The sequence below is a fragment of the Rhizobium sp. Root149 genome (assembly GCF_001427345.1).
GTDB classification, from domain to species: Bacteria; Pseudomonadota; Alphaproteobacteria; order Rhizobiales; family Rhizobiaceae; genus Neorhizobium; species Neorhizobium rhizoryzae.
The window spans coordinates 1-57,326 of sequence record NZ_LMGD01000023.1; the positions used below are offsets into that span (position 1 = coordinate 1).

Genomic DNA, 57,326 nt, shown 5'->3' on the forward strand with positions numbered 1-57,326 from the left:
GACCACTATGCCGCCGATGCCTTCGCCGTCGTCGAGCATCTGAACCTCAAGAACGCCGTCCACATCGGCCACTCCACCGGCGGCGGCGAGGTCGCCCGCTATGTGGCAAGGCATGGCCAGCCTTCCGGTCGTGTTGCCAAGGCAGTGCTGGTCTCCGCCGTTCCACCGATCATGCTCAAGACTGCATCCAATCCGGAAGGTCTGCCGATGGAAGTGTTTGACGGCTTCCGNGTTTCCGGCCATGGGCGCTCTCGTTTCCGTCTATCGCTCGGCCCAGGTGGCAGACGGTCACGACATGGACCACTATGCCGCCGATGCCTTCGCCGTCGTCGAGCATCTGAACCTCAAGAACGCCGTCCACATCGGCCACTCCACCGGCGGCGGCGAGGTCGCCCGTTACGTGGCAAAGCATGGCCAGCCTTCCGGCCGGGTTGCCAAGGCAGTGCTGGTCTCCGCCGTTCCACCGATCATGCTCAAGACTGCATCCAATCCGGAAGGTCTGCCGATGGAAGTGTTTGACGGCTTCCGTTCCGCTCTGGCCGCAAACCGCGCGCAGTTCTTCCGGGATGTGCCAGCCGGTCCGTTCTATGGCTTCAACCGTGATGGCGCGACCGTGCACGAAGGGGTCATCCAGAACTGGTGGCGTCAGGGCATGATGGGCGGCGCCAAGGCCCATTATGATGGCATCAAGGCTTTCTCCGAGACCGACCAGACCGAGGACCTGAAGGCAATCACCGTGCCGACACTCGTTCTGCACGGCGAAGACGACCAGATCGTTCCGATTGCAGATTCGGCTCACAAGTCGGTCAAGCTGCTNGAACGGCACGCTGAAGACCTATCCGGGCTTCTCGCACGGGATGCTCACGGTCAATGCCGACGTGCTGAATGCGGATCTGTTGGCGTTTGTGCAGGGTTAACAGCTCTGACGGTGGGCGCGGCCTCCCACGCGCCCGCCGTCTTCCAGCCTGTTAGCTCGCATGCGCGGATCGCACTCGCACTGCCTCACGATAGGAAACCATCATGTCGAACACGAAGAAAATCGCAAACCTCGGCGTCGCCTGGGAGCAAGCTTTTGGCTACGCACAGGCCGTTCAGGTCAGGGACACCATCTATATCTCCGGACAGTTGAGCCACGATGGCGACGGCAATCTCGTTGCGCCAGCCGTTCTCGATGATAAAGGCCGGCCAATTGACTTCACGCCGATGGAACAGCAGATCCGCCAGACATACGTCAACGCCAAGAAGCTCCTCGCAGAATTCGGCGCTACTCTTGATGACGTTGTGGAAGAGACGCTTTTCGTCCTCGACGTACCGAGCGCCTTCGCTGCCGGATCAAAGGTCCGCAAGGAGATGTACGGCACAGACAGGCCGCCGGTTGCCAGCAACCTGATCGGCGTGAGCGCACTGGCCTTCCCCCAACAGATCGTTGAGATCACCTTTCGAGCAGTGATCGATGTCAAGGCAGCGTCATAACACAGCCGCTGCACCAAGAGCCGCCGAAGCACATGCGCTTCGGCGGCGCTCCTACCAGAACAGGTTTTCACAATGCCCAGAACATCCTTCGCGACAATGAGATCGCCAACGAATTTGCATCTGACCTCAGACCTCGTTGCCAGGACGCTCAGGACTGTCGAAGAGGAAGGCCCGGAGCCAAATTGGACGCCTATCTCGTCTGATCAGCTCGACGGCCTGGTGCAGCGTATTGAGACAGAAGCGCGCGGTGAGGAGATCTGGGTCTTCGCCTACGGTTCACTGATGTGGAATCCCGGATTTGAGATTGCGGCAACAGACGATGCCGTCGCCTTCGGCTGGCACCGCGCATTCTCGCTGAGGATCGAACGGCTTCGTGCCACCTCGGACGCTCCGGGCCTGATGCTTGCTCTCCAGCAAGGGGGAAGCTGTTCCGGTCTTATCCTCAAACTCCCTCATGCAACGCAGAGCCAAGATCTGCGCAAGCTATTGGCGCGGGAAATCCGGTATGCCGAAGTCTGCGACATGGTCCGTTGGGTCACGGTCAGGACTGGAACAGGAAACCGTCGCGCATTGGCTTTCTGGGCCTGCCCCAGGCAGTCGGCCCTGACGGAGCATGTGCCTCTCGAGGAAGCAGCCGGGTTGATCGCCCAGGCCTGTGGACCTGCGGGATCCTGCGCGGAGTATCTGCATCGCACCGTTGTTGATCTTGCGGAACGGCAAATCTTCGACGCGAATCTTTGGCAGTTGCAGAAACTTGTTGCGGCAAAGCTTGAAGCTCTCCCGTCGCCTATCAGTCCAGCATGACCATATGCGCCGCCACCTGCTCCTCGAAGAATTTGGAGAAGGAGGCGATACGCGGCGGCAGAGCCTGATAAGGCGGGTAGTACAGGGTTAGCCACAGATCCGGGGGCGCCCAACCCTTGAAGACATGCACGAGTCGTCCGCTGCGGATATGCTCTGCGATATTGAAGCCCGGAAGCAAGGCGACACCTGCACCATCTGCGGCCATGTCTGCCAGCACCTCGCCGCTATTGGCACTGAATGCCCGTCCGGCAGAAATGGCAATGCTGGAGCCGCCGTCCGACAGAACCCAGTTTTCCCTCCGGCTTTCCCCGCTATAGGCCAGGCAGTCGTCTGGTGTCAGTTCATTCGGGTGCGACATGTCAACGAAGCGGCTGCCGGGTGCTGCAACCAGAATGCGCGGCACGACACGGATTTTCCGCCAGATCGTAAACTTGTCGGAAGGCTGCGACGAGATGCGGATTGCGAGGTCATAGTCGTCATCAACGATGTTGACGAGCCCGTCCGAGAGGGAGATCTCGAAGCACATCTTCGGATATTTTGCCTTGAAGCTGGACAGGATCGGCGGTAGCACGACCTTGCCGAACCATGTCGGCGCACTGATCCTCAGACGTCCTTCCTCCGCCTTGTGCGCGTTCATCACCTCGCGCCGCGCATCCTCGAGCGTCTTGACCGCCGGCTGTATCTGCGCCGCGAAGATCGCGCCATCGGTCGTCAGGGATACCTGCCGCGTGGTGCGCACGAAGAGCTGAACGCCAAGCTCCGCCTCAAGCGCGGCAATGGCGCGGGTGACTGCTGCAGGCGTCATGTCGAGTTCCCGCGCAACCTGGGCAAAATTGCGCTTCTCCGCCGCAAGGAGAAAGGTACGCAGCGCTTTATAGTCGTTCATGGGATTGTTTCACTTTCAGCAACTCTTCTGCCAGGAGTATTGCCTTTGCATTGCGGGATCAACCGACCTTCCAGCCTGACAACCACGATTGTCATTGTTTCAACTAAAGCAATTCATTCGACATTTTTATTGCAATTCCAGACGTGCGTCTTTGGCAATAGGTTTGATCTCAGCAGCCAAGACGGGACGCAAAACGGTCAGGCAGACCAGACAACGTCCGTCAGCAGCGACCTGATTTTGGCACCCTTTGCGGGCCGCAACCAAGAGGAAGAGAACCATGTCCAAGCTCGAAGTCCTGACCCCTGCCAACAGCCAGCTCATCTTCATCGACCAACAGCCGCAGATGGCTTTCGGCGTTCAGTCGATCGACCGGCAGACGCTGAAGAACAATGTCGTCGGTCTCGCCAAGGCAGCCAAGATCTTCAATATCCCGACGACCATTACCACCGTCGAGACACTGTCCTTCTCGGGCCACACCTATCCCGAGCTGCTGGCCGTCTTCCCCGAGAACGACATTCTTGAACGGACTTCGATGAACTCCTGGGACGATCAGAACGTTCGCGATGCSCTGGCGAAGAATGCGGCCAATGGCGCTAAGAARATYGTCGTCTCCGGKCTCTGGACRGARGTCTGCAAYACGACATTTGCCCTCTCTGCTCTGAATGACGTTTCCGACTATGAAATCTACATGGTTGCCGACGCCTCCGGCGGCACCTCACTGGAGGCCCATAATCGCGCCATGGACCGCATGGTGCAGGCGGGTGTGATCCCGGTCACCTGGCAGCAGGTTCTGCTGGAATGGCAGCGCGACTGGGCACGCAAGGAAACCTACGACGCGGTCACCGCGCTGGTGAAGGAGCACTCGGGTGCCTATGGCATGGGCATCGACTATGCCTACACCATGGTGCACGGTGCGGATGAACGCGTCCAGCACGGCAANACCGCGCTGGTGAAGGAGCACTCGGGTGCCTATGGCATGGGCATCGACTATGCCTACACCATGGTGCACGGTGCGGATGAACGCGTCCAGCACGGCAAKCGCATCGGACCCAACCCGGCGAAGTAACAATCGTCCTGCCGCTCCGGCGATCCGTCGGAGCGGCGTCCAACCGGATAGGTGTCCCATGAAACTTTATCTCATCTCGCTCGGAGCCGGCCTGCTGGTCGGCGTGATCTACGGCGTCCTGAATGTTCGCTCGCCCGCTCCTCCGGTTATCGCGCTGGTCGGTCTTCTTGGCATTCTCGTCGGGGAGCAGATCGTCCCATTGGCAAAGACCTTGTGGGGCAGGGAGCCCGCGGCTGTTTCCTGGCTTCATCAGATCAAGCCGCACATGTTCGGTCATTTGCCAAAGGGCGCCGACCGTAACGAGGTTGCCCATCGCGCGACGATGGATGCGAAGGATCAAGGCTGATGACGACGCGTCGATCCTTTCTTGGAGGCGCATCGAGCCTGGTGTTTTCCAACCTTCTCTCCCCGACCAATGCTGCCGATCAACACCCGCCCGGAGATGATAGCATGTACCCTGACCTGATCCTTCACAACGGCCGCGTGACGACGCTCGACCGGACCAATCCGAATGCCACGGCAATCGCCATCAAGGATGGCCTGTTTCAGGAGGTCGGCGTCGACCGCGAGATCATGGCGCTGGCCGGACCGGGCACGAAGATCGTCGATCTCAAGGGCAAGCGCGTCCTGCCGGGCCTGATCGACAACCACACCCATGTCGTACGCGGCGGGCTGAACTACAACATGGAACTGCGCTGGGACGGTGTTCGTTCGCTGGCCGATGCCATGGACATGCTGCGCCGCCAGGTGGCCGTGACGCCTGCACCCCAATGGGTGCGCGTCGTCGGTGGATTCACCGAGCATCAGTTTGCGGAGAAGCGCCTGCCGACAATCGAGGAGATCAACGCAGCCGCGCCCGATACACCCGTCTTCCTGCTGCATCTCTATGACCGTGCACTGCTGAATGGTGCCGCTCTTCGCGCTGTCGGTTATACGCGCGAGACGCCCAACCCTCCGGGCGGCGAGATAACCCGCGATGCCAACGGCAACCCTACCGGGCTGCTGCTGGCCAAGCCGAACGCCGGCATTCTTTACTCGACACTGGCCAAGGGCCCGAAACTGCCCTTCGACTATCAGGTCAATTCCACCCGCCACTTCATGCGCGAACTGAACCGCTTAGGGGTGACCGGCGTAATCGACGCGGGTGGTGGCAACCAAAACTATCCGGATGACTACGAGGTCATCCAGAAGCTCTCCGACGAAAGCCAGCTCACGGTTCGCCTCGCCTACAACCTCTTCACCCAGAAGCCGAAGCAGGAAAAGGAGGACTTCCTCAACTGGACGTCCTCGGTAAAATACAAGCAGGGCAACGATTACTTCCGCCACAATGGCGCGGGCGAGATGCTGGTCTTTTCCGCCGCCGACTTTGAAGATTTCCGCCAGCCGCGCCCGGAGATGGCGCCGGAGATGGAAGGCGAACTGGAAGAGGTCGTGCGCATTCTGGCACAAAACCGTTGGCCATGGCGCCTGCATGCCACCTATGACGAGACGATCTCGCGCGCGCTCGACGTCTTCGAGAAGGTCGACAAGGATATCCCGCTCGAAGGTCTCAACTGGTTTTTCGATCACGCCGAAACCATCTCCGATCGATCGATTGACCGGATCGCGGCCCTCGGCGGCGGCATCGCCACGCAGCATCGCATGGCCTATCAAGGCGAGTACTTCGTCGAGCGCTACGGCCATGGCGTGGCAGAGGCAACGCCGCCCATCCGCAAGATGCTGGACAAGGGCGTCAACGTCTCGGCCGGGACCGATGCCACCCGCGTCGCTTCCTACAATCCATGGGTCTCGCTCTCCTGGATGGTGACCGGCAAGACGGTTGGCGGCATGCAGCTCTATCCGCGGCAGAACTGCCTGGACCGGGAAACCGCACTTCGCATGTGGACCGAGAAAGTCACCTGGTTCTCCAACGAGGTGGGCAAGAAGGGCCGCATCGAAAAAGGGCAGTTTGCCGATCTGGTGGTGCCGGACAAGGACTTCTTCTCCTGCCGCGAAGACGAGATCTCGTTCATCGTGTCGGAACTGACCATGGTCGGTGGCAAAATCGTCTATGGCGCGGGCGACTTCAGATCGCTTGACGAGAACAACATTCCGCCTGCCATGCCCGACTGGTCGCCGGTTAGCACCTTTGGCGGTTATGCCGCCTGGGGAGAGCCGCAGGGTGCTGGCGCCCGGTCACTGCGTCGCACGGCTATCTCCACTTGCGGCTGCGCCAGCAACTGCGGCGTGCATGGCCATGACCATGCCGGTGCCTGGACCTCTAAACTGCCGATTGCTGATCTGAAGGGCTTCTTCGGCGCCCTCGGCTGCTCCTGCTGGGCAGTCTGAGGTTCTACCAACATCCATGAAATAATGGGCAGCGGCGGCAACCGCTGCCCATTGGCGTTTCGGGTGGCGACGTATAATTGCGATAGTCGCAATTGAGTACCAATTATTGATGCAATTGTTACAAGGAACCATTTCCTACACTATTGTTCCATCAGACGAACGCTAAAGCCGCTCACACCGGCTGGCCCAGATCGCAGGAGCGATAATGACCGCTATCTCCTACTCCAGACCACGCAGCATTCTCACTGAGATTGCATCTGCATCCGCACTACGGACGATCGCGCTCCTTGCGCTCTGCGCTGCCTACATCCAGGGGCCGGTGACCAAGATCGCCGACTTCGGTGGCGCGCTTGCCGAGATGGATCATTTTGGTCTGCATCCGGCAGCCTTCTTCGCGGTCACCGTCATCGTCTTTGAACTGGTGGCGTCTGCAATGGTCGTCACAGGCTTCTTCCGCTGGGTCGGCGCACTCGCCCTGGCTGGCTTCACCATCCTCGCTACCTTCATCGCCCTGCGCTTCTGGGAGATGACGCCCGGAATGGAGCGCATGATGGCGACGAACGCCTTCTTCGAACATCTGGGTCTCGCTGGCGCGTTCGTTTTCGTTGCCGCATACGACCTCACCAAAGGAGCAGGCAAATGAGCCCGACCAGAGCGCCCGGAGGCACTTTTGCGCCTCTTGCACAGCCAGTCTTTGCTGTTCTGTGGGCAGCAACCGTTCTGGGTAATACCGGAAGTTTCATGCGCGATGTCGCAAGCTCCTGGCTGATGACGGACCTGTCCGCATCGCCAGCCGCGGTTGCCCTGGTCCAGGCAGCCGGGACACTGCCGATCTTCCTTCTCGCCATCCCCGCAGGCGTTCTCACCGACATCCTCGACCGGCGCAAGTTCCTGATCGCCGTGCAGCTCCTTCTGGCATCGGTCAGCATTTCGCTGATGGTCCTGTCCCAGACGGGCATGCTGTCGGTCAGTGCCCTGATCGGACTGACCTTTCTGGGTGGCGTTGGCGCGGCGCTGATGGGCCCGACCTGGCAGGCAATCGTGCCCGAACTGGTCAAGCGAGAAGACGTAAAGAGCGCTGTTGCCCTGAATTCGCTTGGCATCAACATCGCCCGTTCGATCGGGCCGGCCGCGGGCGGTTTGCTTCTCGCGGCTTTCGGTGCTGGGATAACCTACGGGGCGGACGTTGCGAGCTACATTGTAGTCATTGCCGCTCTCATCTGGTGGCCGCGTGCCAAAAACGCCACTGACGCACTTCAGGAAAACTTCTTCGGTGCCTTCCGGGCGGGCCTTCGCTACACGCGCTCCAGCAGGCCTCTGCATGTGGTTCTGCTGCGTGCGGCGATCTTCTTTGCTTTTGCCAGCGCGGTTTGGGCGCTCCTTCCTCTGGTTGCCCGGCAACTTTTGGGTGGCGACGCGAGCTTCTACGGCATCCTGCTCGGCGCGGTCGGCGCGGGAGCAATTGGTGGAGCACTGTTGATGCCGAGGCTGCGGCAACGGTTGAGTTCCGACGGCCTGCTTCTCGGCGCGGCCATCATAACGGCAATGGTCATGGCAGTTCTTGCGCTTGCACCGCCAAAAGTCGTCGCCATCACTGTTTTGCTCTTTCTTGGTGCCGCCTGGATCACTGCGTTGACGACGCTGAACGGCACCGCACAGTCGGTACTGCCGAACTGGGTTCGCGGTCGCGGTCTCGCCGTCTATCTCACTGTTTTCAACGGCGCGATGACGGCTGGCAGTCTCGGCTGGGGTGCTGTTGGTGAGGTGGTCGGCATCCGGTCGACCCTGCTCATAGGCGCTGCGGGTTTGCTGATCGCAGGTTCCGTCATGCACCGTATCAAACTGCCGGCAGGCGATGCGGACCTCGTGCCATCAAACCACTGGCCGGAGCCGCTTGTCGCAGAGCCTGTTGCCCATGACCGCGGCCCGGTTCTGATCCTGATCGAATACAAGATAGAGAAGCAAAACCGCAGTGCCTTCCTGCACGCGCTCGACCACCTCTCGCATGCAAGACGTCGTGACGGAGCCTATGGCTGGGGTGTCACCGAAGATTCAGCCGATCCTGAAAAGATCGTCGAGTGGTTCATGGTCGAGTCCTGGGCTGAGCACCTTCGTCAGCACAAGCGGGTATCGAACGCCGACGCCGATCTGCAGGGAAAGGTGCTTGCCTACCACTCGGGGCCGGAAAAGCCGGTCGTTCGCCACTTCCTGACGATCAATCATCCGGGTGTGGCTTAATAGAATACAGGCGCAGGGTGGCGGCTGTCGCCTTGCACCTGACCTTGCGACTTTACCCGAGTGACTGCCTCATGCCAGCGCGCCAGCAGAGTGATCCGAGCGTTCGCCTGCATGGTTCCCGGTTCGAAATGACGGGCATGGGAGGGCTGAGGTGCCGTAATGCCCAGAGCGCGAAATGCCATTGCAGCTGCGCCAAGAGCGCCGACCTCCGGCTGGTCGCCTCGCAGGACGGGCCGATTCAGAACATCGGCCTGCAACTGCATGAGAAAGTCGTTGGTCGAAGCACCACCGTCTGCCATCAGTCCAGACAGGGCCATACCAATGTCCTGCTGCATGGCGTTGAAGACGTCGGCGATCTGAAGTGTGACGGCCTCCATTGTCGCACGGGCAATGTGAGCCGGCGTCGTCGCATGGGTCATTCCGGAGATTGTACCTGTCGCATCATCGGTCCAATGCGGTGCGCCGAGACCGGCAAGCGCCGGGACGAAAACCACCTCGCCGCTATCAGAGACAGATTGCGCGAGATCCGACAATGCGCGGGGGCCATCCAAACCGAGCAAGGTCGCAGCGAAGGCGATTGCCTGTGCCGAGACGGTGATGTTGCCCTCGAGAGCATAGGCGACGCCGCGTTCATCGGACCAGGCAATGGTGCTCGAGAGACCATGCCGGGATAAAACGCGCCCTTCGGTGAGTGTCATCAGTGACGAACCCGTGCCATACGTGGCCTTCACGAGACCGGGAGCGCGAACGCCGTGGCCGTAGAGTGCTGCGTGACTATCACCAATCATGGTCAGGATCGGCGTATCGGCGGATAGCGCGGTTGTTCCTGCCGCGGTTTTGCCGAAGCGACTATTCGAGGGCAGGGCTTGCGGGAGCGCCGAGACAGGCACCTTGAACAAGTTGCAGAGGTGCGTGCTCCACTCCAGTTTCGCGGTGTCAAAAAGCATTGTGCGCGAAGCGTTGGAATGGTCGGTCGCGAAAACATGGCCCGCCGTCAGCTTGAAGAGAAGCCAGGTGTCGACAGTGCCTGCTCTCAAGCGCCCTCTTTCGGCAAGTTCCCGCGCCAACGCGATGTTGTCCATCACCCATCCGAGCTTTGAAGCCGGGAACAGGGCGTTGATGGATAGCCCGGTGATATCTGCGACGGCCGCATCCTGTCCCGCATCAATCAGTGCATGGCAGTCTGTCGCTGTCCGGCGGCACTGCCAGAGAATGGCAGGAGCCAGCGGTTCGCCGGTCTCCGCATCCCAGACTACCAAAGTCTCCCTCTGGTTGCTGATGGCAATGCCGGCGATGAAACCGTGATCGCCCGAAACGATGTCTGCAATAACTGACTGGACACTCGCCCAGATGGCATCCGCCGATTGTTCGGCCCAGCCCGGCCGAGGGTAACTCGATGCCAGCGGTGCAGACGCCTTGGCAAGAACTTTGCCAGCGGCATCGACGAGCACGGCCTTGGTGTTGGTCGTACCCTGGTCTATGGCGAGGATCAGCGGGATATCTTGCGCCATCACACTCACCGTTTACGGGCAATCGCGCGGCGCGCCGCCGCAGCGATCCCGTCGGACGTGATTCCGTAATGCTCGAAAAGGAAGTCCACCGAACCCGTGACGACAAAGCCAGGAAACCCGACCCGCTCCACTGGGACCGGCCGATGTCCGGCGGTGAATTCGGCAACTGCACCGCCGAGACCGCCGCGGATATTGGCTTCTTCTACTGTCACAATCGCTCCGGTTTCATTCGCTGCAGCGGCTAGAGCCTGCTCGTCGAGGGGATTGAGTGTCGCCATGTTGAGTACGCGAGCAGAAATGCCCTCGGCGAGAAGTTTTTCCGCCGCGAGCGCTGCAATATGCACGGTGGTTCCGCATCCGATCAGCGTGACGTCGCTACCGTCTCGAACGAGTTCAGCCTTTCCAGGGCGGAATACGCGGTCTCTGATATCAAGATCTGGCACCGGCATGCGGCTCAGTCGCAGATAGACTGGACCGTCATGGGCTGCTGCCCATTTGACCGCTTCCTCTGTTTCCCAGGCGTCTGCGGGCACGATCACGGTGATTGCGTCCAGCGGACGGAGCCAGGCAAAATCCTCGATGGAATGGTGCGTCGGGCCAAGCTCACCGTAGGCGACGCCGGACGACTGGCCGATGAGTTTTACGTTGAAGCCTGCGTAGGCAATGTCGGCTTTGATCTGTTCCAGTGCGCGGGCAGTGAGAAAACATGAGGCTGCCGATACGAAGGGAATCTTGCCGCCGTTGGCAAGACCGGCGCTAACGCCGACCATGTTCTGCTCGGCGATGCCAACATTGATGAGGCGCTCGGGAAACGCCTTCTGGAAGCTGCCCAGTTTCGACGAGCCAACGGAATCGTTGACGACCGCCACGATCCGCGGATCCCGGGTGGCGAGTTCCTCGAGCGCGCGAGCCCAGGCATCACGGCAATCGTGAAAGCCTTCCTGTTTCTTGGCGGGAGCAGCCATCAGACCAATTCCTCCAAGGCTGTTTCATACTGCTGAGCGTTCGGCACACCATGGTGCCATGATGCCTTGTTCTCCATGAAGGAGACACCCTTTCCTTTGATTGTATTGGCAATGACGCAAAGCGGGCGATCCTTGCCAATGCGCGGAGCAGCCAGGATGTCGAGAAGAGCGCCGATGTCATGGCCGTCGATCATCACGGTGTCCCAGCCGAATGCCTCGAACTTTTCATCAAGGGGATCCAGCCCGTTTGTATCCTCAGTGCCCATGCCCTGCTGAAGACGGTTGCGATCGACAATCAACGTCAGGTTTTCAAGCTTGCGATGGCCGGCCGTCATAGCCGCCTCCCAGTTCGATCCTTCCTGCAACTCGCCGTCGCCGGTCAGAACAAAGGTGCGATGGGTTTGTCCGGAGATTTGCGCGGCGATGGCAATTCCGAGTGCGACCGGCATGCCATGGCCAAGTGGTCCCGTGTTGGTTTCAACGCCCGGCAGATAGTTCCTGTTCGGATGGCCGTTCAGTTTCGAATTCGGCTGCATGTAGGTCGCGAGCCAATCTTCGGGATAATATCCGGCCGCACAGAGTGCGGTGTAGAGCGCGCCTGTAGCGTGTCCTTTCGACATGATGAACCGGTCACGGCTTTCGAGGTCCGGTCTCGTTGGATCGTATTGCATGACGCCGAAATAGAGCGTGGCAATAATATCGATGGCGGAGAAGTCTCCGCCCGGATGCCCGAGCTGGGCGTCATGGACCATCTTGAAGGCGCGACGGCGCATCCATAGTGCCTTCTCGCGGATGGTCTGAACGGTATCGTTCTTCAGCATTCAACTAGCCTTTCCGTCTGATGCGACTCATACAGCATCCGGCGCTCAGAGGGCGCCGAAGAGAGCCTTCTGAGCGATCCGCAAGGCTGAGATGGCATCGTGTCGGCTCTGGGCCTCCTTAAGAGCGTCGAGATCAAGGGTATCGAGGCCCGTGTCTGCGGCTTTCAGGAAGTCGATGGCGTGATTGGCGGTCGCAACGCTGTCCTCGCGGAAGGGGAACTGGTCGAGCTGCCATACACCCTCCCACTTGTTCTTCCTGAGTACATAGAAGAACTCGAAGAGTTCGATCGGATGCAGGCTGCCAGCGACGAGGTCATCATCCCAGCTGCGGTAATTGTCGTTCACGTCCATGCCAAACAGACGACCGTAGTCGATGGCAAGCTGTGCGCTGTCGGCGGCGGATTCTCCACCCATAATTGCGTGACCGAAGTCGAGGAGAATGCCAATGTTTGGCAGGCCGATCTTCTCGATACCGAGAAGAGTGCGGGCGACAGAGCCGAAGCTCATGCGAACCCGCGGCTCGCGCGGCTTGTACTCGATCACGAACTTCAGATCCGGATTTTCGCTTGCCAACTGGCCAACGCCATCCAGCGAATGTTGCCAAAGGGTGCCGTAGTCGACCTGGAAGGGGTAGTCCCAGCCGTCCTGCCCCGGCCAGAGTTTTACATAGTCGGCGCCAAAATAGCGAACCTGATCGCAGGCTTCCGTCACCAGCTCATGGGTGCGCCTGCGTATGCCAGCATCCGGATTGGTGAAGGAGCCCTTTGAAAATTCCCGCGTGTAGATCTCAGGCGTAATGCCGATAACGCCGAGATTGTTGCGGTCGAGGGCCGTCTTGATTTCCGCACTGGTGAAGTCGCCTCCGAAGAACGGGTAGTTGATATCGACCACCGAGAGGTCGCGCACCTGTCCGGCCAGGTCGATTGCGTCGATGACGCTGCGGGGCGTGCCGTAGCCGTCGGTCGCGTAGCGATCGACATAGGTTGCAAAATGCCAGATCCCGGCACCGAAGCGTTGCGTCGTCATGGTCTATCTCCTCCAGTTCCGCAATCCATCCGCCAACCCGGTGTATATGGGCCTCCGACGCGATCCACGCCCTCAGAATTTTTGCGAATTTATTTCATTTGGTATCGTTTGATGTCGATATCTTCCACAAATTCGAAACAACGACAAGCGAAATTCCTAAGCAACCTTCAAAGTTTTTCGTTTCTGCCTTAAATATCCAAATAACAGCCCGCAACCCGCGATACCTCACCGAGAAATCTGCGTAAATTGAGAAAGGAACAGAAATATATTGACAATAATCGAAATCAATCGATAGAAAATACGACAAGTCACGAGGAGGTGACTGGGAGAGAGGGAGTTTCTCATGAAAATTTCACGCCGTTTGCTCGTATCCGTCTGCGTACTGACCCTGTCCGGCCTGGCGCCGTGCTTCGCCAACGCGGCCGATACCATCGCGATCATCACGCCTAGCCACGACAATCCATTCTTTAAGGCAGAAGCCGACGGTGCGGCCGCCAAGGCCAAGGAGCTTGGCTACAAGACGATGGTCATGGTCCATAATGACGACGCCAATAAGCAGAACGAACTGTTCGATTCGGCCATTGCTGCGGGAGTGAAAGCAATCATTCTCGACAACGCCGGTGCCGACGCTTCCGTCGCAGCCGTTCGCAAAGCCAAGGACAAGGGGATTCCGTCCTTCCTGATCGACCGGGAAATCACAACGACCGGAGTGGCTGTCTCTCAGATCGTCTCGAACAATTACCAAGGTGCACAGCTCGGGGCGGAAGAGTTCGTCAAGCTGATGAAGGAGGCGGGCAACTATGCCGAACTCGTCGGCAAGGAATCGGATACGAATGCGGGCATTCGCTCGAAGGGCTACCACGATGTGATCGATCAATATTCGACCATGAAGATGGTGGCTCGCCAGACCGCGAACTGGTCACAGACCGAAGCCTATACGGTCATGGAATCGATCCTGCAGGCGCATCCCGATATCAAGGGCGTCATCTCGGGCAATGATACGATGGCCATGGGCGCCTATGCGGCACTCCAAGCGGCGGGTCGCAAGGATGTCATCGTCGTCGGCTTCGATGGCTCCAATGATGTCCGCGACTCAATCCTGAAGGACGGCATCAAGGGAACCGTTCTGCAGCCTGCCTATCAACAGGCCCAGTTGGCCGTCGAACAGGCGCACAAGTTCATCAAGACCGGCTCCACCGGCGTTGAAGAAAAGCAGCTGATGGACTGCATTCTCATCAACAAAAGCAATGCCGGCAAGCTTGAGACCTTTGCTCTCAAGCCCTGACACATGGTCCACAAGGTCCCCCGGTGCGTCTGCGCCCCGGGGGCATCCCAGCTGAGTAAAGTGGTCGTCCAAAGATGAAACCCATGTTGTTTGCAACGGGCCTTGCGGTCGCGTTGAGCCTGTCGGGCTGCAAGCTGGTGAAAACGGAGAGCGCTGACGCGTCTGCTGCCGATCCCATCGCCACGCTCGTATCCGAAAGCTTCGAGGCGAAACTTCTTCCGGCTTTGTCGGAGAAAGCAGTCGATCTCTTGGCGCTGCGCGATGCGCTGAAATCAGGACTGGATAGCACGGGCAGCCAGTACGGCCTGCGTGTCGGCGGTGCCGGCGGTGGGTGGAACTTCGCTGTCAAGGGTAGGGGCAAGGTGATCGTTGAAAACCGCGTCTCGAAGGCCGCCGTGGCCGAAGTTGATCTCGACGGTGACGGGACCGCTGATGTGATCCTGCAGCTTGGCCCGGTGGTCAAAGGTACGGCGCTGCGTGATGTGACGCCGCTTTATGATTTTTCCGCATTCCGTGATCAGATCGAATATGCCCGCCTTGGCCGGGCGCTGAACGATCGGGCTGTTTCGACCATACCTGCCGATAAGCCGTTGAACGGCAAGACGGTCGACTTTCTCGGTGCGACCGTTCTTCGCTCTGCGGGCGAAAAGCCGCTTGTGACGCCTGTGCGCATCGAGGTCATGCCATGAGCGAAACGCATCCCATCGGCCTGACGATCCGCTCTGGGTCCAAGATCTATCCGGGAACACAGGCTCTCAAGAATGTTGACTTCGATCTACGGATGGGCGCGGTCAACGTTTTGGTTGGCGAAAATGGTGCCGGCAAGTCGACACTGATGAAGGTGATTGCAGGTGTTGAGTGGCTAAACGGGGGAACCATCGCGCTTGACGGCAAGCCGGTTGTTTTCGCTGACCGCACCGATGCGGCACGTCATGGCGTAGGCATTGTTTTCCAGGAACTCAATCTTTTTCCCAATCTGACGGTGGCAGAGAACATCTTCGTCGGGCACGAGAAGACGGTCGGTGGTGTCCATATCGACCGGAGTGCCCAGCGCGCTGTTGCCGCGGCACTGATGAAGCGTCTGGAGCAGGATATTGATCCCGACACGCCGTTGGGCAATTTGCGGATCGGCCAGCAACAGATAGTGGAGATTGCCAAGGCGCTTGCCGAGGACGCTCGCATCCTCATTCTCGATGAGCCGACGTCCGCCCTGTCTGCGACCGAAGTCGAAGTACTGTTCCGCGTCATCGGTGACCTGAAGCGTCAAGGCGTGGGCATTGTCTACATCTCCCACCGGCTCGAGGAACTGATCCGTATCGGGGACTACATCACCGTGCTTCGGGACGGCGTGATCACCGGCGCGCGTTCCATGGAAGGCGTCGATGTTCCCTGGATCGTCGCCAACATGATCGGTAGCGCATCCAAGGAATTTCCGAAGACTGAGCACCACGCACTCGGCGATGAGATCTTTCGCGTCGAAGATGTCTCTCTACCCAGTCCCGCTGGCGGCTACGTGGTCGATCATATGTCGCTTTCGGTTCGATCAGGAGAGATCGTCGGTCTCTATGGGCTGATGGGTGCCGGACGGTCTGAGCTTCTGGAGTGCATCATGGCCCAGCATCCGGCGTCGACTGGCAGGCTGTTTATCGCTGGAGAGCGCGTCACGGAACGCAGCGTATCCGGGCGTATCCGGCGTGGTCTTGCGCTCATCCCGGAGGACCGCAAGCGCGATGGTCTGGTTCAGATCATGAGTATCCGTGAAAACCTGACGCTTTCGTCGCTCGGCGACTTTACGCGTATCTTTCATCTGAGCCTGAAGGCGGAAGCTGGAAAGGCTGCAGAATTCGTCAAGCGCATGGCGATCAAGATCGCAAGTATGGAGCATCCGGTCTCCAGCCTGTCGGGCGGCAATCAGCAGAAAGTCGTGATTGGCAAAGCGCTCATGACCCGGCCGCGCATCCTTCTGATGGATGAGCCATCGCGGGGGATCGATATCGGCGCCAAAGCCGAAATCTTCCGAACCATGCGCAAACTGGCCGCTGACGGCCTCGGGATCCTTTTCGTTACCTCGGATCTGGAAGAGGTCCTCGCCCTTTCCGATCGCATTCTCGTCATGGCGAATGGCAAGCTGACTGGCGACTTTCCGGCCGGTGCCGCGGCAGCGGAGGTGATCTCCGCCGCGACGCCCAATCTCAACAAGGTCAAATCCTCATGAGCAGTCCCGTCATCACCCAAGGCAGCAAAGTCGCCGACGCATCGTCGCAAACCTCTATGCTGCTGCTTCTCTTGAAGATGCGAACATTTGTCGCCCTTATCCTGGTCTTCGCCTTTTTTGCGCTCGCCGCGCCAAACTTCCTGACCGGGGCAAACATGCTGATCATATCGAAGCATGTGGCGCTCAACGCGCTGCTTGCGATTGGTATGACCTTCGTCATCGTCTCTGGCGGCATCGACCTGTCTGTCGGTTCGATCGTCGGCCTGTGTGCGATGGTTGCCGGCTGGCTGGTTCTTTACGGCATCGACCTGCAGATCGGCTGGAGCCTGCAGTTCAACACGATTGAGATCTGCCTGATTGTCGCCGTCGTCGGTGTCTTCATCGGATTGATCAACGGACTGCTGATTACCAAGCTCAATGTTGCGCCTTTCATCGCCACACTCGGCACGCTCTACGTCGCCCGCGGCGCAGCCTTGCTCTTCTCGGATGGACGGACCTTCCCGAATCTTTCGGGCAATCCGAACTATGGTTCCGACACGTTCAAGCTAATCGGCTCGGGAACCCTGCTTGGATTCCCGCTTTCAGTCTGGATCATGGTCGTGGTCGCACTCGCCGCCGCCTATCTTGCAACGCGCACGCCGCTTGGTCGTCACATCTATGCGGTCGGTGGCAATGAACGGGGTGCGGCACTTTCCGGTGTGAATGTCGATCGCATCAAGATTTTTGTCTACATGTTCTCGGGTTTCTGTGCCGCCCTGGTCGGTCTGATCATTGCATCGCAGTTGCAGGCGAGCCATCCGGCCACGGGGGAGACTTTCGAACTCAACGCCATTGCCGCTGCCGTTCTGGGCGGAACCTCCATGTCCGGTGGGCGCGGACGCATCGGAGGTACCATCGTCGGGGCTTTCGTCATCGGTATCCTGGCCGATGGCCTGATCATGATGGGTGTCTCTTCTTTCTGGCAGACGGTCATCAAGGGGCTCGTGATCATTGCCGCCGTCGTGGTCGATCAGGTGCAGCAGAAGCTGCAGGCTCGGGTCGTCTTGCAAAGTCAAGCGTGATGAGGATTTCAACCGGCGGGCACTTGTTGTAAGGGAGCCGTGGGTTAAGATCGAAACATTGCGGTTTGCTTGCGGAATTTGAGGTTTGTCGGGACATGGACGCGAAGGCAGAGAACGATTCTTCCGAATCCATGATCGGCTTGCTCTCCGAGCCACGCCGTCGGCGCATTCTCGAATGGCTGCAGGAGGAGGGTTCGGCCCGCGTTCGCGAATTGGCAACCGCCTTCCATGTTTCCGAAGCGACAATCCGTCAGGATCTTGAGCGCCTGGAGAATGACGGCTTCATTACGCGCGAGCATGGCGGCGCCTATTTGAATTCGGCAGCGCCGCAGACCGGCACCATGACGCTGCATCATCAGGAGAACATGGACAAGAAGCGCAAGATCGGCGCTTTGGCTGCCGGTCTGGTGAAGGATGGCGAAACGCTGATCCTCGATGCTGGCACGACGACAACCGAGATCGCCATGCGGCTGACAAACCGCCGCGACTTGACGCTGATCACCAACGCATTGAACATTGCCATCATTCTGGGCGCGGTGCCGACGTTTGCTGTCCATATGCCGGGCGGGCAGTTCAAGTCGCCCACCTTGTCCTTGTCGGGTGACAAATCAGTCGAATATTTCAGTAACATCTTTGCCGGTAAGCTCTTCCTTGCCACCGCCGGTGTCGATTTGGAAGCAGGGCTCACCTACCCAAGTTTTGCAGATCTTCAGCTCAAGGAAGCGATGATCAAGGCAGCAGCGCATGTGTACCTGGTAGCCGATTCCACCAAGATCGGACGTTCCTCGTTCACGCGGCTCGGATCGCTTGACGTGATCCAGTCCCTGATCACGGATGATGGCATTCCGGATCGCGTCGCGAAGGAGTTTGAGCGGCGCGGCGTTGAAGTACTCGTCGCAACGTGACAAGCGCTCACTTCAGGCAAATGAGCCTTGTAGAGTTTCCGCTGGTGTCTTCGCAAAGTAACTGAGATCCGACGTCAGTCGATCGATCTTCCCCTGACGAACGGCCGTGATGAAGTCACGAAGCGGACGATCATTGTATTCAGCCAGAACAGGTCGATAGGCCTTCAGGGCGCGAGCCGTCATCAAGGAGCCATAGCCCTGCGGTTGCGGCCGGACACGATACCGGTTTTCAACGAGATCGGGCCAGGCGTCAGCAAGGAACGTGATGGCAAGAGCGATTTTGCGCTCGTATGTCGAGCGTAAGGTTTCCGCATCCATGTCGAAACAGTCAACCAGCCGCTGCTGAAAGATGATGTCACCCCTGTCGTATTCAGACGAGATTTCATGGATGCTCAATCCGTGCGGTTCACCATTCAGCCAGGCCGTCAAGTTGGGGTTGAGGCCCCGACCATAAGGAAGAAGGCTGGTGTGCAGGTTGATTGCGCGGATGCCAGCCATCTGCGGATGGTCCACGGGCAAATGGCGGTTATATCCAAAGCTTACAAGCAGATCGAACGGCTGCGATTTATGGTCCTCAATCGGATCATAACCTGAAAACTGGCTCACAAAGCGAACCGTTGCGTTGCTGGCAGGCAAGGCATATGCAATGGCTTCCGAGAACTGGCTCAGTACTAGTATATTCATCGAAAATTGGTTCCCGGCTGGCTTCAAGGCTCGATCAGGTCGAGGTGCACACCTGTCCTCAGGTTTGCCGGGATTTGAGGTCGCGCTTGATGTCAGCGACGCTTACGCCGCCCACGGCAATATGCGTATCAGGGAGTTCATGGATCGAAACGAAGTAAAGATGCTTCGGAATGCCGGTGACTTCGACTGCTACGTCAGTGAGGCGGGTCAAGAGTTCTGCTTTGACATCGTCGCTCATGGCGCCTGCTTCAAACGTGATGACGGGCATTTTCAAATTCCTTTCGGTTCATCTTGCGGAGGTCGGATCGGCGCGCCTGATGACGTCGCCGATCGTGCTTCTTTATCGGGCATGTCGATCAATGCGTTCTGATGAGGTTCTGTAATTCCGCCACTTTCCAGACGCCAAGTGGATCATCCACCAGGACCGCATGCTCTCCCGGTATCTCCGTCAGTTTGAAACCTGACGAGGTCAGGTTAGCCCAGTCCAGCATCGCACGCTTTGAAACGCCTGCATCCTGCTGAGGCCAGACGGCGGTAATTGGGCACTCAGCCAGAACATCAAGGCGAGGGCTCCACGTCGTCGCTATGGCGGCCATGCCACGCAGAGCCTTGAATACGGGAACCAGGATCTCCTCATTCTCCAGAAAGCTCTGAGGCATGGACTTCAGGCGGACCAACTCAGCCTTCAGTTCGACATCCGTCATTTCATGGTAGAGAGGAGCCCGCGCATCCTGCGCCGGAGCACCAGATCCGATGAAAACCATCGCGTGTGGACCGACTTTCAGACGGCAGGCCACTTCGTAGGCAAGGATTGCACCGAAGCAACCTCCAACGAAGATCATTGGCTCGTTGCCGAGCATCCCGACCGCCTCCGTGAGGGAAGCCATAAACCGCTCGAACCCGAGACTTGCCGGATTGCCCTCAAACTCTGGCCAACGAAGAGCATGGATGCTGACATCATCGCCGACCAGGTCGCACCAAGGGTCGAAGATGGATCCGGCGACACCGACCGGTTGGAAACCGACGATGCGCAAGCGGGGTGGATCGTGCCGGGGTGCCGTCAATTCGATGAAGCTCAAGTTAATCGTCGAATTTCCAGCTTTTTGCTCGACGAATTGCTCCAGTTCGCCAAGCGTCTGCAAAGGCAGGAACTCGCACAATGGGAAGGCAATACCCGTCCGATCAATCAGCTTCCGCGCCAGTTGAACTTTTTCAAGCGATCCCAAGGCATGATCGGACAGGCGAGCGGACGGCGAGGGTAGCTCGCCTATTGCCTCGCGCAGCACCGCGTGCAGCTGCGATATGGACTGAGTTCTGTTTCCGCTGACATTCGATGCGGTCGGCCCCAGCCATTCGGCCACAACTGACCTGAATGAGGACGCCAGTCGCTCCACCGTTGCAGCGTCCAGACGTTTGGCATCGTATTGGAAGCCGAGTACGAGGCTGTCGCCGGATAGATCCCAATCGACAGAGAGCGGAACCATAGCGTCTACTGCAAAGAACCGTTGCTCCGTTTCGTGCACATCCCCGCGCTTGCTGTCCGGTTCCGCAAACTGGATGAAGTTGAAGACCGTGTCAAAATGTGCTGCCGAACCAAACCACTCTGCGAGGCGCTCGAATGAGGCTGCCCTATGCTGGAAGGCGGAACGGTCAAACCGATCGAATTGTCTTGCTGCCTCCACGAGGTCCGTGCGCGGACCCGTCGGTACCGGCAGTACATTCAGGAAGTTGCCAATCGCAAGTAGGGATCCCTCGACCTCCGGGCGCAGCGAAAACACGACACCGATGCGGCTCGGGCGCTCACCAAGCGCGCGGGTAAGAGCCTCGATGTTCATCGCAAAGAAGAGGCCCTTGGTGGACACATCGCCCATATTCTCGATCTGGTTCAGGCGCCGAAAGACTTCCTGCGATTGAAGGACATCCACCTGTCGCATATCAGCGCTGTCGGCGAGGGCACGCGGTGGCGCCAATGGCCGGAAAGGAAGGCCTTCGAGCCTTTCTCCGAAGAAGGTTCTGCTCGCCTGCGATCGATCCGTGGCATTTTGCTCGGCCTCTACGGCGGCGAACACTGCGAGATCATCCGTGGTTTCAACCTTTGACCCGCGGAACCGTTCGACCAGTTCGCGGATGATGGCATTGAGACTGTAGCCATCAAGGGCAGCATGATGCTCTGCCACAAGAAGATCGAAACGATCCTTGTTACGCTTGATCACCTTGAAGCGAACCAGATTTCCCTCAGACAAGGGGAAAGACTTTTCGCGCTCCTCAAGGACTTCTGCCTTTATGATCTGTTCCTGCTCGGCTATCGCGGCAGCGGAAATATCGAGATAGGAATAATCTCCGTTTGCGCGCCGCGGATTGAAGACGAAATCGACGCTATCACCGGACAGCGCGACATGCGCCGTCAAGATGGGGTGGACCTTTCGGATGGCTGCCAGGGCATCGGAAAACGCCGTGGCGCTAAACGGCAGATGTACAGGTGTAATCGTGGCGTTATGGTAGATTTGGGCATCCTGTCTCGCCGCTGTGGCCGAAAGCTTTAACCTTTGCATGCCTGTCGCTGGCCACCGTCGTTCAACCGCAAGCGCCGGGGCCGGCGGCGCGACTGAGGCGGCTGCAGGAGAGGGCAAGGCAGTAACCATCTCTGTGGACGGATGGGGGGCCGGCCGCAAACCTCCCAGGAGACCGACGACCGTTGGACGGGCATGAAGGTCGCGAAGAGTGATGTTGATGCCGACTGCCCGTGCCTTTGACTGCATGAGGATTGCGCGGATGGAATCTCCACCGTTGACGAAAAAATCGTCCTCTTCCGTCAACTGAGGCCTACGGAGAACATCTCGCCAAATCGCCAGCAGTGCATGCGTTGCTTCATTAGCGGCAGGGGACCCGGAAACTGGGCTTGGCTCGGCAATCTTGACCGTTGGTTGAGGTTGCGAGTCGGATGCACCGGTTGTAGCCAGCAGACCTGTGACAGTCGGACGGGCATGGAGGTCTCGGAGAGTGATGCTGATGCCAGCTGCCCGTGCCTTCGACTGCATGAGAATAGCGCGGATGGAATCGCCGCCATTGACGAAAAAATCGTCTCGCTCGGTCAGTTGAGGTCTGCGGAGCACCTCCCGCCAGATAGAGAGCAGGGCTTCCGTTTTCGGTTGTTCCCGAGTGACGATTTCCGGCTGGATCGCCGGTGGGTTAGAAGAACTGTCACCGACGGGTGGCAGGCTATTTACGGACACTGTATCCATCTCGGTCTCTTCTTCCAGCGAGGAAAGGATCGCCGCCTTGTCAAGCTTGCCTTGAGGCGTGCGTGGTATTTGCGACACGACGCGCAGCGCGCGCGGAACCATGTAGGGCGGGAGTTCGGCTTGCAGTGCTGTCAGGAGACTGCGGCTGGTAACGCCGCCGAAAAGGCGATGAACAGTAGACGGTATCGTGATGTGTTGCCGAGGCTCCGCCAGATCGGTCCGCCAGGCCACGAGGTTCCAGCGGTCGGTGCTTTGGAGTAACGGGTCTTGACGCAGATCGACCTGAAACCCGGCCTGTTCCAGCATATTCGAAATGACGGAGCCACGACCGGCGGTCACGCCGGAGGGATCGTCGTGCAGTTCCATGGAAATGGCGCGAATTCTGCGAAGATGACGCTCATCTATACCGCGCAGGACATCCAGCTCTGCCCGTTGCACATCGATCTTCAGGACATCGATCCTGTCCAGCCCGTTTTCATCGAAGACGTCCGACAGGCGTCGCAACCGGCACTCGTGGATCTGAGCGTCGAAACGGCCTTCGAGAACCTCTTCAATGTGGTCAGCCAGCAAGCGGGCTTCGCCATCACCTTCGTTGGCAGCGTTACCAAGATAGGTTGTGATGACGGCCTTTTCGGCCCCGGCATCGGCATAGTCGCGCTGGCCGGACATCATCGCGTAGCCAGGATAGTAGGTAAAGCCGACCTCGCGCTCCCTGTCCGATAGGCCGTAGGGCAAGATCGTGACGTTGCGCGCATATCTTGCAATATTGTTGGCCAGCTTTTCGCGGATTGGCGCAAGCGGTTCAAATGAATATATTTTTGCCCGTGGTATGTGGGAAGCGACGAACAGCGAAAACAGGCCGAGATTCGCTCCCACGTCGAAGACGACTGCGTCTTCCGGATAAATGATACGAGGATCGGTGTAGATCTGGTCTTCAAAGATCTCGCGAAACTGATAGCGCGTTTCCGACGCATTAAGACTTGCTATCCTGTGCCCGGTCGGCAGATCGACGTAGACCGCATCGGGAAGATCCGGCAGCTTGTTTTCTTCGCGCGGTACGACAGCTGCCACGATCCGCGGATTGCCTTCCTGACTTTTTTCGATGAGGACAACAGCCTCTGCAACACCTGGCTGGCGCGACAGACAGGCTTGGATCTCGCCCAATTCCAGTCTTTGTCCACCCACCTTGACCTGATCGTCGCGGCGTCCGATGAAGGCAATCGTGCCATCGGCTAGCTGACGAGCATAATCGCCGGTACGATACGTCCTGACTCCGTTTGGCAGCGAACTGAAGCGCAGATTGTCCTTTTCTGAAGCGCCGATATAGCCAAGCGCCACACCTCTACCGGCGATCATGAGTTCACCCGCAGCTCCCTGCGGCAACTCATTGCCAGAAGCATCGACCACCGCAACCGAGATCCCTGCGAGGGGGTAGCCAAGGGTCGGGGCTTCATGGTCCTTGACGCGAGCGACGAGCGTATTGACCGTCGCCTCGGTCGGACCATAAACGTTCCAGGTATCGGTATTCCTCCAATTGCGTGCTTCGCGCCAAAGAGCCGCGTCGAAGGCTTCGCCACCCACCAGAAGGCGCTTAGGCATCCTCTCCGGATTCGATCCGAAGCCGACTGAAATCATCGCCCTGAGGATGGTCGGTGTCACGTCGAGCGCATCGAGTTGCATATCAGCAGCAAACTCGATCATCGCCTCCGGGTCGGCACGGATTTCGGCCGGCACCGGCACGAGGGTATGGCCCAGGATGATCTGGAAGACCTGCTTCATCGAGGAATCGAACGCGAGCGGTGCGTTGATGGAAAGCCGCAGACCAGGTCCGGTCCTGCCATAAATCCTGTCCTTGAGGGCATCGACGAGGTTGAGGACGCTCGACTGTCGTACAGCCACACCTTTTGGTTCACCGGTAGAGCCGGACGTAAAGAGGATGTAGGCTTCATCTTCACCCGATCCGGCAAAATCGGCCATGGGTTGGGGCTCGTGCCCAATCGCAGGCAAGACCTTGCCCGGCATGATCCGGCTTGCGCGCTCGAACTCTCCCGCTTCCGCAACGGCACCAAGTGCATCTGACTTTGCCGCGATGTGACGAATCCGCTCGTCTGGATATTCCCTTAGAACCGGCACTGGAGTTAATCCAGCTCTCAGCGTTCCAAGCAGCGAGACCACGGCGCCGAAGGATCGATCTGCAAAAAGGAGTATGCGTCCTTTGGGACCGAACTTCTTCTGAAGTGTGCTTGCCAGACGTTCGGCAGCATCACGCACTTCGCCGAAACTATAGCTACGATCCGCTATGAGTGCCGTTCTGGTGGGATCGTCGAGCGCAAGATCTTCGAAACGTTTCCAGATCGTGCCCTTTATGGGCGAAATGGGCGCCAAGGCTGGAGGTGCCAAACCGGCAAGCTGCGACCCGCTGCATCCCTTGTTGCTGGCGCCGCGTGTGATCGCATCCGCCGTCCGTTTTGCCAGGTCCGCAAGTACAGCCGGAGAAAGGCTGGAAACGCAGCTCGACAGTTCGATATCAGTCCGCCCGTCGGACAGGCGTAGTGACAGAACGAGTGGCGCTGCCGGACATTCCCGGAAGGAGAGAGTGGCCGCGGAAAACAGGGGGTGAAGATCCGGGATTGTCACGATGGATATGATGAGGGGCGGATCGACAGGGGCAGATGCGGCACCGGTCGCAATGGCAAGCGCGTTTTGATCCAGCTGATTTTCAAGCGCCTTGGATGATTCCTGAAGTTGCGGGATGACCCGAGAAACAGTCAGCGGCGTGCCAAGCCGAAACGGCCCGGCCATGCCTGAAAATTCACTGAAGAGGCGACCATCAGTACTGAGTGAAACCGTTATGCTTTCGCTCTGATCTTGGGCGAAATAGGGTCCGAGCACCGCAAGACCGGCAAGACACGCTTCCGCTGATCCGAGGCGGCCTGAATGGCTCACCATGGAGCTCGACTGCTGCAAGATACCCTTTTCCAGAGACACTCCCAGGTCCAGATCCGTGAGGGGAGCAACTTTCTTCGGCGTATTCTCGTTCTTCGCCTGGAGAGCCCACTCCGAAAAGTGCTGGTAGGTCAGTGTCGGGATTGCCTCCTCCTTGGAAAGAAGCAGAAGAAGTCCATCCGGGTCTGTCACATCCGTCGGGGCAAGCAGGGCGAGGCGGTGGATCTTTTCGTCATCTCCCTCCATCAGGATCCGAAGTGTTTCGGTCGCCTCGCGGTCAAACGGCTGGATCAGCTGTCGCTCGAACGCATCTGCTGATGTCTTGCAAATCCAGGCCACACGGCCTTCGCCCGGAACCTGAAGAGAAACAGGCGGTTGACCGAATGTGACGATACGGGTGGTCAGCATTGCCTGAGAGGCGATCCTTTTCGTGAGGAACGCAATGACTTCATTCTTGTCTACGGGCTGCGGCCAGCGGAGCTGAACTGATGAGACTTGCCGAAGAACGCTGCGGCCTGTGCCGGCGATGGCTTGCTGCAAGGGTGAAAGTGGATAGCCTTCGATCAGTGCGGATGTCTCGGCAGTGTCGATCTGGGAATTCATCACACACCCCTCGAGACCAGTGTCGTCATGGAGACAAGGGTCGTACGCTTGCCGGTGAATGGAGCGCGACCGTGGAGGCAGATCAGATTGTCCAGCGCCAGCACATCATGTCGCTGCCAGTCGAAGGTTCGCGTTTCCTCAGCGTAAACTGCCCGGATGTCGTGGATCATCGCATCGGGTATGGGTGACCCGTCACCGAAGAAGACGCGGCGAGGAAAGTTCTCTGTGCCGAACTCTTCGATGAGTGATGCGAGGACGCCAGGCGGGAGGGTCGCAGTATGAAAAAGATGCGCGTGGTTGCAGAACAGTTTATCGCCCGTCGCAGGCACCCTTGCGAATGCTTTCTGGCGTTGTCGTGTCCTAAGATGTTCGGGGCCAAGCCATTCGAATTGCGTGCCGTTGGCTTCGCAATAGGCGGCGACGTCTGCTCGATCCTGCGTCTGAAAGGCGGAACGCCAGTCCATGTCGATCTCCGGACGAAAATTGCGTTCATAGATGACGCCTCGTTCCTCAAAGACTTTCAGGATCGCGGCATCGAATTTGGCAGTCGCCGCCCGCTCGTCGGCAAGCGGTGTGGCGCCGCCGGTTTCTGCAAGTGTTTCGGCAAAAAAGAAGATGCGCTCCGGCAAGTCTCTGGCAAACGACATTTCATGATGCAGATCGATGAAATGATCGGAGGAGAATTCCGTGGATGTGAATACTCCGGGGGCCACTTCAGAGCGGACGGCAGCGCGCTCGAGATAGGGCAATCGATCGCGGCCAAAAGCTCTCACCCCCTCGCCAAAGGCATGAGGAGTATTCAAAGAAAAGCCCCGAAGCAGTATGCCGCCTGCTTTCGCCATCAGTGTTTCGAGAGCGGCCCGGTGCTCCGAAACCCATGGGCCGAGTTCGACAGGGCCGGATGGAGCATTAAGAATTGCCACGAATTCGCGGTCAGGGTCGACGTATCCCTCCGGTTTCAGGCCATCGCTCATGCCCCTTTCATAGAGGCGCGGCTTCAGGACGGGGGCTGAAAAATGTGCAGCCATTTCAGTGCTCCTGACGAGAGAATTGGAGTGGGGATCTCAGTGGTTCACGCAGCGAAGTGTAAGGACGGGCCATCAAAGTGAGGATCTTGCGTTCACCCGTGAACGCCTCGCGGCCGTGCTGCATCAGCATGTTGTCCAGCAGCAGCACGTCATCGACCTCCCAGGGGAACCGACGCTTCGCTGCCGCGACGGCGCGGCGCATGGCCTCTATTTCCGAGCTTGAAAAGGCCTCGCCGTCGCCGAACGCCGTGTCTGTGGGAACATTGTCGAGCCCGACAGCGTCGATCAGCGCCGACGCAATCTCTGGATCGAGACTTGTGTGGTGAAAGAACAAGGCATGGTTGAACCAGACGAGCTCCCGGGTAACAGGATGTATCTGAAACGCAGAGCGATACTGCCTCGTCTTCAGTCTATCCTCACGGTCCCATTCGAACTCGATGTCGCGCTCTCGGCAAAACTGTTCGACGTCACCGCGATTATCGGTCTGAAAGGCAGTTTGCCACGATACGCCAAGACCCGGAGTGTAGGTACGTCGGTAGAGGACGCCCTTGCGGCGGAATTTTTCCACGAGTTCTGAAGGCAGACCTTCGAGGATAGTCCTGTTGCTTGCAATAGGGGTGGCGCCCATGGTCGCGGCAGGCACCTTGCACCAGAAGCAGATGAAACGTGGAAAGTTGAGAGTGTAAGATTGCTCCGAGTGCATCACGATCTCCTGATCGGCAGGATGATCTGTTGAGGTGTAGACCCGGTCTGCCACGGCATGTCGTGGAGATGACCGCTCCGAGTAGCTCAGGATTTCGGGGTCCAGCGCCTCCACTGTCTGGAAAAATCGTTGCGCATCACCAACCTGGAAGCCGCGGAGCAAGACGGCGCCAACCGCGGTCAAGGCGGTGGCTATCGTGTCGCGCGTGGCGGAGACAAAGTCTACCGGATTACTTTTGCCAGGCGACGACCTCAACGTGACGTAGGGTTCAATGTTCTCGAGGGGAACGCTCTTGGGAAGAGCATTCGGACCATGATTCAATTTTTGAGGGTATTGAGCGGCGAAGGATGGCTTGTTCGATGGCGTCACTGCGACGGCTCCTCATGAAATTGGTTTGCGAAGATTGTTTGCCGGTTTCAGCCGATGGCCACTTGCTGATGGAGGAGTGCACGTCGGTCCAGCTTGTCGTGTCGTCCAAGGGGCAACGTATCGACAAACCGGAGTGTCGTAGGGCGCATCCATTCCGGCAGCTCATTCGTCAGGGCTTTGCGGATTTCCGCATCAAGACCCGAGTGGTCCCCCTCGGTTGATGCCATGACCCAGGCGACGAGTTCGGCCCGGTCTATTTGTCCGGCCGTACAGGGGCAGAGCCGAACTTCTGCGCGAAGAACGCCGGGCACTTGACAGATGGCATGTGTGATCTCCTGCGGCTCGATCCTGAAACCTCGCCACTTGATCTGATCATCCAGCCGGCCAGCGAAATGCAAGTTGCCGCTGCCATCTTTCCAGGCTCTGTCACCTGTGCGGTAGAGCCTCTTCCCATGACGGACCTCGAACCTGTCGGCGCGATAGGCCTCGGACAGTGCGCCCGGCACCGGGTGCGGCGCGTCCGCAAGCCCGACCCCCATGAGACATAGCTCCCCGACGACGTGCGCTGCCACTTCGTTAGCGTCCGGATCGAGGACCAGCGCCACATGTCCCGGCAGGGCCACACCAATCGGCACGTCGCCATGCCGAGTGACGGCCGCGAATGTGACAGGCGTAAGCGGTTGAGCAGTCGAATAGATTGTATCTTCGGTCGGTCCGTAGAGATTCCAGACACGTTTGGCTCCTGCTGCAAATAGTTTCTGGACAAGACCCGGTGGCGTCGCTTCTCCAGCCAGCAGGATCTCCTTGATCCCTGTCATGTCGACGCCAAACCGCATGAGTGCTGCCATGGCGGAAGGAACGCCTGTGATAAGTGTCAGCTGATTTCTGTCGGGAAGATCCGCAAGAGAGAGAATGGACGGAACAAGTTCAAGACATCCACCTGCTGAGAGAGTCGCAAAGATTTCGAAGACCGAGACATCGAAGGAGAAAGGGGTTGAGCACAGTGTTCGTGTCAGACCCGGCCGGCCAAACGTATCGAGAGCCCAATCCATGAGGTTTGCAGCCGCTCCATGGCTGATCGCTACACCTTTGGGCATACCGGAAGAACCCGACGTAAAGATTGTGTATGCCAGCGCTTCAGGTTTGGACGTCGCCCATTGGTCGATCGCACGCGATGTCTTCAGTTTGGATAGGAGGTGTGTTTCGATTTCCGTGGCGTGGCCGGATTGCGAGACTTCGTCGACCAAAAGCATACGACAGCCGGCCTCATTGAGGCATCTGATGTTGCGCTCCATCGGGTTGCGTGGGTCCAGTGGCAACCAGTGGGCACCGCAGGCGAGGATACCAAGCATCGCAGCGATTGCATCCGGACTTCTGGAGGTCAGCAGTCCGACCCCGTCACCGTCGGTTATCCCCAGGCGCTGAAGGCCGCCAGCGATTTTCATTGCGTTATCCGCAAGATCGCCATAGCTGACGACCAGTCCGGCAGCTTTGATGGCGGTAACGGATCGCATCTCCGCACTCATGAAATGAGTGAGAATCCGCTGATGAAGGAAATGTAATTCATCAGAGATACGATTTATATTATATTTCATATCGATATCGCCAAAAAACTGTGATTATATTTATTTTTACTTGAAAATTACATTCTCAAAAAAAATAGAGGGTTAGTTTCGAAATAAAGGTGCAAATTTTATTTAGTTAAAATTTATAGTTGATTTCGCGTAGCTGTAATCCCATGGAGACGTCTTGAAAAGCAGATTCATGTTGCGTGACACTTAGGGAGGATACCATTCGCCTCGTATCTCCATGGATTCCTCGTCTGCCGGCGGGCGGAGGAAAGATACATGACCGTATCGCAACTGCTTTGGCGGAGGATATTGCCGAAGGCCTGGTACCCGCAGGTGCTCGATTGCCTGCACACAGAGATTTGGCGTACCGGCTTGGCGTCGGCGTCGGTTCGGTCTCTCGCGCCTATCTGGATCTGGAACGCAGAGGTTTGGTGCGGAGCGAGCATGGACGGGGAATGTTCGTATCCGTCCAGGCGGTTCGTGAACGCGGATATACGGATCTGTCTGTCAATGTCCCGCCACAGTTGCTCGGTCAGCAGATCCTTGTTGCAAGTTTCCAGGCGCTCGCTCGAGATGTCACGGCAGAAGATTTCGGTCATTATCGGCCTGCGGCAGGTAATTCAGATGATCGGCGAATGATCGCCGGTTGGCTGCATCAGGTGGGTATCGATACAGCGATCGAGCGGATCCTCATCACAAACGGAGCACAACATGCATTATCAGTCGCATTCTACGCCGCGTGCGGCCCTGGGGGAACGCTGTTTACCGAGGAGGTAACCTATCCGGGAGCCATCCAAGCGGCAAAATACCTCGGATGCAAGCTGGTCGGTTTGCCGATCGATGAACAGGGTCTGATTCCGGCACATCTCGATTCAGCGCTCGCTGCGAGTGACCGGACCTCCCATCGGGTGATCTACGTAACTCCGACCCTGCACAATCCAACCACTGCGACGATGGGGATGACACGACGCCAGGAGATCGTGGATGTGTGCCGAGCACATGATGTGCTGATCGTTGAAGACGATGTTTATTCGCTTTTCACGCCATCTGACTGCAAGCCGCTGGTAACGTTTGCGCCGGAACGCGTTTTCTACATCAATGGCTTTTCAAAGATGGTTTCTCCGGGTTTGCGTATCGGCATCATCGTTGCGCCGCTGGCGTTCGCCGACCGCACTCGTTCAGGCCTTCAGGCGACAACGTCGATGGCGTCACCAATTTTTTGCATGCTCTTGAATTTCTGGTTACGCGAAGGGGTGATCGCCTCGGTACGTGCCACCGTTCGAGAGGAGGCCGAACAACGCGTTCGTCTTGCCCGTCACCATTTGCCGGATGCCTGTCTTCCCCGCGATGGTGGCAGTTTACATGCATGGTTGCCAATGTCGTCTCTGGCTGCGGAACAAGTGGCAAACCGCGCTGCGGCTTCCGGTATTCTTGTCAGTCCGCCATCTATTTTCATGGTGGATTGCCAACAACCGAAGACGGGAGTGAGGCTATGCCTTGGTGCGCCCAAAAGGTCGGAACTGGACGCAGCATTGGCGCTCCTGGCGAAGATCTCCAGCCAGCCTCTGGTTGTGACCTCGGAGAATTTCATCGGCGTCTGAGCTGAAACGCATTTGATCGATAACGCAGACAGGCACACATCCTGAAGTGTATCGATACATGATTGTGATTTACGGCAAGTGTCTCGATCGCTAACCAGAACAAGTTAGAAGTAATTTTCTTCAAGAGCGAGACACCGCGATGACGGACCAATTTATCGCATTTGCGATCTATGCTTTTGTTACATCAATAACTCCTGGACCAAACAACACGATGTTGCTCGCTTCAGGCGTGAACTACGGCCTCGTACGATCCATTCCGCACATCCTGGGCGTTTCTCTCGGTTTTGCATTGATGGTGTTGGTCATCGGGGCGGGCCTTGGGGAAATCTTTCTTGCCGTGCCGCAGGCGCAAACCGTCCTGCGCTGGATTGGTTGCCTTTATCTGCTATGGCTGGCTTGGAAACTTGCCACCTCCGGCCCGATGGACAATGAAGCGCAGGAGGCCCGTCCACCTCTGACGTTTGCAGAAGCTGCGTTGTTCCAATGGGTGAATCCGAAATGCTGGATCATGGCGATGGGTGCGTTGACGACCTATTTGCCTGAAAGCGCCTCTTTATGGAGCGTCGCCGTACTCGCGCTTGCATTTGCGCTCGTCAATGCTCCAAGTGTTGGGAGTTGGGCGGCATTTGGAACGATCCTGCGAGGATGGCTCTCTTCTCACAAGCGTATGCGCGCCTTCAACATCGTCATGGCGCTTTTGCTCGTTGCCTCCCTTCAGTCGATCATTAGCTGACTGGATCGTGTCGGGCCCTGCCACACTGCGTCGCAGATAAGTCTGGCGATCACGCGTTCGTTATCATCAGGCTTGTAACGAATGGCCTCCCGTTCCCGAATTGCCTGTGTGTCGCCCAATGCGGCACCACCAGCAACGGAGAACATATGATGTCGAAAGCCTCAATTAGCACTGTGCTGCTCGCCGGTGCAATCACCTCTGCACTATCGACGCTCGCAATCGCCGGTCCCCTTACCAAAGCTGAAGCCGACGCTGCTGTGGCGGCCAAGAAAGAAAAGTGCTTTGGCGTTTCGCTCAAGGGTCAGAACGATTGCGCCGCGGGTCCAGGCACTACCTGCCAAGGCAGTTCGACCAAAGACTTCCAGGGCAATGCATGGAAGTTCGTTCAAGGTGGCACCTGCATTTCGCTTCAGTTGCCCGGTGACCGCAAGGGCTCGCTGACGCCCTTGACACGCGATACCTGAGTTCAAGCTGGTGGAAGCGGAGGGTCGAATGGCCAGAACGCATTTGATACGGCAGCAGCCTGCAGGCAAGGCTGAAACTCTCCGCTTTACCCCTCATCGTGTGGCCGGTCAGGCCGGTACCAGTTTCAAGCCGGAGCATTTTGCAGCCATCCTCGAGGATCCACCACAACAGGGCTTCTTCGAGGTCCATGCTGAAAACTACATGGGTGCTGGCGGTCCCGCGCATGCGGCACTGGAATCAATCCGGCGAGACTATCCCGTATCCATTCACGGGGTCTGCATGTCATTGGGCGGGCCATCACCTTTGGACCCGCAGCATCTTGAGCGCTTCAGAATACTTGTCGAGCGTTACGAACCTGCGATGGTTTCCGAGCACCTTGCCTGGTCGACCCATGAGAATGTCTTCTTCAACGACCTGCTGCCACTGCCCTACAACCTGACAACACTTCTGCATGTCTGTGAGCATGTCGACCGCATGCAGTCAACGATAGGACGACGGATCTTTCTGGAAAACCCATCAACCTATGTCGCGTTCGATCATTCGACGATCAGTGAAACCGATTTCCTCGCTGAAGTCGTCAGACGCACCGGCTGCGGGCTCCTGCTCGACGTCAACAATGTCTTTGTATCTGCGGCCAATCATCGTTTTCCACCCATTACCTATCTGGAAACCTTTCCGCTCGCTGCGGTCGGTGAGGTGCATCTGGCCGGCCACGCGGAGCAGGTGGACAGTGAAGGCCAAAGGGTTCTGATCGACAGCCACGACGGGCCCGTCGCCGATGCAGTCTGGCAACTTTACGAGACAATCATCACTCGCTGCGGCCCTGTTCCGACATTGATCGAATGGGATAGTGAAATCCCCGACTGGCCTGTTTTGCGCGCCGAAGCGCTTGCCGCTCAGGAAATTCTGGATCGTCATGGTGCGACAGGGCAGGTGCGTGATGCCGCAGAATAACACCGTTCAGCTCTCGCAGTCGGCTCGGGAGCAGGCATTCCTGTTTTCGTCAGGCCTTCTTGCGCCAGATTCCCCTGTCCCCAAAGACCTGCGCTCCCCGCAGGGTACAGTGCTCGCGGACCGCTACAATATCTATCGCAACAACGTCACGGTCGGTTTGATCAACGCGGTCGCTTCCATCTTCCCTGCCGTCCAGCGCATCACCGGTCCTGAGTTCTTTCGCGCCATGGCACGCTTCTACATTCGCGCCAAACCGCCCTCGTCGCCGCTCCTTTTCGAATATGGCCGAGATTTTGCCGAGTTCATTGAAGCCTACGAGTATGCTCAGACCATGCCATGGCTGCCGGATGTTGCACGTATCGAGCGGGCCTGGCTGGATGCCTACCATGCGGCCGATGCAGATGGGCTCGATCCTGCCCGATTGGCTGCTATCCCGCAAGAACGGGTTGGCCTGATCCGCTTCACCATGCATCCGGCTACAAGGATCGTGCGCTCTCTCTATCCTGCCGTATCTATTTTCTCTCAAAACCGGGCTGACGGCGAAGTCTTGCCGGTTAACGACAGGCCTGAAGACGCCCTGATTACGCGCAGCGGCAACCAGGTCCAGGTCAGGCTACTGGATGCTGGTGCCGCCGAATTCCTGCTTGCCTTGTCAAACGGTGCGCATCTGCAGGATGCAGCGCAGGTGGGGCTTGGCCTGAACCCCGACCTTGATCTGGCGCGGCTTATCGCCGTCATGCTTGAGGCAAACGTATTTTCCTCCCTCGAAATGGACCATATCGATGACTGATATGACACGGACCGGAAACCGCTCGGCTGTCGACAGCCTGGGAAAGGCAACTGCGATCGCACTTTCACGCATTCAATTACTGGCTCAGCCGGACGTAGTCTCGTTGATTGTTCGACTTGGTCTCGCAATTCCGTTTTGGAAGTCCGGGGTTCTGAAGTGGGATGGCTTTCTTCAACTCAGTGATACGGCGATCGACCTCTTCAGTCAGGAATTCATGCTGCATCTGCCGGGAGGACCCTATCCCTATCCAATGCCTATGGTGATGGCGTTTCTGTCCGGATGCGGTGAGGTCGTCTTCTCGGCGCTTCTCGTGGTCGGTCTGGCGACACGTTTTGCATCACTCGCTCTGCTGGCCATGACGCTTGTCATACAGATCACGGTTCCTGAAGGATGGCCAATTCACTTGACCTGGGCGGCCATGGCGCTTTGCATCATGCGGTTGGGAGCGGGTCGCATCTCCCTTGATTACCTCATCTGCCGGACAGTGAAGCCGTAGAGAAAAAGCTGGCTCACCCTGGACCATGACCGCGTATAAGATGTGTTTCGAAGTCTATCTTGAACTCTTCTCTGCTTGACAGTTGAATAGGAAACCATCAGGCCGTTCCGCAGCACCTCGAACTGCGCATCGTCTGGTGCGACGGGGTGGTGGATACCGAGTTTGAGGGGCGAATGAATCAGTCGGCCCGTGAGGTGGAGTGGGGAAACTGGCTGCGTCTGGCCGTGGATGGCGATGCCGCGGCCTATGATCGCTTTCTGCGGGCTGTGACGCCTTATCTGCGTTCCATGGCCCGCAAGCGTTGCAATATGCTTGGCATATCGGCGGGTGAGGCGGAGGACGTTGTTCAAGAGGTTTTGCTGGCCGTTCATCTCAAGCGCGCTACATGGGACACGTCGCGCCCTATAGGGCCATGGCTATCGACCATCGTCCGGAACAAGATGATCGACAGCTTTCGCAAGCGCGGCAGACATATCAGTGTTCCTATCGATGACGTGATGGAAACGCTACAGGCTGAAGATCGTCGATCGGGGCTGGAACCGGCCGACCTGGAGAAAATGCTCGCTGGATTGCGTGATCCACAACGCGAAATCGTTCGTTCCATCTCCGTGAGCGGAGATGGCATTCGGGAAACTGCGGAACGCCTCAAAATGTCAGAGGGCGCCGTGCGGGTCGCGCTGCATCGAGCACTCAAAGGGCTGGCGATGCTCTACAGGAGTGAATAGCGTGCAGACAGACGACCTCATCAAGCTCATGACACAGGATGCGCGTGTCAGGCATCGCTTCAATCCCGTGTTCGCAGTCGCTGTCATCGGCGGGCTTCTGATATCCGTGCTGCTGCTGATTGGTACCATCGGCCTGCGCCCCGATCTTGCGCAAGCGATCCAGACCCCTCGCGTTGCATTCAAGATCGGCCTGATGTTCATCCTGGCTGCAACCTGTACCCGGATCGCCTTGATCATAGGAAAGCCGGGAGTATCCCTCAAACCAGCTCTCGCAATTCTTGCTGTGCCGGTCCTCCTGTTTGTCTCGGGGATTGTTCTGGAGTTGAGAAGCGTTGCTTCGGGAGAATGGGGAGCAAGGCTCATTGGTCAAAATCCTGGCTTTTGCCTGCTGTTCCTTCCGCTTCTGTCGCTCGCCCCGCTGGCCCTTATGTTCGCTGCGCTGAAGCAAGCAGCACCTGTGAGCCCGTCACTGGCCGGTGCCGCCGCGGGGTTTGCGTCTGGTGCAATTGCTGGGTCCGTTTATGCATTGCATTGCCCTGACGACAGCCCGCTGTTTGTGGCGACGTGGTACTTCATCGGAATAACCTTGGTGGCCTTTGGTGGCTGGCTGCTCGGCGGACGGATTCTTAGATGGTAGTTGCCGCGGGAAGTGCGTCAGATCCGCCGGCGGCGTGGCGATCGACGATGCGTCGAAGGAGTGTTACCAGCACGTGCCTCTCGTCGGGATTGAGATGGCTGAACACCTGTTCATTGGCTGCGTTCACGGCCACCGAAAGTTTGACGACTGCGCGTTCTCCCTCAGCAGTCAGGCAAAGTCCAACGCATCGGCGATCTTCCGGAGGGATAACCCGCCGAACGAGATCACGCTTTTCCATCGACGCAATCAGTCTGCTCATGCTTGGCCAGGTGATTCGGTACAAGTCGGCAAGGAAGCCCTGCGAAATGCCCGGGTTGAGGGCTATGGCCTTGAGGACGATGAACTCGTTGAAACTCAGGCCTAGATCGTCGTCCTTGAGGAGTTCCGATTGTTCCTCAGATGCAGCTTTGTGCGCCATTTGAAGAAGAAATCCGAGCGAATGCCCAAGCTCGCCCAGATCCAGAAACTCCGGGTTTGCTGAGAGTTCGGTAGGCGTTCCGTGCATGCGTTGTGTCGTCATCTCGCTCCCATCGCGAACATTAATTTCATATGAAATTATTAGACCAGGGATTGGGCGGAGGCAATAGGCAGCGCGGGCGCCTTGCGTTCCCGGGTGCGGCCATGCCAGAAATGCGCCGTCGCGCCAATATCGCGCAGCGCACGAATAGCCACTTTCCCGCATCAAGGCCGCAGAGGGCAGAGTATGAGCCGCATTTCCGCCGACAGCAAAGGCGTTTACATCATCGCCGTCACCCCCTTTAAGGACGATGGAGCGATCGATACCGCAAGCGTCGATCGCATGGTCGATTTCTATTTCGACAAAGGCGCGGATGGCCTCACCATTCTTGGCATCATGGGGAGGCACCGAAGCTTACACAACAGGAATCGATTGCGATCACAAAACAGGTTCTTGCCCGCTCCGCCGGACGACCCGTCATCGTCGGCGTCTCGGCACCGGGACTTGCGGCCATCGGGGAGTTGACGAAAGCCGTCATGGACCTTGGAGCGGCAGGTGTCATGGTCGCGCCACCGGGTTCCCTGCGCACGGACGACCAGATTATCGGATATTATCGCAACGTCGTTGCCACGATTGGTGAGGATGTGCCTTTCGTTTTGCAGGACTTTCCTCTCGTGACGGGCGTCCAGATTTCGCCACGAACGATCGGTGCGATCATCGAAGCGCTTCCAAGCATGGTGATGCTGAAACATGAAGATTGGCCCGGGCTCGACAAGATCAGTGAACTTCGTGCTGCGGAAGCTGCCGGTCGCCGTCGTATCTCCATTCTCTGCGGCAACGGCGGGGTGTTCTTGCCGGAAGAAATGGCGCGTGGTGCCGATGGCGCAATGACGGGCTTTGCCTTCCCGGAGATGATGGTCAATGTCTGTAAACTGGCCGGCGCGGGCAATCTCGATCGGGCACAGGACATCTTTGATGCCTATCTTCCTCTAGCCCGCTTCGAGCAGCAGCCCGGGCTCGGTCTTGCGGTGCGAAAATACGTGCTTGAAAAACGTGGCGTTATCTCCAGTCAGGCTCAGCGCCGCCCGGGTGCGGCGCTCGGCACCAAGGCTGTGGCAGAGGTAGACAGATTGCTTTTGCGTCTGGAGAAACGCCTTGCCGAGCTGGCTTGATGCTGCTTCAACCTCATCCCAAAGTCTCACGCGCAAAGCCAGAAACTGGAAACCATGACTTCATTTGATTTCGACACTGTTGTTACCCGCCTCGGTACAGACGCCAAGAAATGGGGTGCCTATCCGTCGGACATATTGCCGATGTGGGTGGCGGATATGGACTTCGCCGCACCGCCATCGGTGATCGAGGCGCTTCGTCACCGCGTCGAGCACGGCGTCTTCGGCTATTGTCTGCCTCAGGACAGTCTGCGGACACAGATCGTCGATGATATGCAGAAGAAGTATGGTTGGACGATCAGCCCGGACGACATCGTTTTCCTCCCTGGCGTCGAGCCAGGCTTCAACATGGCGCTCAAGTCAGAGACCAAACCAGATGACGGGCTCTTGATCCAGACACCTGTCTACAACCCCATTCTGACCGCTCACCGACATTGGGGACTACAAAGCATCGAGGTCCCGCTGAGAGAAAGTAACGACGGCTATTCCATCGACGCAGACGCTCTGGACGAAGGGATGGGGCGTTCAAGGGTATTTCTTTTCTGCAATCCGCATAATCCAACGGGTAAGGTTTTCACCCGCGAAGAGCTCGGCCACATCGCACAATCTGCCATTCGCCATGATGTTCTGGTGATCTCCGACGAGATCCATTGTGAGCTTCTACTCGATGGTCGCCGCCATATTCCCATCGCTTCGCTGTCTGCAGAGATCGCGGATCGTACGATCACGCTCATGTCGGCAAGCAAGACCTATAACATTGCGGGACTGAAGGCGGCATTTGCAATCGTCACGAATCCGCAGTTGCGCCAGCGCTTCAACGCGTCCCGTCTTGGTCTGGTCGACAGTGTCAATCTCTTCGGTCTTGAAGCAGCCCATGCCGCCTATATGTCGGCAAGTGAGTGGCGCGAGGCTCTTCTGAGCTATCTGGAAGGCAACCGGGATTACTTGCAGTCCGAGATTGCGCGGCGGTTTCCGAAAATTCGTATCGTTCCCGCGCAAAGTACCTATCTTGCCTGGCTGGATTGCAGCGCGCTGGATCTACCGGAGCCGCCGCAGGCCTTTTTCCTCAACCGCGGCAAGGTCGCATTTAGTGCCGGGTCTGACTTCGGTGCCGCCTACGGCAATTTCATCCGTCTCAATTTCGGTTGCCCCCGCTCGCTTCTGGTGGAGGGGCTTGACCGAATGACGGCGGCCCTTGAATCGCGGATATAAGAAAACACAGCTTTGTTTGAGGGTTGCTCGCTCGACGAGCGGGTAAGCCTCAATCTTTACAGGTTCCGCTAAACCAGGCCCCAGACGATCAGCCCGGAAAATGACGGTCAAAGGCGAATAAACCGATCGGCAGGTCGGTGGTGCTCTTCTCTGCCAGATCGGCAAGAATTTCTCCGATGACGCTGGCGAACTTGAAACCATGACCCGAGCAAGCAGAGCAGATGATAATGTCATCCGTGCCCGGCAGGAAGTCGATCAGGAAATTCTCGTTCGGCATCATCGTATAGCGACAGGTAATGGCCTTGTGCCGGAAGCTCGCGACCGTCGGTAGCCGATGGTGTGCGAATTGATCCAGAAGCGTAAAATCCTCATCGTCGACGGGTGCATTCGGCTCGTCCGGGTCAAGAGGCTGATTGAAATGAAGATGACGTCCAATCTTCACGCCGTCGGAACCGATGGCTGGAAAGCCGAAGAACGCGCCATTGGGACCTTCGTCGCGGATGAATCCGGGCATTCTTCCCTGTTGTGCGTTGAGCGCCTGCTTCGGATGATACCAGGCAACCACCTGGCGGATCGGCTTTGCCTTCCCTTGTAACCGGGGAACGAGTTGGTTGATCCAGGCGCCGGTGGCCACGATGACCTTTTTCGCGAAATATCTGCCGTGGTTCGAAACAACCGAGACGCCGCCCTGGCCCGGATCGATGTGAGTGATTGTCTCCCCAAAATGCATCACTGCGCCTGCCGCTGCAGCCCGCTTGACCTGAAGCGAGATGGCTATCTCAGGCCTTACGAAGCCTCCCTCGGGATCAAGGATTGCCATTTCATCAGGGTCGAGGGAAAAGGCCGGGAAACGGGCCATTGTACTGGACGCATCCAGCACTTCATGGCTCAATCCGTGCAGCGCGCAGGAGGCAAGTACACCGCGAAGCAGGTCACTATCGGGCAGTCCGATCTGGAGCACGCCCGTTACGGAAAGGACTTCCTGTCCGGATCGCTGCTCCAGTTCGCGCCACTTGGCATAGGCTCTCTGAAGAATTGGGACATAAGACGGGTCTTCGAAATAGGCGAGGCGGATCATTCGGCTGTCACCATGTGACGATCCCAGAGGATGCGCCGGGTAATGCCGTTCGAAACCGATGACCTTGAAGCCGCGTTCTGCCAGCTCCGCCAGAGCTGCGCTACCCATAGCGCCCAGTCCGATCACTGCGACATCGAAGCTCTGGCTCATAGGTTTCTCCTTGCTCGCTATTGACCGCTATACCCGCAATCCAGGACGTATGGATGGCAAGAGGTCAGGTGATCATACAAGTGCCTTGCGCCACCCGATGCTGCTTATTATCACAATGCGCAAGGTATCAAGGTCTGATCGATTCCGCTCGGACTGCCAATCGATAAATATCTGGAGGGTTCAATGCGTATGTGGGAGCGGTTCAATTCGGGCTGGACATTCAAGCACGGTTTCGACGCGGGCTGGATTGCCGAGGAGGTGAATGGCGACAGCATTTCGCTTCCCCATACTGCGGTAGAGCTTCCCTACAATTACTTTGATGAGAAATGCTACCAGAGAGCATTCACATATCAGACGAGCCTTGCCTGGCGTGATGTCTTCGAGGGAAGGGAAATCATTTTGGTTTTTGACGGGGCCATGGCCGATGCCGTCGTGTTCGTAAATGGCACCGAGGTCGTTTCACACAAGGATGGGTATACACCGTTTGAGGCAAGGCTGACGCCCCATCTCAACAAGGGTTCAAATCTGATCACGGTCAGGGTGGATGGGTCTGAGAACCCTGAGATTCCGCCATTCGGGGGTGTCATCGATTATCTGACCTATGCAGGCATCTACCGCGATGTCTGGTTGAAGGCCACCGCTCCGGTCTCTGTCGGGCTCGTCAAGATTGAAACGCCGGATGCCTTGGCCGAGGAAAAGACAATCAAGGCACGGGTTGCCCTCTCGAACCCGCAAGGCTTGAGCATCAATGGAGAAATCGGCGTCACGCTAAAGGGGAGTGATGGTAAAACGATCGCCCGCAATCGCGTGTCCATTGCCGCGGAAACTGTCGAAATCGAGCTCTCAGGACTTCGAAATATTCAGTTGTGGGACATTGATGATCCTCGCCTCTATACGCTCGAACTTGAGCTGGATGCTCCATCCGGGCGGGATACGAGCGCTCACCGTTTCGGTTTCCGGACAGCGGAATTCACCACGGATGGCTTCAAACTCAACGGTCGGGTCGTCAAATTGCGCGGCCTGAACCGCCACCAGTCCTGGGCACATCTTGGCTATGCCATGGGCCAGCGTGGCCAGGAAAAGGACGCCGACATACTGAAACACGATTTGCGCTGCAATATCGTGCGGACGTCACACTATCCGCAGTCGCCGTATTTCCTCAACCGCTGTGATGAAATCGGCTTGCTGGTGTTTGAAGAAATTCCCGGTTGGCAGCACATCGGGGGTGAAGGCTGGAAGGCGGAGTCCGTTCGCAACGTGCGCCGCATGATCGAACGCGACTGGAACCATCCATCCATCATCATTTGGGGCGTCCGGATCAATGAGAGCAAGGACGACCATGACTTCTACGTCGAGACGAATCGCGTGGCGAGGGAGTTGGATCCCACTCGGCAGACCGGCGGCGTACGTTACATTCCTGAAAGCGAAATGCTGGAAGACGTCTTCACGATGAATGACTTCATTCTCGGCATGGAAGAATTGCCGGGGCACAATCGCGATCGGATCATCCTGAAGGATCAACAGGAAGTCACCGGACTCGACCGCAAGGTGCCATATCTTGTGACCGAATATGGCGGGCATATGTATCCCACCAAGCGTTTCGATCAAGAACAGCGCCAACTGGAACATGTCAGCCGGCATCTTGCCATTCTCAACGCTTCAGCCGGCACGCCATCAACGTCTGGCTGCATCGGATGGTGCATGGCCGACTACAACACGCACAAGGATTTCGGATCCGGTGACCGCATCTGCTACCATGGGGTCCTCGATATCTATCGCGAACCCAAGTTCGCTGCCGCGGTCTATGCATCCCAAGGGTCGCCGAGCGACGGAGTGGTGCTTCAACCGGTCACGTTCTGGGCGCGTGGAGAGCGCAACATCGGCGGGGTCCTTCCGCTGATCGTTCTGACCAACTGTGACTATGTTGAGGTGAAGATCGGCAATGTGACCAAGCGCATCGAGCCGGATAGAGTGACCTACCCGCATCTCGATCATCCGCCCTGCATTCTGGAACGCCATATGGTGACACCGGAAGAATTCGGTGAATGGGGCATGACCTGGCGAGACGGAACGATCATCGGTTATCTCGATGGCGTGGCGGTGAAATCAATCTTCATGCCAGCAGATCCGGTGCCGACGAACCTCGAAATGGTTGCCGATGCTGACCTGTTGGAAAAAGGTTGCAAGGATACGACGCGCGTTATCCTGCGAGCTCTTGATCAAGCCGGAAATGTGATGCCGTTCTTCAACGAACCTGTCACGCTTGCTCTTGAAGGTTCAGGCCGCTTGATTGGTGGAAGCCTCGTCAGCTTCAAGGGTGGCGTTGTCGGCGTCTATGTTGAAGCGGGTGAGAGTTCAGGCGTCATGACTTTAACTGCATATGGCAGCGGGTTCCAGGCAGAAAAGATCGAGATCACTGTTTCCTGAACCCCGCTTGTCCGTATTGTACCCGTGACCGCCTCATCCCTGCGGCGGTCACTCTCCAGATGAGTTCGTGTCTCCCACCTGAAAATTGAGAGTATATCGGCTATTCTTGAGACAGTTTTATTGCTGTAGCGGCAATTTTACGGATTTCATCAGTAATGAATTAGATATTTGTAACTAAGTTCCTTCCAATACAGGCCCATCTCTTGTCTGCGTAGGAACGCCATGCTGGTTCGCATTTCGAAGCATTCGCTCTGCCAGGGCATGTATGTGGAGGCTGTGGAATGTCCCGACGCTGAGTTCAATAAAAAGCGTTTTCTTCTTCGGGAGAAAGAGGACCTTGATGCCATCCGCCTGACATCAGCCGCTTCTGTTCTGATCAACACGACGCTTGGTTGTGCCAAACCGGAGACCAAGCCGAAGGATTCGCTCAGCGAAGCGAAGGAGAAGCTTGTCGAGAGCCAGATTGTTGCGACTGCCCTGATGCAGGGCATCAATGATGTTTATTCCGTTTTTGATCAACTGGTTGCTGGCAAGGAATTTGATCTGGAAAAGACGCGCGGGGTCGTCCGTACGCTGGAGGAGGTGGCTACCCGCTCGACGTCAGCGCTGATCCAGATGACACGGTTGCGCAAGAAGGATACAGCCACCTATCTGCATTGTCTCAGCGTCAGCACGCTCATGATGCGCATCGGTCAATTGCTGCGTCTGAAGGAGCAAACGATCCTCGAACTCGGCATGGCTGGCTTGCTGCACGACATAGGCAAGCTTTTCACGCCAAACCAGATCCTTGGCAAGAGCGGCGCGCTGACTCCCGAAGAGCGGCGGATCATCCAATCGCACCCGGACGTTGGTTACGATATTCTGCGCAAGAACGGCATAGAGTGCGAACTTATCCTGGAGGTTTGCCGAAACCATCACGAAACTCTGGACGGCAAGGGTTATCCAAGAGCCTTGAAGGCATCAGAAATCAGCCTTGCCGTTCGTATTGGCACAGTGTGTGATGTCTATGATGCGCTGACATCTACCCGACCATACAAGAAGCCCTGGACGTCGAAGGAAGCGTTGGACTGGATGTATGAGCGAAACGAACAATTCGACCGCAAGATTATTCATCGGTTGATGGAAGCTGTGGTGGATTGAATGCTACGAAAAGAACTGGCTCCGGCCAGTTCCACGGAGTAGAAGGCGGCAAGGAGACTTCGCCGTGACCATTACTTCCGCCTTGCTCAAGCATCTCAAAGAACCCGCCCTTTTCGAGGCACTCGCCGAATTGCCATCTGGGGAGCTTTCGACTCTCAAGCGTTTCAAGGTCTTCAATCCGTCGACAGGCGAATTGCTGGCCGAATTGCCGGACATGGGCGTGGAAGAGGTGCGTATCGCTATCGACCGGGCGGAAGCCGCGCAGGAAAAATGGGCCGGTCTGACCGCGCGCGAACGATCCAACATTCTCTGGAACTGGCATCGTCTAATCCTGCACCATAGCGACGATCTTGCCGCGATCCTGACAGCAGAGATGGGAAAGCCTTTGGCAGAAGCCAAATCGGAGGTGGCCCATGCGGCGGCCTATCTGCAGTGGTATGCGGAAGAGGCAAACCGCATCTACGGAGAGACGATTTCCGCCCCTTCAAACGACCGGCGAATGCTGGTGATCAAGCAACCGGTTGGCATTGTTGGTGCCATCACACCCTGGAATTTTCCGGCGTCCATGGTTGCGCGCAAGATCTCTCCAGCGCTGGCAGCGGGATGTACAGTCATCATCAAACCAGCCGAACAGACGCCGCTTGTTGCGGGTGCCATGTTCGCGCTCACGCGTCTGGCCGGTTTCCCCGAAGGCGTCGTCAACCTCGTGTATGCTGCGGAAGGTGAAGCAGTCGGCACCGAGCTTTGCACCAATGCGAAGGTCCGCAAGATCAGCTTCACCGGCTCGACAGAGGTGGGCCGCATTCTGATGCGCCAGTGTTCGGATCAGATCAAGCGGATCAGCTTCGAATTGGGAGGAAATGCTCCATTCATCGTTTTCGATGACGCGGATATCGATGAGGCTGTCGATGGCGCGATACAGGCAAAGTTTCGAAATGCGGGCCAGACCTGCGTCTCCGCCAATCGTCTTTACGTTCAGGCAGCCGTCTACGATGAGTTCGCCGAAAAATTTGCGCATCGCGTCCAGTCGCTTGTCGTGGGAGACGGCTTCGATTCAGCGACGACGGTCGGCCCTCTTATTGATGAGCGTGCGTTGTTCAAGATGAAACAACACATCGATGATGCATTGGCGCAAGGCGCACAGGTTCGTTGCGGCGGCAGGCAGTGCGGCAATGACGGAACTTTCTTCCAGCCAACGGTCATCACCAATGTCAGCAAGACGATGAAGCTTGCTCAGGAAGAGACCTTCGGTCCTCTGGCCCCCATCATTCGCTTTGACGATGCCGACGAGGTTATTCGTGAGGCGAATGACACGATCTACGGCCTGGCAGCCTACTTCTATGCTTCGAACATGAAGCGGGTTTGGCGCGTTGCCGAAGCCCTCGAATATGGAATGGTGGGCGTCAATACGGGCCGGATGTCCTCCGAGGCGGCACCTTTTGGTGGAATGAAGCAATCCGGCATCGGCCGAGAGGGCTCGCGGCACGGTTTGGAAGATTATCTCGAAATGAAATACATTTGCCTCGGCGGTTTGTGACGCCAAGCCGCGCTCTGGCGGAGGTGAGACCGCTTGCGAGTTTCACCTTCTTTGCGCATAGAGGTGACACAGACAATCATCGGAGCGACGGGAAAGAATGGCGGACCTACAGGCTTTGGTCGAAGAGATCCATCATACGTTGAAGCCGCGGACCGGCGAAGGCAAGGTGGCTGACTACATCCCATCGCTTGCGCGTGTCGACCCGAACAAGTTCGGCATCGCTGTCATTGACCTCAACGGCAACGTCTACAAGACTGGCGATTGCGACGAAGCCTTCTCCATTCAGAGCGTGTCCAAGGTCTTCACTCTGACTTTGGCACTGGGCAAGCATGGCGAAACAACGTGGAACCGGGTCGGTCGCGAACCTTCAGGCTCTGCCTTCAACTCCATTGTCCAGCTGGAACATGAGCACGGCAAGCCGCGCAATCCCTTCATCAATGCCGGTGCAATCGTCATTTCGGATTCCGTACTTGCTGGCCACACGCCACGCGAGGCAATTGGCGAGATCGTTCGTTTTGTTCAGTATCTTGCAGACGATCCGACAATCGCGATCGATCCGGAGGTTGCCCGGTCTGAGGCAGCGACAGGTTTTCGCAACATGGCGCTCGCAAATTTCATGAAGTCCTATGGAAAGCTGCAGCATCCAGTGGATCACGTGCTGGGCGTCTACTTTCACCAATGTGCGCTCGCAATGAGCTGCACCCAGCTTGCGCGCGCAGGCCTCTTTCTGGCAGCCAACGGCAAAAACCCGATCACAGGTCATACGGTCGTGTCCAGCCAGCGTGCTCGTCGCATCAACGCGTTGATGCTGACATGCGGCCATTATGATGGCTCCGGCGATTTTGCCTATCACGTAGGCTTGCCCGGCAAGAGCGGCGTTGGCGGCGGCATCATGGCAGTGGCCCCCGGCAAGGCTTCGGTCGCTGTCTGGTCGCCCGGTCTCAATCAGAATGGAAACTCGCTGGTTGGTTCCTTAGCTCTGGAAATGCTGGCCAACAAAACGGGCTGGTCGGTATTTGGCGGGTGATCCGCCCCTCGCTCAGATAAATATTCAAAGAGCGAAATGAATTGCCCTTGTCTTCTTCGGTGTCTGCACCATTTGCGCCTTTAGCAGGGTGTGGCCATCGGGGGGCAACCTAAATCCATTTCTGTCCATGCTGGTTTGACGGACGCATACTGAGCGTCAGGCGTCTAAGGCTTTTGACCATTCTTCCCATTCCTGGGAGATGCGGCGAAGAGAGGAGCACTGCTACGCTCCTCTCTTTTTTGTTTCAGAAACGACTATCAGCTTTCAACAGTGTTGCCCTCGCCACCCTGCAGCAAGCGCACGACCGAGGCACAGTTTTCATTGTTCCGGTCAATGTATTCCAGCGGAGACGACCAGCCAATCATAAGGCCTGTCCCTGCGGCGATGGCCCAGGCAGGCTCGTTGGTGGCGCGTTCGATCAGGCGCGGACCCTCGCTCGCAATACACTGGCGAAACTGCTGCACGGTCTGTGCGGACGCGTTCGCTCTCTGCAGTTGTTCCTGGGCTTCAGCTTGAAGCGGGTTAATGAGAAAAAGCGTAATGAACCAGGCGGCAATATCTGCAAGCATGCTGAAATCCTCCAATCCGGCATCGAACTCAAAAGGGTCCGACATCGTGAAGGCGCCGTAACCTTCACCAGAGGGGCCCGGACCAGCGGGTTGACGAAGATATGGGATTGTCCAAGGCCGCGTTCAAGATGTTGATCGTCAACCGCAGTCTATCTCTGTTGTATCGCCATTCACCGGGCAATGCGGTTTTTTTGCCGCTCGATCTGTCTTGCGAGAATGCAAAGCAACTCGAACATGACGGTTGCACCGACGATCGATGTCATACCGTTCAAGTCGAAGGGCGGGGCGACTTCCACCACATCTGCGCCTACCAGATTGAGGCCATCCAGCATACGCAGAAGTTGCTGGGCTTCACGGGTCGTAAACCCGCCAATCTCGGGGGTTCCGGTGCCGGGAGCCATGGATGGATCGATAGAGTCGATATCGAAGGTCACATAGGTCGCATGGCCGCCAACGATGGCGCGCGCCTCCTCCATGACCTCAAGAGCGCCGCGGGCAACGAACTCTTCCATGTAAATGATACGAACACCCTGCTTCAGTGCCCAAGCATGCTCGTCAGAACCGTAAACCGAACCCCGAATACCGATCTGCACCATGCGGGCTGGATCCAGCAGCCCCTCTTCGATCGCGCGTCGAAACGGAGTTCCGTGCGTATAGCGATTATCGCCGAAATAGGTGTCGTTCGTGTCGGAATGAGCATCGAAATGAATGAGACCCACGGGGCCATTCTTCGCGACTGCGCGCAGTACGGGCAAGGTGGTTAGATGATCCCCGCCAACGGCGAGCGGCAGGGCGCCTTTTTCCACGATGGCGGAGATCCCGTTTTCGATCAGTCGAAGACCATCCATCAGATCAATGGGATTGACGGCAACGTCGCCGACATCTGCGATATTGGCAACCTTGTAGGGCTCAGTTCCGAACATGTGATGCGCGCTGCGCATGAGGCTTGAATAATTTCGGACCTCGCGCGGTCCATGGCGTGCGCCAGCACGGTTTGTTGTTCCGCCGTCCCACGGGATGCCGACAAGTGCGATATCGAGACCTTCGGCGTCTGCTACAGCCGGCAGCCGCATGAACGTCGCGTGTCCTGCAAATCGCGGCACCTGCGCCGCATCGACAGGCTGATGAAACTTGTCCGTCATGATGTGGTGGCCCTTCGCTCGTGGGTCTGACTATGCATGGCCGACACGACCACAGGCGAAGAGACTGTAGAGCCCTTTTTCCCGAATGGGAAACGGCTGGTCGAATAATACGGTTTCAAATCATAGCGTGAAATGACGGTCTCAGTCAGAGCGCCCAAGGCCGTAAGCCCAACGAGCCGTCAGGCATTCCTCGTCATTAGGCTGACATTCACGGCAGACCTGGGGTCTTACCTCATAGATCGTGCAGCGTGTCGCCACGCCGATCTGGCCGTCTAGCGCTGAACAACGTTGACCGTCGCAGCGCATGCCACTCAGATCCCCGGCCACGAGATGTGGAGGGATCTTCTCCAGAGCATCTTCGCTTTCCATAGTGAAGCGTGGCCAGTCTGATGAATAGGCGCAACATGCACCGCAGGTTTGGCAATCTGCGCCTTTAAGGCCGCTCATGGTAATCCACCGATCGAATTCACTGCAGATGAGTGTAGCACAAGGGATAACAAGGCTCGCTGCAGCCCGTCATTTCAGTCGCTTGCGGGCGCCAGATTTACCAAATGCTGCCGCCTCCTGCTCTCGCCCAAGCCGGGCCTGCCGCAGACGCTCGGTCTTTTCCTGACGCTGCCTGTCCAGAAGGTCAATCTCCTCGGTGGCGCTGTCTGGTAAGGCTGTTCTTGTTTGAATATTCGTAAAGGCAATCTCGGCCTCTTGGCGAGATTTGCTGAAGTTTTGAGTCATATCAGTCCTCGAAGATTGTCGCAGAATAGCGTCTGAATGAAACCTGAAGGAAAATTCTTCCGTTCAAAATACGATCTCACGGATCGATTGAACAATCATGCACCCATGAAAGATTGCTTCAACCTAACAGAAACCGGTGCACATACAAGGTTGAATACTGTACGAGTACATTTTCAGGAGCACTATTCATGTGGAAGCTTTGTCATCGGTAGATGCAAAGCGTTGTTATTGATGACGTGGCTGCGGCGAACGTGACCGGCGGTAATCCTGGAGAAGCGAGTTGCGATGCAAGAGGCGCATCTGCGGCAAATGTCAGCGAGCCAGACTTGGCAGCGACCAATTTCACTTCATCGAAATCGATGAAACGACGAACGAAGGGCCAGGTGGCTTTGAAGATCGCCTCTTTCGCACAGAAAATCAGGGTAAAGATCAGTGCGAGATTATTGCCTATCAGATCCTTCAGAACATCTGCCTCTGCCGGGTCCGCAATGACACTGAAGAGATCTTCTGCCTTCTGCAAATCGACGATATGTTCGATATCGACACCAAGACTGCGGCAGGCGAAGGAAGGCGAAATCACCGCCATTGCCTCTCCATGGCTGTGCGTGATGCTGCCGACAACGCCCGTGGGCCAGATCGGCTCTCGATGGAGGCCGGTTGTCGCGGGCGTGGCATCCAGACCCAATCTGCGGCAGGCTTCAACCGCGCACGCGCGACCCGCAAGATATTCGAGTTGCCGGCTTGGTACAGCGGTCGCAAGAGCTGGTGGCAACTGGATGCCGGCTGCCTCCAGCACCGGTTCGCCCATGGGTTGGTAACGGGTTCCGATCCCCAGCATGCCGGGAGCAAGTCCTGGTAGATGGACCTCTGTAAACTCGAATGCAGGCACCATTGCTCTTCCTAGTTCACGCTATACGATGGAAGCATGCGGTGCTGAATCTCCATCCGTGCCTGTCGTTCGGACGTTTGCCGCTCGCGTCAGGTTGCTCGTCAGGTGATTTATTGTTTGCAATGTCACATTTGCCTGCTGCAGATCCATTTGAAGCGCTTGTCCGATACAGCGTAGAACCTCTCCGGACTTTGCTTCAAGCTCGCGACCCGCCTGGGTCAGGTGGATATCGACACGACGTTCGTCGTCGGCGCGGCGCTCCTTGCGAACCAACCCCATATTGGTAAGGCGTTTGATGAGTGGGGTAATTGTACCGGAGTCGAGGCCCAACTGCTCGGAGATCTCTCCCACCGATGACGACCCGGACCTCCACAGAAGACGCATTGTCAAAAACTGCGGATAGGTAAGGCCAAGAGGTTCCAAAGCCGCCCTGTAGACACGGTTGAACGCTTGCTCCGCTTTGTAGACTGCAAAGCAGAGCATTTGGTCCAAAGCGACATCACTGGTTGGTTCGGCTTTTTTCATGATCTGAATATATATTGTGCGCAATCTGATTGCAAGCTATTGACGAACAGGTTTCACCGATACATATTGTGCACAATTGAATTGTGGATCACTGAAGCGGTGGCCACACAACCCAAGGAGAAGACCTATGTCTGTCGACGCAAAGTACAAGACCTCTGCAACGGCTTCCGGCGGTGGCCGTGATGGTAAGACCAAGTTGGACGATGGTTCCATGGAACTGCAACTGGTCGTTCCGAAGGAATTGGGTGGACCGGGCGGTGAGGGTGCAAACCCGGAAAAGCTTTTTGCTTTGGGTTACTCCGCATGCTTCCTGGGTGCCCTGCGCGTCGGCGCGCAGCAGCTGAAGACCAAGGTTCCGGAAGGTTCTACAGTAAACGCAACCGTGGGGATTGGCCCGCGCTCTGAAGGCGGGTTTGGCATCACGGCTGAACTGGACGTCTACCTGCCAGGCATGGCTGAAGATGAGGCCCAGAAGCTGATCGAAGTCACCCACGGCATCTGCCCGTACTCCAATGCCATCAAGGCAAGCGTCGACGTGCCGACAAAGGTCCGCACCTGACATCCAGGAATTTTTGGAAGACATTGGAAGGCCGGTCGTCGCGGGATGGCCGGCCGTCCCTTTTTTCACGCGCGTTTGAACAGGAAGCTACGCTCTTTCTATCGCGTTTGCGGCTTTAACCGACGGTATCAAGACAAGGCGGCCTGCGCCTGCGCACTACCATGAACTTGCCTCCGAACTCGTGCGCCAGCCGGTTTCGGAGTGATGAGCAAGAGTTAATTAACAGCCTCGCTACTGTCGATCATAAAGGATGTCTCGACAACGAGGCGTTCCCGCGCCAAAAGCAGAGCCCCGACCGTGGTCGCAAGCCCGGTCGCCGCAACGAACTGTGTCTGAAGGAAAATGAGCCGATGAATTTCGTCCTGACTGTAACCTGCCCCACCGCCCGCGGCATCGTGGCTGCACTTTCGGGTTACCTGGCGGAAAAGGGTTGCAACATCGTCGATAGCTCGCAGTTCGATGATTTCGATACCGGGCGTTTCTTCATGCGCATCTCCTTCATTTCGGAAGAGGGCATCGGGCGTGATGCACTCATGGAAGGATTGGCACCGATCTCACAGAAATTTTCGATGCAGGCCGATATCCATGACTCCGCCGAGCGCATGAAAGTGCTGCTGATGGTCTCGCGTTTCGGTCATTGCCTGAACGATCTGCTCTATCGCTGGAAGNGATGCAGGCCGATATCCATGACTCCGCCGAGCGCATGAAAGTGCTGCTGATGGTCTCGCGTTTCGGTCATTGCCTGAACGATCTGCTCTATCGCTGGAAGATCGGCGCGCTGCCAATCGATATCGTCGGCGTGGTTTCCAACCACTTCGACTACCAGAAGGTCGTCGTGAACCATGATATTCCCTTCCACCACATCAAGGTGACGAAGGAAAACAAGCCGCAGGCGGAAGCGCAGTTGATGGATGTGGTCGAGCAGACGGGCACGGAACTTGTCGTGCTGGCCCGCTACATGCAGGTTCTGTCCGATGATCTGTGCAAGAAGATGTCCGGCCGCATCATCAACATCCACCATTCCTTCCTGCCGAGCTTCAAGGGAGCCAACCCCTACAAGCAGGCCTATCAGCGCGGCGTGAAGCTGATCGGCGCGACGGCGCACTACGTGACAGCAGATCTTGATGAAGGCCCGATCATCGAGCAGGACACCGTGCGTGTGACGCATGCCCAGTCGCCGGACGATTATGTTTCTCTCGGTCGCGATGTGGAAGCACAGGTGCTGGCGCGCGCCATTCACGCGCATATCCATCATCGCACCTTCATCAACGGCAATCGCACAATCGTCTTCCCACCCAGCCCCGGATCTTACGCTTCCGAGCGAATGGGGTGATCAAGAAAACGCCCCGTTCGACATTGGCGAACGGGGCGATATTTGGTGTCGTACTTTATTGGTTTCTACGGCTGGAACCGCGCGATCTCGGATCCGCTTTGCAGGTAATCGCCCTGATTGGCGGTGAAATTCAAGACGCCGCTGCGCTTTGCAATAACTTGCGTTTCCATCTTCATCGCTTCCATGACGGCGATCAGATCACCCTCTTGGACTGTGGCGCCATCCTCAACCTTGAAGCTTTGCAGCGTGCCGGAAATCGGCGCGATCATCGCCAGGGGATCAACGGTATCCACTGAAGCTGCGGCACTTTTGGAACCTACTCCCGAAAGTCCCGCCAGGCCGCCGAGCAGCGCCTGCGGGATGCCCAGCATCACACGCTTGCCATCAATCTCCACAGCGGTGCGGACCAGACCCTCCGTTGTCGCAGGCTCAGGTCTTGCGGCCTGTTCCAGGCGATCGGCGAAATCCGTCTCGATCCAGCGCGTGTGAACCTTGAAGCCGTCAGTGCCGATGAAATCGTCTTCCTTCAGCACGGCGCGGTGGAAGGGCAGCACCGTCGCAACACCTTCAATGACGAACTCATCCAGTGCGCGCCGAGCACGCGCGATCGCCTGTTCGCGCGTTGCCCCGGTCACAATCAATTTTGAGGTCAGCGAGTCGAACGTTCCCGGTACGGTGGAGCCTGAAACGACGCCGGTGTCCAGCCGGACGCCCGGCCCCGAAGGTCCTTCGAAGCGGGTGATCGTGCCCGGCGTCGGCAAAAAGCCGCGCCCTGGATCCTCGGCATTGATGCGGAACTCAATTGCGTGACCGCGTGGAGCAGGCGTTTCTGTCACTTCCAGCGGCTTGCCTTCCGCGATGCGGAACTGTTCAATCACGAGGTCGATGCCCGCCGTTTCCTCCGTCACCGGATGCTCGACCTGAAGACGCGTATTGACCTCCAGAAACGAAATCGTTCCGTCAACACCAAGAAGGAATTCAACCGTTCCTGCACCTGAGTAGCCTGCCGCCGCGCAGATGCGCTTTGCAGCATGATGAATGCTCTGCCGTTGTGTATCGGTGAGGAAGGGAGCCGGAGCCTCTTCCACGAGTTTCTGGTTGCGGCGCTGGAGGGAGCAATCGCGAGTACCGACGACCAGAACATTGCCGTGCTTGTCAGCGATTACCTGTGCCTCGATATGGCGTGGTCGATCCAGAAAGCGTTCGAGGAAGCACTCGCCACGACCGAAAGCAGCCTTGGCTTCGCGGACGGCAGATTCGAAGGCCTCTGCCACGTCCTCCATCTTCCACACAACCTTCAAGCCTCGCCCGCCGCCGCCATGAGCAGCCTTGATTGCCAGCGGCAGCCCGTGCTCGCGGGCGAAAGCCAGCACTTCCGCTGCAGTTTCCACCGGGCCATCGCTGCCCGCGACAAGCGGTGCACCGACCGAAAGAGCAATGCGTCGCGCCTCGACCTTGTCGCCAAGCGCCTCTATGACGTTCGGATCCGGCCCGATCCAGGTCAAACCTGCATCTATCACGGCCTGTGCAAATTCCGCGCGCTCTGAAAGAAAGCCGTAGCCGGGATGCACGGCATCTGCGCCTGCACGTTGCGCAATCTCGATCAGCTTGGCGATATCGAGATAAGTCTCTGCTGGACGAGCGCCGCCGAGCCCATAGGCTTCGTCGGCCAGACGAACAAACAATGCATCGACATCCGGATCGGCGTACACTGCAACCGATTTCAAGCCGTAATCGCGACAGGCACGGATGACACGAACGGCGATCTCGCCACGATTGGCAATCAGAACCTTCTTCATGGATGTTCCCTCTTGTTCTTCTTCGGTCTGCTGGTCAGCGTGCAGCCGGTTCAATCTCGTTGAATTGGGTGATGGGGCGAAAGCGCACCTTCGCATTCACGGGCATCTGACCGGCCAGGTCGAGGTGATATTCCGCGACCGTTGCGATGACCGGATAACCACCTGTCAGCGGGTGGTCGGCGAGGAACAGGACGGGTTGTCCGCTGTGCGGCACCTGAATGGCACCTGTGGCCGTACCTTCGCTCGGAAGTTCTCGGGAATCGATGCGTTCAAGCGGGGTGTCTCCGGCAAGACGAACGCCAACGCGGTTAGACTGCGGCGTCACCGTCCAGCTCTGGCTAAAAAGCGTTTCGATGCCCTTGTGCGTAAACCAATCGGTTCGAGGCCCCATGACGACGTCGAGCACAACCTCTTCGCCTGCGATGGGATGTTTGAACGCTGGTTGCTCCTCAAGGCTGACTGGCAGAAGCCGCTCAGCAACGCCACCAATGCCGACCACGCTTCCGGCAACAAGCGCTTCCGGCCCGACGACCGCAAGCGTGTCAGTCGCCGCACTCCCGAGAGCCATGGCAGCGTCGATACCGCCTCGAAAGGAGAGATAGCTGCGAGCGCCGCTCACAGCAAAGCCGAGACGGACTTTGTCGCCTGCTTCCAATGAAACTGGTTGGTAGGTTGAGTGAGGAATCGAGGTGCCGTCGTGTGTTTCGATCTGAAGAGGGCAAGAGGCACCCGTCAAGGCCATCACGGTTCGACCTGTGATCTCGAAGCAGAAGCCACCCAGGGTTACTTCGAGGCAGGGCGTGTTCAGCGGATTGCCGACAATGCGGTTCGCTGCTTTGAATGCACCCTGGTCGAGAGCACCAGAGGAGGATACGCCCTGACCTGTCTGGCCGAAGCGACCGAGATCCTGAATGAGCGCAGGCATAGGCGCTTCCAGAACCTTGAGCGCAACACCTTCAGTGACATCTCGTGCCGGTGCCTGCATGATCTGCTGAGTTGGCGGCAGATGATAGCTGGCGGGCACATGCGCCAGATCGATGAATCGCACCTGATAGCCAGGCTGGAAAAGGGCCGGCGGGTTTCGGTCCAGATCCCACATCTTCACCGGCGTCGTACCGATGATTTGCCAGCCGCCGGGACTGTTTTGCGGATAGACGCCCGAGAATTCGCCCGCAAGCGCCACAGAACCGGCAGGTATGCGGGTGCGCGGGCTTTTTCTGCGCGGCACATGCAGCTTGGGATCGCCATTGACCAGATAGCCGAAACCAGGGGCGAAGCCACAAAAGGCAACGGTGAAGATGCTTTCCGTATGACGCCGGATGACCTCCTCCACCGATAATCCTGTCAGTTCCGCTACATCGGCCAGATCCTCACCATCATAGTGGACAGGGATCTCAACGCGCTGATCAGACGCGGATAGAGCCTTCGAAACATCGTGTCCGGCAATGATCGCCACCAGTTCAGACGCGGTGATCACCTCTGGCTGGAAGCGCACCATGAGGGTGCGTGCGGCGGGCACCATCTCCACGATCCCATCGACCGGATCGGCCTGCAGGGACGCGAAGAGTGCCAGCGTCTCATCCAGATTTTGCAGTTCCACCAAAAGGGTGGTGAGGCTGACGGGCAGGAAGCGCATGGAACCTCACGCGTGGTAAGCGGAATCGGGGATATCGGTAATAAACATATGGCCGGGAGCATGGGTAATGGCAAACGGAACACCGGACGCCATGACCGCCGCTTGTGGCGTCACACCACAAGCCCAGAAAACAGGAACTTCACCCGGCTCGATCCGGACCGGATCTCCAAAATCAGGTCTGGAGATATCGGAAATCCCGATGGCTTCCGGCTGGCCCACGTGAACCGGGGAGCCATGCACCGAAGGAAAACGCCCGGAGATGGTGGCGGCATCTGCCACGCGATCTGCCCGGATCGGTCGCATCGAGACGACCATGTTGCCGTGCAGACGACCGGCCGGCTGGCATGGCTTATTCGTCAGATACATCGGCACATTTGACTTGTCGGTGATATGCCGGATCTCGATACCCGCTTCGGCCATGGGCGTTTCAAACGTGAAGCTGCAGCCGATCAGGAAGCTCACGAGATCCGGGTGTTCTGCCCAGGCGGCGGAGGCATCCGGCGTTTCTTCCGCCAGCTTGCCGTTGCGCCAGATGCGGTATAGCGGAACGTCGCGACGAAGATCGGCATCTTTCGCAAGTGCCGTTGTATGCGAGCCCGGATCCGAAACATCGAGGACCGGGCAGGCCTTTGGGTTTCGCTGCGCATAAAGCAGAAAATCGAAGGCCCAGTCACGCGGCAGCACGATCATGTTGGCCTGCGTGAAGCCGCGGGCAACGCCTGCCGTCGGCTCTACAAGGCCATTGCGGTACTGCGCGCGGGCGTTCCTTGCGGGAGACGCATCAACATGCGCCAGATGTTCAAACGAGATCATATCTTCCTCCCGGAAAATGGGGGTCAGACAAAGGAGCGGATGGTGATGCCATCGGCTTCCAAGGTCTGGCGAACGGCTTGCGCAATGGCGACGGCACCGGGGCTGTCACCGTGTACACAGATGGAGTGAGCCTCGATTTTGATAGTCGTGCCATCGATCGCTTCGAGCCTGCCCTCACGCGCCAGTCGCAGCATGCGCTGGCCGATGAGATTGGTGTCGTGCAGGACGGAACCGGCTTCACGACGAGACACAAGCTCTCCGCCGGGCGTATAGGCGCGGTCTGCAAAGGCTTCTGCCACGGTTCTCAGGCCCGCCTTCTCCGCGAGCTGGAGGATTGGCGTTCCTGCCAGTCCCATGAGCACAAGGTTCGGATCGATTTCCCGAATGCCGTCGATAACCGCTTGCCCCTGCTTTGCGTCATGAGCGATGCGATTGTAGAGCGCTCCGTGTGGCTTGACATAGGCCACTTTGCCACCGGCTGCTGCGGCGATGCCTTGCAGTGCGCCGATCTGGTAGATCACGTCGGCTGTCAGTTCCGCACTTGTGGCGTCCATATCGCGGCGGCCGAAGCCGACGCGATCCGGATAGGAGACATGGGCGCCGATGACGACACCTCTCTCGACAGCGGCCTTCACCGTCTGGCGGATGCCGAGCGGATCGCCAGCATGGAAGCCGCAGGCGATGTTCGCGCTGGAAACGATGGACAGCATGGCCGTGTCATCGCCCATTTTCCATGCGCCGTAGCTTTCGCCGAGGTCACTGTTAAGATCGATGGAAGTCATGGTTTCCTCTCCCTAGTCTGTCTTGCTTCAGCCGAGCAGCGCGAAGATCGGGCCGATGGACTTGTAGCCCATATACCAGGTCAGCGCACAGACCAGCACGCCGAGCACCAGCAGCCAGCGGGGATAGCGATAGCCACCCATCAGGTCGGATCGGGCCCATGCCGCATAGATGAAGATGGAAAGGCCGATTGGGAGGATCAGACCGTTTAATCCACCGAC

51 protein-coding genes and 4 pseudogenes (1 of these 55 running past the window's edge) are annotated in these 57,326 nt (G+C 57.7%); 31 read left to right on the top strand and 24 right to left on the bottom strand.

All coding sequences use genetic code 11. From position 1 onward, the window contains the following. Nucleotides 1-231: 231 nt before the first annotated feature. From ASD54_RS19905 to ASD54_RS19915, 4 genes and pseudogenes are all read left to right on the top strand, one after another. Nucleotides 232-816 (top strand): annotated as a pseudogene (locus ASD54_RS19905) (alpha/beta hydrolase); the annotation flags it as partial. A 1-nt stretch (nt 817) separates the two neighbouring features. Then, nucleotides 818-917 (top strand): annotated as a pseudogene (locus ASD54_RS27335) (alpha/beta hydrolase); the annotation flags it as partial. A gap of 103 nt (nt 918-1,020) precedes the next feature. Further along, the gene (locus tag ASD54_RS19910) at nt 1,021-1,473 is read left to right on the top strand and encodes a Rid family hydrolase (protein WP_062556323.1); all 453 of its coding nucleotides are present in this window, start codon (nt 1,021-1,023) and stop codon (nt 1,471-1,473) included. Nucleotides 1,474-1,545: 72 nt separating this feature from the next. After that, a complete protein-coding gene (locus tag ASD54_RS19915; RefSeq protein ID WP_062556324.1) occupies nt 1,546-2,277 on the top strand; it encodes a gamma-glutamylcyclotransferase in 732 nt (243 codons plus the stop codon). On the opposite strand, the gene ASD54_RS19920 is transcribed toward ASD54_RS19915, so the two are convergent. Further along, the gene (locus tag ASD54_RS19920) at nt 2,264-3,163 is read right to left on the bottom strand and encodes a LysR family transcriptional regulator (RefSeq protein ID WP_062556325.1); all 900 of its coding nucleotides are present in this window, start codon (nt 3,161-3,163) and stop codon (nt 2,264-2,266) included. The genes ASD54_RS19915 and ASD54_RS19920 overlap by 14 nt on opposite strands. A gap of 277 nt (nt 3,164-3,440) precedes the next feature. Between ASD54_RS19920 and ASD54_RS19925 the strand changes: the two genes are divergently transcribed. The 5 genes from ASD54_RS19925 to ASD54_RS19945 form a co-directional block, all read left to right on the top strand. After that, a partial coding sequence (locus ASD54_RS19925; protein ID WP_210170892.1) for a hydrolase occupies nt 3,441-4,102 on the top strand: 662 nt, incomplete at its 3' end. A gap of 185 nt (nt 4,103-4,287) precedes the next feature. Further along, nucleotides 4,288-4,575: a XapX domain-containing protein gene (locus ASD54_RS19930; RefSeq protein ID WP_062556326.1), complete on the top strand. Its 288-nt coding sequence runs from the start codon at nt 4,288-4,290 to the stop codon at nt 4,573-4,575. Beyond that, on the top strand, nt 4,575-6,557 hold the full coding sequence (locus ASD54_RS19935) for an amidohydrolase (protein ID WP_062556327.1): 1,983 nt from the start codon (nt 4,575-4,577) through the stop codon (nt 6,555-6,557). Before ASD54_RS19930 ends, ASD54_RS19935 begins: the two co-directional genes overlap by 1 nt. 205 nt (nt 6,558-6,762) lie before the next feature. Beyond that, complete coding sequence (locus ASD54_RS19940; RefSeq protein WP_062556328.1) at nt 6,763-7,200, top strand: DoxX family protein; 438 nt, start codon at nt 6,763-6,765, stop codon at nt 7,198-7,200. Continuing rightward, a complete protein-coding gene (locus ASD54_RS19945) occupies nt 7,197-8,795 on the top strand; it encodes an MFS transporter (RefSeq protein ID WP_062556329.1) in 1,599 nt (532 codons plus the stop codon). Before ASD54_RS19940 ends, ASD54_RS19945 begins: the two co-directional genes overlap by 4 nt. On the opposite strand, the gene ASD54_RS19950 is transcribed toward ASD54_RS19945, so the two are convergent. The 4 genes from ASD54_RS19950 to ASD54_RS19965 are packed head-to-tail and all read right to left on the bottom strand — an operon-like array spanning nt 8,792 to nt 13,118. After that, on the bottom strand, nt 8,792-10,306 hold the full coding sequence (locus ASD54_RS19950) for an FGGY-family carbohydrate kinase (protein ID WP_062556330.1): 1,515 nt from the start codon (nt 10,304-10,306) through the stop codon (nt 8,792-8,794). The genes ASD54_RS19945 and ASD54_RS19950 overlap by 4 nt on opposite strands. Nucleotides 10,307-10,311: 5 nt before the next feature. Continuing rightward, the gene (locus ASD54_RS19955) at nt 10,312-11,271 is read right to left on the bottom strand and encodes a transketolase C-terminal domain-containing protein (protein WP_062556331.1); all 960 of its coding nucleotides are present in this window, start codon (nt 11,269-11,271) and stop codon (nt 10,312-10,314) included. After that, nucleotides 11,271-12,092, bottom strand: a complete 822-nt coding sequence (locus ASD54_RS19960) for a transketolase (protein ID WP_062556332.1) — start codon at nt 12,090-12,092, stop codon at nt 11,271-11,273. Before ASD54_RS19960 ends, ASD54_RS19955 begins: the two co-directional genes overlap by 1 nt. Before the next feature lie 45 nt (nt 12,093-12,137). Further along, the gene (locus tag ASD54_RS19965; RefSeq protein ID WP_062556333.1) at nt 12,138-13,118 is read right to left on the bottom strand and encodes a TIM barrel protein; all 981 of its coding nucleotides are present in this window, start codon (nt 13,116-13,118) and stop codon (nt 12,138-12,140) included. 343 nt (nt 13,119-13,461) lie between these two features. Here ASD54_RS19965 and ASD54_RS19970 point away from each other — a divergent pair, with 343 nt between their 5' ends. From ASD54_RS19970 to ASD54_RS19990, 5 genes are all read left to right on the top strand, one after another. Next, nucleotides 13,462-14,403 carry a D-ribose ABC transporter substrate-binding protein gene (locus ASD54_RS19970; protein ID WP_062556334.1) on the top strand — a complete coding sequence of 314 codons (942 nt, stop codon included), beginning with the start codon at nt 13,462-13,464 and terminating at the stop codon, nt 14,401-14,403. An 83-nt stretch (nt 14,404-14,486) separates the two neighbouring features. Then, the gene (locus ASD54_RS19975) at nt 14,487-15,092 is read left to right on the top strand and encodes a DUF2291 domain-containing protein (protein WP_200958474.1); all 606 of its coding nucleotides are present in this window, start codon (nt 14,487-14,489) and stop codon (nt 15,090-15,092) included. Beyond that, nucleotides 15,089-16,618, top strand: coding sequence for a sugar ABC transporter ATP-binding protein (locus ASD54_RS19980; protein ID WP_062556336.1), 1,530 nt, complete (start codon nt 15,089-15,091; stop codon nt 16,616-16,618). Before ASD54_RS19975 ends, ASD54_RS19980 begins: the two co-directional genes overlap by 4 nt. Continuing rightward, nucleotides 16,615-17,679, top strand: a complete 1,065-nt coding sequence (locus ASD54_RS19985; RefSeq protein ID WP_062556337.1) for an ABC transporter permease — start codon at nt 16,615-16,617, stop codon at nt 17,677-17,679. Before ASD54_RS19980 ends, ASD54_RS19985 begins: the two co-directional genes overlap by 4 nt. Before the next feature lie 95 nt (nt 17,680-17,774). Further along, on the top strand, nt 17,775-18,584 hold the full coding sequence (locus tag ASD54_RS19990) for a DeoR/GlpR family DNA-binding transcription regulator (RefSeq protein ID WP_082547295.1): 810 nt from the start codon (nt 17,775-17,777) through the stop codon (nt 18,582-18,584). Between the two features lie 12 nt (nt 18,585-18,596). Here the strand turns inward: ASD54_RS19990 and ASD54_RS19995 are convergent, their stop codons facing one another. From ASD54_RS19995 to ASD54_RS20020, 6 genes are all read right to left on the bottom strand, one after another. Continuing rightward, nucleotides 18,597-19,268, bottom strand: a complete 672-nt coding sequence (locus ASD54_RS19995) for a formyltransferase family protein (protein ID WP_062556338.1) — start codon at nt 19,266-19,268, stop codon at nt 18,597-18,599. A gap of 58 nt (nt 19,269-19,326) precedes the next feature. Beyond that, a complete protein-coding gene (locus tag ASD54_RS20000) occupies nt 19,327-19,536 on the bottom strand; it encodes a tautomerase family protein (protein ID WP_062556339.1) in 210 nt (69 codons plus the stop codon). An 88-nt stretch (nt 19,537-19,624) separates the two neighbouring features. Further along, nucleotides 19,625-26,059 (bottom strand): FkbM family methyltransferase, encoded by a 6,435-nt coding sequence (locus tag ASD54_RS20005; RefSeq protein WP_062556340.1) that lies wholly within the window; start codon nt 26,057-26,059, stop codon nt 19,625-19,627. Further along, complete coding sequence (locus ASD54_RS20010) at nt 26,059-27,087, bottom strand: TauD/TfdA family dioxygenase (protein WP_062556341.1); 1,029 nt, start codon at nt 27,085-27,087, stop codon at nt 26,059-26,061. The genes ASD54_RS20005 and ASD54_RS20010 overlap by 1 nt, the downstream gene beginning before the upstream one ends. A 1-nt stretch (nt 27,088) precedes the next feature. Further along, entirely contained in the window at nt 27,089-28,159 is a 1,071-nt protein-coding gene (locus ASD54_RS20015) for a TauD/TfdA family dioxygenase (protein WP_082547296.1), read from the bottom strand. A gap of 47 nt (nt 28,160-28,206) precedes the next feature. Further along, on the bottom strand, nt 28,207-29,673 hold the full coding sequence (locus ASD54_RS20020; RefSeq protein ID WP_062556343.1) for an AMP-binding protein: 1,467 nt from the start codon (nt 29,671-29,673) through the stop codon (nt 28,207-28,209). Between the two features lie 257 nt (nt 29,674-29,930). Between ASD54_RS20020 and ASD54_RS20025 the strand changes: the two genes are divergently transcribed. The 8 genes from ASD54_RS20025 (at nt 29,931) to ASD54_RS20060 (ending at nt 36,131) form a co-directional block, all read left to right on the top strand. Next, the gene (locus ASD54_RS20025; RefSeq protein ID WP_082547298.1) at nt 29,931-31,331 is read left to right on the top strand and encodes a PLP-dependent aminotransferase family protein; all 1,401 of its coding nucleotides are present in this window, start codon (nt 29,931-29,933) and stop codon (nt 31,329-31,331) included. 139 nt (nt 31,332-31,470) lie between these two features. After that, nucleotides 31,471-32,064, top strand: coding sequence for a LysE family translocator (locus ASD54_RS20030; protein ID WP_062556345.1), 594 nt, complete (start codon nt 31,471-31,473; stop codon nt 32,062-32,064). A gap of 146 nt (nt 32,065-32,210) precedes the next feature. After that, nucleotides 32,211-32,528: a DUF2282 domain-containing protein gene (locus ASD54_RS20035; RefSeq protein ID WP_062556346.1), complete on the top strand. Its 318-nt coding sequence runs from the start codon at nt 32,211-32,213 to the stop codon at nt 32,526-32,528. 28 nt (nt 32,529-32,556) lie between these two features. Continuing rightward, a complete protein-coding gene (locus ASD54_RS20040) occupies nt 32,557-33,483 on the top strand; it encodes a DUF692 domain-containing protein (protein ID WP_062556347.1) in 927 nt (308 codons plus the stop codon). Further along, nucleotides 33,470-34,273, top strand: coding sequence for a DNA-binding domain-containing protein (locus ASD54_RS20045; RefSeq protein WP_062556348.1), 804 nt, complete (start codon nt 33,470-33,472; stop codon nt 34,271-34,273). The genes ASD54_RS20040 and ASD54_RS20045 overlap by 14 nt, the downstream gene beginning before the upstream one ends. A 1-nt stretch (nt 34,274) precedes the next feature. Continuing rightward, nucleotides 34,275-34,769: a DoxX family protein gene (locus tag ASD54_RS20050; protein ID WP_200958483.1), complete on the top strand. Its 495-nt coding sequence runs from the start codon at nt 34,275-34,277 to the stop codon at nt 34,767-34,769. Between the two features lie 173 nt (nt 34,770-34,942). After that, the gene (locus ASD54_RS20055; RefSeq protein ID WP_062556350.1) at nt 34,943-35,494 is read left to right on the top strand and encodes a sigma-70 family RNA polymerase sigma factor; all 552 of its coding nucleotides are present in this window, start codon (nt 34,943-34,945) and stop codon (nt 35,492-35,494) included. A 1-nt stretch (nt 35,495) separates the two neighbouring features. Continuing rightward, nucleotides 35,496-36,131 (top strand): DUF1109 domain-containing protein, encoded by a 636-nt coding sequence (locus ASD54_RS20060; protein ID WP_062556351.1) that lies wholly within the window; start codon nt 35,496-35,498, stop codon nt 36,129-36,131. Here ASD54_RS20060 and ASD54_RS20065 read toward each other — a convergent pair. Beyond that, a complete protein-coding gene (locus ASD54_RS20065) occupies nt 36,121-36,651 on the bottom strand; it encodes a MarR family transcriptional regulator (protein WP_062556352.1) in 531 nt (176 codons plus the stop codon). The genes ASD54_RS20060 and ASD54_RS20065 overlap by 11 nt on opposite strands. 183 nt (nt 36,652-36,834) lie before the next feature. Here ASD54_RS20065 and ASD54_RS20070 point away from each other — a divergent pair. Both ASD54_RS20070 and ASD54_RS20075 read left to right on the top strand, forming a co-directional pair. Further along, a pseudogene (locus ASD54_RS20070) lies at nt 36,835-37,760 on the top strand (dihydrodipicolinate synthase family protein). Between the two features lie 54 nt (nt 37,761-37,814). Continuing rightward, nucleotides 37,815-38,969 (top strand): MalY/PatB family protein, encoded by a 1,155-nt coding sequence (locus ASD54_RS20075; RefSeq protein ID WP_062556353.1) that lies wholly within the window; start codon nt 37,815-37,817, stop codon nt 38,967-38,969. Nucleotides 38,970-39,057: 88 nt separating this feature from the next. On the opposite strand, the gene solA is transcribed toward ASD54_RS20075, so the two are convergent. Then, nucleotides 39,058-40,197, bottom strand: coding sequence for an N-methyl-L-tryptophan oxidase (gene solA / locus ASD54_RS20080; protein ID WP_062556354.1), 1,140 nt, complete (start codon nt 40,195-40,197; stop codon nt 39,058-39,060). A gap of 183 nt (nt 40,198-40,380) precedes the next feature. Here solA and ASD54_RS20085 point away from each other — a divergent pair, with 183 nt between their 5' ends. From ASD54_RS20085 to ASD54_RS20100, 4 genes are all read left to right on the top strand, one after another. After that, nucleotides 40,381-42,624: a glycoside hydrolase family 2 TIM barrel-domain containing protein gene (locus ASD54_RS20085; RefSeq protein WP_062556355.1), complete on the top strand. Its 2,244-nt coding sequence runs from the start codon at nt 40,381-40,383 to the stop codon at nt 42,622-42,624. Between the two features lie 222 nt (nt 42,625-42,846). After that, the gene (locus ASD54_RS20090; protein WP_062556356.1) at nt 42,847-43,764 is read left to right on the top strand and encodes an HD domain-containing phosphohydrolase; all 918 of its coding nucleotides are present in this window, start codon (nt 42,847-42,849) and stop codon (nt 43,762-43,764) included. A 64-nt stretch (nt 43,765-43,828) separates the two neighbouring features. Beyond that, complete coding sequence (locus ASD54_RS20095; RefSeq protein WP_062556357.1) at nt 43,829-45,301, top strand: NAD-dependent succinate-semialdehyde dehydrogenase; 1,473 nt, start codon at nt 43,829-43,831, stop codon at nt 45,299-45,301. A 97-nt stretch (nt 45,302-45,398) separates the two neighbouring features. Then, nucleotides 45,399-46,328, top strand: a complete 930-nt coding sequence (locus ASD54_RS20100; protein ID WP_062556358.1) for a glutaminase — start codon at nt 45,399-45,401, stop codon at nt 46,326-46,328. A gap of 257 nt (nt 46,329-46,585) precedes the next feature. On the opposite strand, the gene ASD54_RS20105 is transcribed toward ASD54_RS20100, so the two are convergent. The 6 genes from ASD54_RS20105 to ASD54_RS20125 all read right to left on the bottom strand — a co-directional run bounded on the left by ASD54_RS20105 (nt 46,586) and on the right by ASD54_RS20125 (nt 50,185). Beyond that, nucleotides 46,586-46,897, bottom strand: coding sequence for a hypothetical protein (locus ASD54_RS20105; RefSeq protein ID WP_156379309.1), 312 nt, complete (start codon nt 46,895-46,897; stop codon nt 46,586-46,588). Nucleotides 46,898-47,067: 170 nt separating this feature from the next. Next, entirely contained in the window at nt 47,068-48,039 is a 972-nt protein-coding gene (gene speB, locus ASD54_RS20110) for an agmatinase (protein ID WP_062556360.1), read from the bottom strand. Nucleotides 48,040-48,180: 141 nt separating this feature from the next. Next, nucleotides 48,181-48,486, bottom strand: a complete 306-nt coding sequence (locus tag ASD54_RS26275) for a YkgJ family cysteine cluster protein (protein WP_082547300.1) — start codon at nt 48,484-48,486, stop codon at nt 48,181-48,183. A 69-nt stretch (nt 48,487-48,555) separates the two neighbouring features. Next, nucleotides 48,556-48,771: a hypothetical protein gene (locus ASD54_RS20115; RefSeq protein WP_062556361.1), complete on the bottom strand. Its 216-nt coding sequence runs from the start codon at nt 48,769-48,771 to the stop codon at nt 48,556-48,558. Between the two features lie 202 nt (nt 48,772-48,973). Next, on the bottom strand, nt 48,974-49,663 hold the full coding sequence (locus ASD54_RS20120; protein ID WP_062556362.1) for a 4'-phosphopantetheinyl transferase superfamily protein: 690 nt from the start codon (nt 49,661-49,663) through the stop codon (nt 48,974-48,976). A gap of 18 nt (nt 49,664-49,681) precedes the next feature. Next, nucleotides 49,682-50,185, bottom strand: coding sequence for a MarR family transcriptional regulator (locus tag ASD54_RS20125; RefSeq protein WP_156379310.1), 504 nt, complete (start codon nt 50,183-50,185; stop codon nt 49,682-49,684). A gap of 127 nt (nt 50,186-50,312) precedes the next feature. Between ASD54_RS20125 and ASD54_RS20130 the strand changes: the two genes are divergently transcribed. From ASD54_RS20130 to ASD54_RS20135, 3 genes and pseudogenes are all read left to right on the top strand, one after another. Next, nucleotides 50,313-50,744, top strand: a complete 432-nt coding sequence (locus tag ASD54_RS20130; RefSeq protein WP_062556364.1) for an organic hydroperoxide resistance protein — start codon at nt 50,313-50,315, stop codon at nt 50,742-50,744. Nucleotides 50,745-51,094: 350 nt separating this feature from the next. After that, on the top strand, nt 51,095-51,412 hold a 318-nt coding region (locus tag ASD54_RS26725; protein WP_280139212.1), incomplete at its 3' end, for an ACT domain-containing protein. Nucleotide 51,413: 1 nt separating this feature from the next. Further along, nucleotides 51,414-52,077: pseudogene (locus ASD54_RS20135) on the top strand (formyltetrahydrofolate deformylase); the annotation flags it as partial. 65 nt (nt 52,078-52,142) lie between these two features. On the opposite strand, the gene ASD54_RS20140 reads toward ASD54_RS20135, so the two are convergent. The 5 genes in view from ASD54_RS20140 to ASD54_RS20160 are tightly spaced (at most 34 nt apart) and all read right to left on the bottom strand, a layout consistent with a single transcriptional unit that may run on beyond the window. Continuing rightward, entirely contained in the window at nt 52,143-53,876 is a 1,734-nt protein-coding gene (locus tag ASD54_RS20140) for a biotin carboxylase N-terminal domain-containing protein (protein WP_062556881.1), read from the bottom strand. A 34-nt stretch (nt 53,877-53,910) separates the two neighbouring features. Then, on the bottom strand, nt 53,911-55,512 hold the full coding sequence (gene pxpB, locus ASD54_RS20145) for a 5-oxoprolinase subunit PxpB (protein ID WP_062556365.1): 1,602 nt from the start codon (nt 55,510-55,512) through the stop codon (nt 53,911-53,913). 6 nt (nt 55,513-55,518) lie between these two features. Then, nucleotides 55,519-56,325 (bottom strand): putative hydro-lyase, encoded by an 807-nt coding sequence (locus tag ASD54_RS20150; RefSeq protein WP_062556366.1) that lies wholly within the window; start codon nt 56,323-56,325, stop codon nt 55,519-55,521. Nucleotides 56,326-56,348: 23 nt separating this feature from the next. Continuing rightward, entirely contained in the window at nt 56,349-57,107 is a 759-nt protein-coding gene (locus ASD54_RS20155) for a 5-oxoprolinase subunit PxpA (RefSeq protein ID WP_062556367.1), read from the bottom strand. A gap of 27 nt (nt 57,108-57,134) precedes the next feature. Further along, nucleotides 57,135-57,326 carry the 3' end of an NRAMP family divalent metal transporter gene (locus ASD54_RS20160; protein WP_062556368.1) on the bottom strand. Its footprint extends 1,053 nt past the window's final position, so the window shows 192 of its 1,245 coding nt (coding positions 1,054-1,245); its start codon lies beyond the right edge, outside the window; it ends in the stop codon at nt 57,135-57,137.

What these genes read in the sequence shown, in the direction of transcription:
- ASD54_RS19910 (WP_062556323.1), top strand. Translation starts at nt 1,021, where the DNA reads ATGTCGAACACGAAGAAAATCGCAAACCTCGGCGTCGCCTGGGAGCAA.
- ASD54_RS19915 (WP_062556324.1), top strand. Translation starts at nt 1,546, where the DNA reads ATGCCCAGAACATCCTTCGCGACAATGAGATCGCCAACGAATTTGCAT.
- ASD54_RS19920 (WP_062556325.1), bottom strand. Translation starts at nt 3,163, where the DNA reads ATGAACGACTATAAAGCGCTGCGTACCTTTCTCCTTGCGGCGGAGAAG.
- ASD54_RS19930 (WP_062556326.1), top strand. Translation starts at nt 4,288, where the DNA reads ATGAAACTTTATCTCATCTCGCTCGGAGCCGGCCTGCTGGTCGGCGTG.
- ASD54_RS19935 (WP_062556327.1), top strand. Translation starts at nt 4,575, where the DNA reads ATGACGACGCGTCGATCCTTTCTTGGAGGCGCATCGAGCCTGGTGTTT.
- ASD54_RS19940 (WP_062556328.1), top strand. Translation starts at nt 6,763, where the DNA reads ATGACCGCTATCTCCTACTCCAGACCACGCAGCATTCTCACTGAGATT.
- ASD54_RS19945 (WP_062556329.1), top strand. Translation starts at nt 7,197, where the DNA reads ATGAGCCCGACCAGAGCGCCCGGAGGCACTTTTGCGCCTCTTGCACAG.
- ASD54_RS19950 (WP_062556330.1), bottom strand. Translation starts at nt 10,306, where the DNA reads ATGGCGCAAGATATCCCGCTGATCCTCGCCATAGACCAGGGTACGACC.
- ASD54_RS19955 (WP_062556331.1), bottom strand. Translation starts at nt 11,271, where the DNA reads ATGGCTGCTCCCGCCAAGAAACAGGAAGGCTTTCACGATTGCCGTGAT.
- ASD54_RS19960 (WP_062556332.1), bottom strand. Translation starts at nt 12,092, where the DNA reads ATGCTGAAGAACGATACCGTTCAGACCATCCGCGAGAAGGCACTATGG.
- ASD54_RS19965 (WP_062556333.1), bottom strand. Translation starts at nt 13,118, where the DNA reads ATGACGACGCAACGCTTCGGTGCCGGGATCTGGCATTTTGCAACCTAT.
- ASD54_RS19970 (WP_062556334.1), top strand. Translation starts at nt 13,462, where the DNA reads ATGAAAATTTCACGCCGTTTGCTCGTATCCGTCTGCGTACTGACCCTG.
- ASD54_RS19975 (WP_200958474.1), top strand. Translation starts at nt 14,487, where the DNA reads ATGTTGTTTGCAACGGGCCTTGCGGTCGCGTTGAGCCTGTCGGGCTGC.
- ASD54_RS19980 (WP_062556336.1), top strand. Translation starts at nt 15,089, where the DNA reads ATGAGCGAAACGCATCCCATCGGCCTGACGATCCGCTCTGGGTCCAAG.
- ASD54_RS19985 (WP_062556337.1), top strand. Translation starts at nt 16,615, where the DNA reads ATGAGCAGTCCCGTCATCACCCAAGGCAGCAAAGTCGCCGACGCATCG.
- ASD54_RS19990 (WP_082547295.1), top strand. Translation starts at nt 17,775, where the DNA reads ATGGACGCGAAGGCAGAGAACGATTCTTCCGAATCCATGATCGGCTTG.
- ASD54_RS19995 (WP_062556338.1), bottom strand. Translation starts at nt 19,268, where the DNA reads ATGAATATACTAGTACTGAGCCAGTTCTCGGAAGCCATTGCATATGCC.
- ASD54_RS20000 (WP_062556339.1), bottom strand. Translation starts at nt 19,536, where the DNA reads ATGCCCGTCATCACGTTTGAAGCAGGCGCCATGAGCGACGATGTCAAA.
- ASD54_RS20005 (WP_062556340.1), bottom strand. Translation starts at nt 26,059, where the DNA reads ATGAATTCCCAGATCGACACTGCCGAGACATCCGCACTGATCGAAGGC.
- ASD54_RS20010 (WP_062556341.1), bottom strand. Translation starts at nt 27,087, where the DNA reads ATGGCTGCACATTTTTCAGCCCCCGTCCTGAAGCCGCGCCTCTATGAA.
- ASD54_RS20020 (WP_062556343.1), bottom strand. Translation starts at nt 29,673, where the DNA reads ATGCGATCCGTTACCGCCATCAAAGCTGCCGGACTGGTCGTCAGCTAT.
- ASD54_RS20030 (WP_062556345.1), top strand. Translation starts at nt 31,471, where the DNA reads ATGACGGACCAATTTATCGCATTTGCGATCTATGCTTTTGTTACATCA.
- ASD54_RS20035 (WP_062556346.1), top strand. Translation starts at nt 32,211, where the DNA reads ATGATGTCGAAAGCCTCAATTAGCACTGTGCTGCTCGCCGGTGCAATC.
- ASD54_RS20040 (WP_062556347.1), top strand. Translation starts at nt 32,557, where the DNA reads ATGGCCAGAACGCATTTGATACGGCAGCAGCCTGCAGGCAAGGCTGAA.
- ASD54_RS20045 (WP_062556348.1), top strand. Translation starts at nt 33,470, where the DNA reads ATGCCGCAGAATAACACCGTTCAGCTCTCGCAGTCGGCTCGGGAGCAG.
- ASD54_RS20050 (WP_200958483.1), top strand. Translation starts at nt 34,275, where the DNA reads ATGACACGGACCGGAAACCGCTCGGCTGTCGACAGCCTGGGAAAGGCA.
- ASD54_RS20055 (WP_062556350.1), top strand. Translation starts at nt 34,943, where the DNA reads ATGAATCAGTCGGCCCGTGAGGTGGAGTGGGGAAACTGGCTGCGTCTG.
- ASD54_RS20065 (WP_062556352.1), bottom strand. Translation starts at nt 36,651, where the DNA reads ATGACGACACAACGCATGCACGGAACGCCTACCGAACTCTCAGCAAAC.
- ASD54_RS20075 (WP_062556353.1), top strand. Translation starts at nt 37,815, where the DNA reads ATGACTTCATTTGATTTCGACACTGTTGTTACCCGCCTCGGTACAGAC.
- solA (WP_062556354.1), bottom strand. Translation starts at nt 40,197, where the DNA reads ATGAGCCAGAGCTTCGATGTCGCAGTGATCGGACTGGGCGCTATGGGT.
- ASD54_RS20085 (WP_062556355.1), top strand. Translation starts at nt 40,381, where the DNA reads ATGCGTATGTGGGAGCGGTTCAATTCGGGCTGGACATTCAAGCACGGT.
- ASD54_RS20090 (WP_062556356.1), top strand. Translation starts at nt 42,847, where the DNA reads ATGCTGGTTCGCATTTCGAAGCATTCGCTCTGCCAGGGCATGTATGTG.
- ASD54_RS20100 (WP_062556358.1), top strand. Translation starts at nt 45,399, where the DNA reads ATGGCGGACCTACAGGCTTTGGTCGAAGAGATCCATCATACGTTGAAG.
- ASD54_RS20105 (WP_156379309.1), bottom strand. Translation starts at nt 46,897, where the DNA reads ATGCTTGCAGATATTGCCGCCTGGTTCATTACGCTTTTTCTCATTAAC.
- speB (WP_062556360.1), bottom strand. Translation starts at nt 48,039, where the DNA reads ATGACGGACAAGTTTCATCAGCCTGTCGATGCGGCGCAGGTGCCGCGA.
- ASD54_RS26275 (WP_082547300.1), bottom strand. Translation starts at nt 48,486, where the DNA reads ATGAGCGGCCTTAAAGGCGCAGATTGCCAAACCTGCGGTGCATGTTGC.
- ASD54_RS20115 (WP_062556361.1), bottom strand. Translation starts at nt 48,771, where the DNA reads ATGACTCAAAACTTCAGCAAATCTCGCCAAGAGGCCGAGATTGCCTTT.
- ASD54_RS20120 (WP_062556362.1), bottom strand. Translation starts at nt 49,663, where the DNA reads ATGGTGCCTGCATTCGAGTTTACAGAGGTCCATCTACCAGGACTTGCT.
- ASD54_RS20125 (WP_156379310.1), bottom strand. Translation starts at nt 50,185, where the DNA reads ATGAAAAAAGCCGAACCAACCAGTGATGTCGCTTTGGACCAAATGCTC.
- ASD54_RS20130 (WP_062556364.1), top strand. Translation starts at nt 50,313, where the DNA reads ATGTCTGTCGACGCAAAGTACAAGACCTCTGCAACGGCTTCCGGCGGT.
- ASD54_RS20140 (WP_062556881.1), bottom strand. Translation starts at nt 53,876, where the DNA reads ATGAAGAAGGTTCTGATTGCCAATCGTGGCGAGATCGCCGTTCGTGTC.
- pxpB (WP_062556365.1), bottom strand. Translation starts at nt 55,512, where the DNA reads ATGCGCTTCCTGCCCGTCAGCCTCACCACCCTTTTGGTGGAACTGCAA.
- ASD54_RS20150 (WP_062556366.1), bottom strand. Translation starts at nt 56,325, where the DNA reads ATGATCTCGTTTGAACATCTGGCGCATGTTGATGCGTCTCCCGCAAGG.
- ASD54_RS20155 (WP_062556367.1), bottom strand. Translation starts at nt 57,107, where the DNA reads ATGACTTCCATCGATCTTAACAGTGACCTCGGCGAAAGCTACGGCGCA.